Here is a 57671-nt window from a genome sequence, read left to right as displayed (position 1 = left end):
CCAATCCAAATTTCGGCACAGGCCAAAGGTGGGCTAGAGTGCGTACCTCACCTCTGCAGACTACTCTGCCCCGTCCGAACCAGTTGAAACGGGCATTGGATCCCCGATCCAGTCGGGGATGACTGCGATGGCGCGCGCAGGACGGTCGTCTTTGAGGTCTGGAACGCAGGAATACTTTAAAAACCTAACGGTTCATCATCGCCGACACGTGTGTCCTTTTCTTCATCAACGACCTCTTTCACTTTTTCCGCTCGCTTGCCCAACGGCGCAAAGCTGGCAATCAAAGCACCAATTCCGATAACAGGCCCGGCGATACTGGCAACGAGAGCAGCCACACCAACTTTAACGGAGCCAGAAACAGCTCCCTCCACGCCTTTACCGATTCCTTTCGGAATGGCAGCCTTGACCTCTTTCCAGCTATCTTCCGCAACAGGCCCCAATTCCTCGCCACATTTTTTCACCGCAGATGAAACAAAATTACGAACATCAAGCGCCTGCAAACCGGCGATCATGGCCCGCTTTTCGATGGCCTCTGCACGTGCCACCTCGTTACCGGACGCCTCTATGATTACCGTTAGGGAATCCTGTTCTGCCGCACCTTCCTGAAGTGCCTCAATTGCAGACGTCCCCACAACAGGCGAGGCAGAGGCAATTTCGGTCAGTTTTCCGACAGCCTCACGGAAAGCACCATGCGTGCTCTCATCAGTCTTGAACCGCATTGCCTGCCGGTTCGCCTCCATGATGCGCAATCCCGGATAAAGGCTAATCAGATCCTCAGCACTGACCACGAAGTCAGAAACAGTTGAACGAATGCTTTGTTCTCGTTCAGAACCCGGGTCTGCAAAAGCAGCGGCATCTGCCTCCAGAGCACGAAACCGCATTAGCAATCGACCTTCTCGGATCTGAGAGGCCTCGTTTTGGATACATTCAAGAAAGGCAGAGACCGAAGCAACAGTCCTTGGGTCTGCATGGTTCCCGGCCAGTCCCGCGAGCGTAGCGGCAGCCTTTTTCCGGAGTTCATCGAGAATATCTTCCGCGATGGTCAGATCCAACGGCGCTTCGCGCATCGGCTCAGCTTCGATACGGTGGTTTTTCCAACTGAAACCGTAGGGAGCGGGACGCTGGTCTAGATCAATCGCCTCCGCTGGCGGCGCATATTCCGCAATCAGCTCCCGTATCCGCGCATTGACCACCTCTGGCCCCTGCTGCCAAAGGTCTTCCGGCAGGGTCACCCTTGCCACTTCCAGATCCGGGTTGGCCGGACGGCCCTGAAGCCGGTCATCGTACCAGTCGGTCCAGACATCCCAGTCCTGATCCAGCGCCTCAAGGCTCTGCCGCATATCACGCCACATGTTCGCGATCTTTTCAGGGGGCCCCGCATCATGCCAAAGAGGCAGCTTGGCGAGACTGAAGACATTTCCCCCACCCTCAATATGGCTCCGGTCAGAGGCAATTGCGGCGGCGGTTCTGGTGGCGGCGGCGGCGGTTCTAGTGGCGGCGTCGGCGGCGAAGGCGGTGGCGGCGGCGGTTCTGGTGGCGGCGGCGGCGGCGAAGGCGGCGGTGGCGGCGGTGGCGGTGGCGGCGGCGTCGACGGCGAAGACGGCGAAGGTAGTTCTGGTGGCGGCGGCGGTTCTGGTGGCGGCGGCGGCGTCGGTGGCGGCGGTGGCGGCGGACTTCAGCAGCACTCTGCCTTGGACCGGTCCATTGCTAGCTGCCCAAGGCAGAGCCATAGCGCGGAAAACCGGTAAGACTATGGCCGAAGGCGCGCTTTTAACCTCAACCAGAACACCAGACAGCAACGGCAACACACGCAGAGCCGCCCGTGCAGCAATCGCCACAGATACCTCACGCGGCTGTTTTTTCAGCCACGCTTCCAGGTCCTCCCGGTCAAATTCTTCGTTCGCCATTGTCACCTCTTGCCTATCCGCAGAGTGGCCGGAGGCGGGCTCAATTGCAACGGCAAGTGGTGATGAACATCGTGGAAAATCAATCTTCCCGTCCATGCCGGATCAAGTCCGGCAATGACGGTCGAGGGGAAGCGACCTTCCAGCAGCATCACGGATCATTCGGTGCTGGCGGTGAAGGCTGCTGGCGTATCTCGCAAACATCAGCCAACACCAAAAACTTTCAGCGCACTCAGCCGTCATCCCGCACTTGATGCGGGATCCAATCCAAATTTCGGCACAGGACAAAGGTGGGCCAGGGTGCGTGCCTCACCTTTGCGGCCTGCTCGCCACTTCCAAACCGATTGGAACGGGCATTGGATCCCCGATCAAGTCGGGGATGACCGCTGAGAGGAAGCGAACTTGCAGCCTTATCAAGGGTCACATAGTGCAAGTTGAAACGGCCTCGGCGTATCTCGCAAACATCAACCAACACCATAAAAATTTCAGCCCACTCAACGGTCATCCCGCACTTGATGCGGGATCCAATCCAAATTTCGGCACAGGACAAAGGTGGGCTAGAGTGCCTGCCTCACCTCTACAGACTGCTCGCCCCGTCCGAACCAATTGAAACGGGCATTGGATCCCCGATCAAGTCGGGGAGGACCTCTGAGAGGAAGCGAACTTCCAGCAGCATCAAGGGTCACATAGTGCAAGTTGAAACCGCCTAGGCGCGTCTCGCAAACATCAGCCAACACCAAAAACTTTCAGCGCAATCAGCGGTCATCCCGCACTTGATGCGGGATCCAATCCAATTTTCGGCACAGGACAAAGGTGGGCTAGAGTGCGTGCCTCACCTCTACAGACTGCTCGCCACGTCCGAACCAATTGAAACGGGCATTGGATCCCCGATCAAGTCGGGGATGACCGCTGAGTATTTAGTTAGTCGAGCGGAAAGATCGAATTCTGTCATTCCAGACAAGTGAGGGAGAAAGGTGGGATTCGCCCCCCTAAAGCTGCTTGTAGAACACCGTGGTTGCATCAAGACTGCCGTGAGCCGAGGTGGCATAAGCGGGAATTACACCGACCCGGATGTAGCCGCACTGGGGATAGAGACCTTCGGCAGTATCGCCGGTGACTGTGTCCAGCACCAAAAGTGTCCGGCTCAGCGACAGAGCAAGCCCATCGAGCGCGCCCAGCAGCTTGCGCGCCAGTCCTTTGCGCCGGGCGGTCGGGTGCATCAACAATTTGGCAACTTCCGCCCGGTGGCGACCATTGTCCTGTTGCGCAAGTTCAAGCATCACCGTGCCAACAATGCGCCCCTCCATCCGCACCACCAGAAGATGCCGCTCGCCGCGTTCAATCCCATCCAGCCTGGACGCCCAGAACGCCTCTGCCGCGGCTTGCGTAAACGGCAGAACAAAACCGACACCCGCCCCATCTTCAACGCAAGCCCGTAGCACCTCGCCAAGCTCGCTCACACCCGCCCGCGCCTCAGACACAGTCAGAAGTTCAACCGGTAATTCCGGTGTGAAAGTAGAATTTATCATGGTGTCACCACTGTCAGGATGTAATGCGCCGTGTCAGGACCTGGCGCGTGATAGCTGTTTGGGCCATTGAGCTTGAAGCGCAGGCTATCGCCTGCTGACAGCCGGTGCGTCACATCGCCTGTCGCGCTGCCCCCCAGCGTGACCTCCAGTTCCCCCGATTGCAGCCAGAGATGATGCTCCAGATCCGGAATGGGTGTATCCGCATAGGAGACCCTCGCACCGGCAGGAAGCTCTCCAGAGATCATGGACCCTCTGTATCCGGGCCGCGCTGGCGACAAGCTGCGGCGGCGAAACCCCGATTGGGGATCGGTCCACGTCGCCTGCTCGTCATAGACAATATGATCAGCACCCCGGTCTTCGGCCTGCGCAAACAGCACCGCCATCGGAAGCTGGAACGCCTTGCACAGACGACCCAAAACCACAGCCGTCGGACTGGTCTCGCCCCGCTCTATCCGAGACAGGCTTGCCCGGCTGACGTCAGACTTTTCCGCCATTTCCTCAAGCGACCACCCGCGGGCCTGTCGAAGTCCCGTCAGTCTTGCCGCAAGCTGCGTCTCCAGCGATGACATGTCGCCACTCCCCTCAACAATTTCCCATAATTGAGAATATTTCCCAGTAACGGGAAAAACAAGTGCTTTTAACGGCCTTGCTCTTGGGCTCAGCTCTTGCGGTAAATTATATCGCCCCACAACGAATGCTTTGGTAACGGTTCGAATGCCATATACACTGGGAAACAACATTCATTTTACCGAGGCTAAAAATGTCAGATGCACAACAAACTGCCCAATCCGTACTCGAAAAAATCGAAGACAATTGGGCTTGGTTCCTGATCCTGGGGATCGCATTGCTGCTCGGCGGGCTGGTCCTGATCGCAGCTCCCTATGCAACGTCGGTCGCTGTCACCCTGTTGATCGCAGCCGTGCTTGTCGTTGGAGGTGCCATCCAGATCTATCAAGCCTTCAAGGGCAAGAATGGCAGCAGCTTCTTCTGGAGCCTGATCACCGGCATTATTGCCCTGATCGGCGGCATTGTGATTTACACCAATCCACTTGCAGGCACATTCGCTCTCACGCTCGTTATTGCGGCTGTCTTTATTGCACAGGGTATCAGTCAGCTGTTGCTCGCCTTCAAGATGAAGCCTCACACAGGCTGGACCTGGATCGCACTGGCTGGTGCTATATCCCTTGTCGCCGGTGTGATGATCTGGCTTGAGCTGCCATCTTCTGCCGCATGGGCCCTCGGCCTGATCGCTGGCATCTCGGTCATGTTCAACGGCTGGAGCTACATCGCAATTGCGCTGGCCGCCCGTGCCATGAAGAAGGCCTGATCAGTTTTAAAAAATTCAGTCCGCAGAAGATCCTGTCTGCGGACTGAAACTCGTGTATGATGGACAATCAGGCGAACACGCTGTTTTGGCAACACGCCGGTCTTTTTGAAAGAGAACCCTCCATCATGACCGCCGTCGTTGGCCGAAATCACGGTCTGCCCCACGCCAAGGCCCACTGGTGGTGGCCGCCTCCCCGTTTTGTATGACGCACTGGCCGTTTGAACCGGCATCAGCTCCACATACAATCGGGATTTTCTCATGATCACTGCACATCTGCACGGCGATGCCCGTGCGATTGACGTCGCGTGGCCAGATGGCCGCTCGGCAACATTCCCTGCTATTTTCCTGCGCGACAATTGCCCAAGCGGTTTTCACCCGCAAACACTTGAACGCGAGTTTGACCTGACCAGCGTCGACGTCGACATTGAGATCGGTGACGTCAGCCTCGACAACGGCGACCTGACGGTCACCTGGAAGGCTGGAGATCACACCAGCCGCTTTTCCGCCGATTGGCTTTCGGCTCACACACCCGGCACCGCCTTTGATGATCCGGCAGACGTGATGCCTGAGATCTGGCGCGGCACGACGTCCAAGACTGACCTGCCGAGCGCCACCGCTGCAGACCTCTTGTCAAATGACAGCCGCCTGCTTGCGTTCCTAAGAGAGACCAAGCGCACCGGACTGTCGATTGTGACCGATATGGCAAACGATGCAGAAGCCGGCATGACCGTTGCGCGCCGCATAGGCTTCCTGCGAGAGACCAACTTCGGCCAAACATTTGAAGTCATGTCCAAACCAGACCCAACCAATCTGGCCTACACATCCCACGCCCTACCCCTGCACACCGATCTGCCAAATCAGGAGCTCGCCCCTGGCTTTCAGTTCCTGCACTGCCTCGCAAATGAGGCAGACGGCGGCGGATCAACCTTCTGCGACGGGTTTGCAATTGCACAGGACCTGAAGGCACAGGACCCGGATGCCTTCAACTTGCTGGCGACGGTGCCGATCCCGTTTCGCTTTCAAGACAATGGCTATGACATCCGCAACCACCACACAGTGATCCAGCTGGATCATTCAGGCGCTGTTACGGAACTAAGGATCAACGCCCATATTGCCTCTGTTTTCGACATGCCAGCGGATCAGATGCAGACCTATTACAGAGCCTATCAGACCATACTCGGCATGACCCGCGCCCCGGCCTACGTGATGACGACACGGCTGGAGGGCGGCGAAATGGTGATTTTTGACAATCGCCGGGCGCTGCATGGCCGCGCGGCCTTCGATCCCTCCACCGGATTTCGCCACTTACGGGGCTGCTACGTTGATCGCGGTGAATTCGAAAGCCGGATCCGGGTCTTGTCGCGAGTCAATGCAAGCTAGACGACAAAGCAACATATGCACGGGCGGTTCTCATAGCCGCCTGTGCCAAAAGCTCAATCCACTGCAATATCACACTTCCCTTCTCACCTTTCTCGCAAGTTCTGTCAGTTGGCCTTTCCCGGCAGCTTTGATAGGGTCCGCCCGAACTGTGTTGAAGATCAATTTCCCGTCTCGTTTTAAGGGGCTGGAAATTCATTGCGTACAACCGTATACACGTCCGCAATATCCGATACCGGAGACTTGTGATGCCTGATCCGCGCGAAACCATCGTGTTTCAAACCGCCGCGTTTCAAGTTTCAGTTTCCGCTCATTGATCAAGCCTTAGGGAACTTAAAAGTATGGCCGACATCATTTACACCAAGGTTGACGAAGCGCCTGAACTGGCAAGCGCGTCTTTCCTGCCGATCATCCGTGCCTTTACCAAGGAAGCCGGAATTTCAATCGGCACCAAGGACATTTCCCTGGCTGGCCGTATCCTGTCGAACCTGCCACAGTATCTGACCGATGCACAGAAGCAGTCGGACGATCTGGCCGAGCTTGGCGCTCTGGTGAAACAGCCGGATGCCAACGTCATCAAGCTGCCAAACATTTCCGCATCCCAGCCACAGCTGAACGCCGCGATCAAGGAACTTCAGGAGCAGGGCTACAAGATCCCGTCCTATCCGGACAGCCCGGCTACAGATGAAGACAAGGCCGTCAAAGCCATCTACGACGGCATCAAGGGTTCAGCCGTAAACCCGGTGCTGCGCGAAGGCAATTCGGATCGCCGCGCACCAAAGGCTGTCAAGGAATATGCCAAGAAGAACCCGCATTCGATGGGTGCCTGGCTGACGACTTCCAAGACCCATGTTTCAACCATGGGCCAGAACGACTTTGCTGCCAACGAAATCTCGACCACGATTGCAGCGGCTTCTGCTGGCACAGCCAAAATCGAATTCATCGGCAAGGATGGCACGGCCACAGTCCTGAAAAACAACCTGTCCCTGACCCAAGGCGACGTTCTTGACGCCACCTATATGAGCGTCAAGGCTCTGCGCACATTCCTGGCTGCAGAAATCGCAGACGCCAAAGCAAAAGGCGTCTTGTTCTCCGTCCACCTCAAAGCCACCATGATGAAGGTCTCCGACCCGATCATCTTCGGACATGTTGTTTCCGTATTCCTGAAGGACGTCTTCGACAAACACGGCGAGGCTCTTGCGGAAGCTGGCGTTAATCCGGATCTCGGCATTGCCGATCTGGAAACCAAAGTCGCAGCGCTTCCAGCTGAAAAGGCTGCTGAAATTCAGGCAGACATCAAGGCAGCTCTCGACACTGGCCCGGCCATGTACATGGTCAACTCGGACAAGGGCATCACAAACCTGCATGTCTCTTCCGATGTCATCATAGATGCCTCCATGCCAGCGCTTATTCGTGCAGGCGGCAAAGGCTGGGGCCCGGACGGCAAGGAAGGCGACACCAAGTGCGTCATTCCGGACAGCTCCTATGCTGGCATCTATGATGCGGTTATCGAATTCTGCAAGGCAAATGGCGCTCTCGACCCGTCCAAGATGGGCACGGTGCCAAACGTCGGCCTGATGGCTCAAAAGGCTGAGGAATACGGCTCCCACCCGCAGACGTTCAAGGCCCCGGCAGACGGCACGATCCGTATCGTCGATGCAGCTGGCAAAACGCTCCTGGAACACACCGTTGAAGGTGGCGACATCTGGCGCGCGTGCATGACCAAGGACGCTCCGATCCGCGATTGGGTCAAGCTTGGCGTCAGCCGCGCCCGCCTGTCCGGCATGCCGGGCATCTTCTGGCTCGACAAGAACCGCGCCCATGATGCTGAACTGATCAAGAAGATCGATGCCTATCTGCCGGATCACGATACATCTGGCCTTGATCTGAAAGTCATGACCCCGACAGAAGCGGCCCGCTACACAACAGAACGGATCGCCAAGGGCGAAGACACGATTTCAATCACCGGCAACGTGCTGCGCGATTACCTGACTGATCTGTACCCGATCCTGGAAGTTGGCACTTCGGCCAAGATGCTGTCCATCGTTCCGTTGATGAACGGCGGCGGCCTGTTTGAGACCGGCGCTGGCGGCTCGGCTCCAAAGCACGTGCAACAGCTGATGGAACAGAACTACCTGCGTTGGGATTCACTCGGTGAATTCTGCGCTCTGGGCGCATCTCTGGAACATCTCAGCCAGGTGAAAGACAATGCCAAGGCTGCCATTCTGGCCGAAACGCTGGATATGGCGACTGAAAAGCTTCTCGATGAGGGCAAGTCCCCAAGCCGCCGCGTTGGCGGGCTGGACAACCGTGGCAGCCATTTCTACATCGCGCTTTACTGGGCGCAGGGCTTGGCTGCACAGGACAAGGACGCTGACCTGAAGGCGCATTTCACGCCTGTGGCAGCGGCTCTGACAGCCAATGAAGACAAGATCGTCGGCGAATTGAATGGCGTTCAGGGCAGCCCGGTCGACACCGGCGGTTACTACCATGCTCCTGCAGATAAGGTCACCACCGCGATGCGCCCAAGCGCCACGCTGAACAGCATCATCGGCTAACGGCGATTTGATTGATTGAATGCAAGAGGGCGGCTCATTGAGCTGCCCTTTTTCTTTGGATCGCCATATCTTTGGCTTTAAGATCAGACGTGTTTTGCCAAGCTGAATAGCTCAACCGTTGCAGAGCGGTATTGATCAAGGACATGACCTCATGCCCCTCGCCGTCATTCGCCGATTATTGCCCGACTTCGGCACCACTTATGGCCCGCCAAGTGATGGCCCGTTTCCAGCAGTTCTGATCCTGCATGGCTCCGAGGGCGCTTTTTCCGGCTGGTCTCATCGAACCGCAGCCATTCTCGTCGCCTCAGGCTATCTGGCCTATCCACATGGCTATTCCAAAGGCGGCAATGCGTGGAATGCCGGATCGATTGAAGATGTCGAACTCACGAGAACTGTCGATGCACTGGCCTCCTTGCGCGATTTTTCCGCATGCGACGGACGTATTGCCATTTATGGTGTTTCCCGCGGCGCCGAACATGCGCTCCTGGTAGCCTCCATGATGGCCCGACATGGTTTGGCACCTCTACCCGATGCTGTTGCGTGCCTTGCGGCTCCAGATGCCGTCTGCGGCGCGTTCGATGCACGCAGCTATCGCGACCCGGGAGACCCGGGTTGGCAGGCATGGGATGCCGCACGGCGGGCATGGCTGTGGAACGGAACCAGCAACGGACTTCTGCCGACATCCCCCATCCCAGTGGAGGCCTATCCCGGACCATTGTTCCTGGCCGCTGGTCTGGATGACCGCACCTGGTCACCCGAAATGACCCGCCGCCTGGAAACCCGGCGCAAGGATGCCAGCCTTCCAGTTGAGGCCCATTACTATCAAGGCGAAGGCCATCTGCCCGGCAGCGACGGTGAAAACAACCATCATAGCCTGCTGCTTAACTTCCTGGACCACAGTCTGGCATCACAACCACAACCACAACCGTGATGACGACTGGGTGTTTATCAAGTCAGCGTCCGCCCGTAACGCCTTTCTACTGCGCCAATACCGGCACCACAGTCGTCGCGATGCGCGGTTCACCGACACCGTTGTCGATGGTCACAGTCACGGCAACCTCGCCCGCCTGCTGTCCGGTGGCAAAACTGGCAGAGAACGATTGCTCAAACGGATTGGAGGGATCGGAGGCTTGCGGGTCAGACACAAGTGTCACAGGTTTCGGACCTTCACCGGGCAGCGCAACAGTCATTTGAAGCACATTCCGATCTGCAGGCACCTGATTAGCCAGTCGCAGATGGACGATCGCAGTTGCAGTCCGGCCAGTCTGATAGACCGGCTGGTCGATGACAACAGCAACGCCGACAAGTTCAACCATGTCACCGATGGAGGTCAAAATCGAGGTCCGCTGACGCACTGGTACCGTTTCAATCGCCGATTTCGCGCCATTGGCCAATGCCGCAATCAGGAAGTCCTGAACCGAAGTATCGCTCAGAATTTCGTCATGGGTTGAAAAGCTCGTCGGGTAGGTCACACGTTTTTCGAGCACTGCGCTGTCCCGCAGCACGGTTCCATCGCCCTGCCAACTTGTCTGGATGTCGAAATGTCCACGACCGTCAATGAACTCCAGTAAAAATTGCTGCGGCGTGCGTTGATCCAGACCGATGACGAGGACACTCTGGATATCGGCAGGCAAAGGCTCGTCTACGATACGCCGCAGTTCTTTCTGGCGATCGCTCACATCAGCCAAATCAGGCAAGGTCTCCGCATTCACACCTTCCCAATTGAGTGCAATCCATGCCTCCGCCCGATTGGCGAGAAGTCTGCTCACCAACGACGGTGTCTCGCCGCAACAGCCTTCATAATCGGGCATCAGCTCAAACATCGAGGGAAAGGTGAGGATCGTGCGGCGAAAGCCCTCCAGCCCTCCCATGAACAGATTGGCCGTGCCCCAACCATGTTCGGCCAAATCAAGCGCCTTCACAGAACCGCGCCATGGCGTTCCGGCGCTGATCAGCTGCTTGATGTTCTTTGCATTCGCATCATTATGGGCATAAGTCCGTGAGATTAAGCCACCCAGACTATGCGCGATAATATCAAATTCACCATCACCGACACCCGAAGCTTCAACAAAGTCACCGAGGCGTTTTGCATTCTCAAAAACGCTCAGCCGCCAGTCATAATCGAAGATGAAGAGTGTTTCGCCTTCCCGGTATCCCGCCTGTTCGAGGCGTTCGATGAACGGACCATAGACATCCTGTGTGTAAAGACCAAGGAAACTGACCTCCCGGATCAGCCCGCAAGGCTCAACGTCGTCCGCTCCTTCAGTCAAGGCCAGCGATGGAAACACCCCAATCGCACCGACAGTGCCCCAGACCACCGTTTTCTCGCCATCCGGCCCAGTGCGGCAAAGTTGGGAGCCCAACAAGCCTGGCACAAACACCAGAGGACGCTGTGGACCAGCGGGTCCCGTATCGGCAGTTTGCTGCGCATGAGCAACAATGCTGCTCAGCAGGGCCAGCAAGGCAACGAACGGAAAGACGACAGTACGCATCATTTTACCTGAAAAACTCATCGGATTGGTCATGAGCGCGATATCGCAACCCTATGACTGTAATACAAGTGTTCTGCATCACAATAGAACGTTTCAATTGACGGTCGCGACAGAAACACCGATCCCGTCCCTGCAACATAGGCTAGTTAGCCGAATCAGCACAGTTTGATCAATGGCTGCACGGACCCAGCAAAGCGACATGTCATGACCAACACCACTTCCATCAAAGCTATCCTGTTCGACAAGGACGGAACCCTGCTTGATTTCGACGCCAGCTGGGCCGGGATCAACGAAGCTTTAGCCCAGATGGCAAGCGACGGGAATCCGCAGTTTACCGATAAACTGTTGCGGATAGCCGGGATGGATCCGCTCAGCAAGTCGACCTCTGCAGGCTCTCTTTTCGCTGCAGGAAATTCGCAAGAAATTGCTGAGGCCTGGATATCTGCAGGGGCAAAATTTGATCAAGCCCAGCTGGCGTCTGAAATCGATAAGTTATGCATCGAGGGCATGCGCAGTGCTGTGCCCCTGCCTGGCATCCCTGGGGCCCTGCACGCCTTGTCAAAAGCAGGCTTCAAGCTTGGCGTTGCCAGCAGTGACAGTGAAGCGAGCATTCATGCTTTCTTGCAGGCAACAGGCCTGTCTGGCCATTTTGAATTCATTGTCGGATATGACAGCGGTCATGGCCCCAAGCCGGAACCTGGCATGATGACAGGCTTTGCGGCAGCTATAGATCTGCCCGTCTCCGCAATCGCCATGATCGGCGACAACACACATGACCTGATCATGGCACAAGCTGCCAGTGCTGGCCTCAAGATTGGCGTCCTCTCCGGCACCGGCACAGAGGGTGATCTTTCCCCGCTCGCTGACATCATCCTCGAAAGCGTTGCAGGTCTGCCCGACTTTTTAGACAACGTTTAAGACATTGCTTTGGCAGGTATATCGGCTCTGGCAGATAATTGCCGCCAGTCTCATGGCATCTCCGACATCTCGTCCAATGCCTTTGCCCAATCCTTTGACCAAAGCCCGAGCGGCACCAGCTGGTCATAAAGCTCACGGCCCAGCGCGGTCGTGATGTACCCACCCTCGCCGCGCGTGACGAATTGCGCGGCCCGCAGTTCCCCAAGCCGCTTGTTCAACACGGCAGGCGAAATCGTCTCACATCTCTCCTGCAGTTGCCGAAAGGTCGATGGCTCATTTTCCCGCAAGGTCCAAAGTACGCCCATGGCCCAGCGCCTCCCCAGAAGGTCAAACAACGCCATGATCGGTGCACCACTGCGCGACCCGCGAACAGGCGTGCCTGGATGGGGAAAGTCAGCGGATTTGACGTATGCTATTTTTTTCATAGCAACCCTCTTTATAAAATGCTATGAATTGAATAGCATGTAAACCCATTTGGAGGAAGCGGATGTCCATCGAGCTTTGGCTTACATTTATTGCCGCAAGCGCCGCGCTGCTTGCTCTTCCCGGTCCGACGATCACCGTGGTGATCGGTCATGCGATCTCCGCCGGAAGGCAAAGCGTCTGGGCGACGGTTCCGGGCGTGGTCCTTGGAGATTGCGTTGCCATGACCGCCTCGCTTCTGGGGGCCGGTGCCATATTGGCCGCCTCGGCAACCCTCTTCACAGCCCTCAAACTGGCAGGCGCTGCCTATCTCATCTGGCTGGGCATTGGCCTCTGGCGCAAAACCCCAAATCTTGAAGCCCTTGACACCAAGAGCGCTGCGCAATCCAATCGCAGCATTTTTTGGAACTGCTTTGTCGTCACCGCCTTCAACCCCAAGGACATCGTCTTCTTCGTCGCCTTCGTGCCGCAGTTCATCAGCTCATCGCACGCTTTCCTGCCCCAGATTGCCATCCTGGAACTCACGTTTTTGGCCATGGTGGGCGTCAATGTGGCACTTTGGTCCCTCGCCGCCAGCCAACTCAGAACACGGCTTGCCCGCCCCGGCAGGGTCCGCCAGATGAACCGCATAAGCGGCAGCGTTCTGATCGGTGCAGGCCTTCTGACAGCCCGAGCCTGACGGGCGCGAAAATCGGAGCAATGCCGCACCTCTCGTCGTGGCAACCGAGTGCTCGGGCTGACATACGGATCAAGAGGCACCTTCATGCCCTCAGGCGTCATCCCCGACTGGATCGGGGCCCCATTGGCTTCCGAAGCCTTGAAGTAAAAGCATCGAGGATGCGACAAGGTAAAGCGCATTCCCAGCGCCCTATAATGCGGCGGCGCGGATTGGATCCCCGATCAAGTCGGGGATGACCGTTGAAGGTGGTGCGTCACTCTCGCCACACACTCAGCGTCATGCCATGACCATGCCAGGCATCTATGCCGTTTCAGCTTCTTAAAGACAGCCTCTGCGACTTGAAAGGGTCGCGGCGTGGATCACCGGATCATGTCCGGTGATGACGGAGCAAGGGGCAACGCACTGCCACAAACACGAGGCTCACGCCGAACAATCTATCTCGTATTTACATTCAACCCTATCCCCATCCCACACCCTTTCTGCTAACCTGCCTCATCCCCATTGCACCGCACACAGTAATCGTATACATCGGCACACAATACTCCCAAGACCCAGATGAAGGCCCGCTCCCATGGCGAAGATCAAGGTAGATAACCCGGTCGTTGAACTCGACGGCGACGAGATGACCCGGATCATCTGGCAGTTCATCAAGGACAAGCTGATCCATCCGTATCTGGATATCGACCTGGACTATTATGACCTGTCAATCCAGAAGCGCGACGAGACGGATGATCAGATCACCGTGGATGCTGCCGAGGCAATCAAGAAACACGGTGTTGGTGTCAAATGTGCGACGATCACCCCCGATGAGGCCCGTGTCGAGGAATTCGGTCTCAAGCGCATGTACCGCTCGCCCAATGGAACGATCCGCAACATCCTGGGCGGTGTGATCTTCCGCGAGCCGATCATAATGGACAATGTGCCGCGTCTCGTGCCCGGCTGGACCCAGCCCATCATCGTTGGCCGCCATGCTTACGGCGATCAATATCGCGCCACCGATTTCCGTTTTCCGGGCAAGGGCAAGCTGACAATCAAGTTCGTCGGCGAGGACGGCGAGACCATTGAGCGGGATGTGTTCGACGCCCCCAGCGCCGGTGTCGCCATGGCCATGTACAATCTGGATGACAGCATCCGCGACTTTGCCAGAGCCTCCCTGAACTACGCCCTGCAGCGCGGCGTGCCATGTTACCTGTCGACCAAGAACACCATCCTGAAAGCCTATGACGGCCGCTTCAAGGATCTGTTCGAGGAAATCTTCGAAGCCGAGTTCAAGGACGCCTACGCCGAGAAGAAGATCTGGTACGAGCACCGCCTGATCGACGACATGGTCGCCAGTGCCCTCAAGTGGTCCGGCGGCTACGTCTGGGCCTGCAAGAACTACGACGGCGACGTTCAGTCCGACATCGTGGCACAGGGTTTTGGCTCCCTCGGCCTTATGACATCGGTCCTGATGAGCCCGGACGGCAAGACTGTGGAAGCGGAAGCGGCCCATGGCACGGTGACCCGGCATTTCCGTCAGCACGAGAAGGGCGAAAGCACGTCGACCAACTCCATCGCGTCAATCTTTGCCTGGACACGGGGCCTTGCTCACCGGGCCAAATTGGACGGCAACACCGCGTTGAAGGATTTTGCCGAGACCCTTGAGAAAGTCTGCATCGACACGGTGCAAAGCGGCTTCATGACCAAGGATCTGGCGCTGCTAGTCGGCCCCGAACAAGGCTGGCTCACCACCACTCAGTTCCTCGACAAGATCGACGAGAACCTGTCCAAAGCCATGGCAGGTTGATCAGCTATAGCTGCCTGAACACAGCATTCTAAGCTCAGAGAAAGGCGTCCATCGTGACGCCTTTTTAATGTCCAAATCGGGAGGGCATCGGACATCCACATACAACCGTGACGTCAATATGCCGCGCCGGTTTCAATTGCAGGCCGACACAAGTTGCCTATGCTGCATTTCAGGGAAGATGACTGTTTGGCGCTGCCTTGCACCTCTTTATGATTTCAGATCAGGATGAGCTAAAATGGACACTGAGCGCAACTCGGGCCGCAACTGGAAAGCAATCCCGCCGTTTGAAACAGGCATAAAGGGTCGTTGCCCGCGCTGCGGCGAAGGTCATCTGTTTAACGGGTTCCTGACCCTCAAACCTAAGTGCGAGTGCTGCGGTCTGGACTACAGCTTTGCAGATCCCGCTGACGGCCCGGCCTTCTTCGTCATCTGCTTTGGCTGCATACCGGCTGTCGCCTTTGCCATGTGGCTCGAAATCGCTCACACCGCGCCCTATTGGATTCATTTGGTTACGACACTGCCAATTATTCTGCTGACATGCATACCGCCCTTGCGTCCCCTGAAAGGGTGGTTGGTTGCCAGTCAGTATTTCTACAAGGCTCAGGAGGGGCAGCTGGATACACCAAGCTAGCAGCCCCACCAAGCTCCACCCGCCGCGCCGCCTGGATCATCAGAGCACGCGCACGATCCCAGTCTCCAGCAGCCTGACAGGCTTCAATTTCCGCAAAGTCGAACGACCAGAGCAGAAGTTGCGCCGAATGCAGGCCACCCAGCTTTTCACGCGCCATGCGATTGAGCATTTGATAATAGGTCTGGGTACTTTCCCAGCTCATTCCACCAAGCATACCAATGGTTTTCATGATGCCCGCACCCCGTCATAAGCGCGGTTAACTGGAAGGTTTTTCATCATCACTCACATCCTCTGGCCGCGCTTTATCATCTGAGAACATTTCAGACTGATCGGTATCTTCCTCACCGCGAACCACATCAGCTTGTGCCAGCTCTTCGCTGGCCAGATCACCAGCCGCATTCAGAGCCTCGTCATGTCGGCGCTCAGCTTCCTTCAGGATCTTCGTTGCCAACCCGGGTGCTTTTTCCATCATCAACTGCAAGGCATGGGCCTCAAGAACCAGAAGATCACAATCATGAAACGCCTTGATTGTCGACTTTCTGGGTCGCTGATGAATCAGCGCCAACTCGCCGAAAAAATCGCCATTCGATAGATAGACTGTTCCACTGTTCAGTTCGATTTCAGCGGTGCCTTCGGATATGAAAAACATCCGATCAGCAACATCTCCCTTCTCGGCAATGATTTTACCAGCCTTCACCTTCTGCGCCTGAAGCAAACGGGCAACATCAGCAATTTCCGTCGCTTTAAGGTCTTCAAAGAGCGGCACGCGTGCAACCATCGACCAGGTGACCACGAAATCACGACTGTGAATCTCACGAGCAAAAGCCGATGCGATGATACCGACCGGCAGCGCAATCAAGCCATAGCCAAGCAGCATGAAGAAGCCACCAACGGTTTTACCCAATCCCGTGACCGGAACAACATCGCCGTAACCGACCGTTGTCACCGTTGCAATTGCCCACCAGATCGCATGGGGAATACTATTAAACTTGTCTGGCTGGGCATCATTCTCGATCAGGTACATCACGGTAGCTGCCAACAGGATCACCCCGGACACAATCATGGTCGCGCCCATCAAGGCCCAACGTTCACTCGCAATCGCCTGTAAAAGCGAGCGAATCGCTGGGGAGTAACGCGCAAGCTTTAAAAACCGCAGCAATCTGAGAACAACAACCACCGTAAATGAATTATCCGGTAGAAAAATAACCAAGAGAAACGGCAGGGCCGCAATCAGATCGACGACCGCATCCAGATGAAGCGCATAACGCAGACGTGCGCCTAATGGCCCGTAGCGACGCAACGGCGGATGCAAGTCTGAAACGTAGAGGCGCAATCCATACTCAATAACGAAGATCAAACCCGATAGCAGCTGAACATAGATCAGTATGCCGTCGTAGGAGGCACGGACCTCTGGCAATGTTTCAAGCACCGCTAGCGCTACATTGAGGACAATCAACACCACGATCCCCTGCCGGATCGCGCGGGCAGCGACACGATGATCGCCAGTGTCCTCCAGCAGGCCGAAGAGAAATCGTTTAAAAGTCTTTTGCTTAGTCACTCAGATACTCTTGTGCGTTTCGAGAAAGCCACAATTAGGATCAGAGGCATTAGTTGCAAAAGCGACAAGCCCCGTAAACCACTCATGCCTATACGGAAAAACGCAGAAACACAAAGTCATAGATTTCAAATGTAATTTTGCTCTCAAGAGCGGCAATTCATTGATTTGCGCACGCCATCCTCACCCGCTTATCACGCAGACAGCTGGACAATCTCATCCATAACAGGCTCCATGTCAGGATCCTGAAGATCCCTGTCGAACCGACAGCAAGTGTTACGGCCAAGTCGTTTTGCGCGATAGAGCGCCAAATCAGCATCTTCATAGAGACGTTCAAACCGAAACTCGGTGGTCTTTGTATCCGCTAAGCCAATACTGATAGTGAAACGAATAATCTGGCCTGCATACCTAACATCCAGAAGTGCTGTTGCCTTGCAGATATTCTCAGCGAGAAGATCAAGGGACGGGCCCAGCAGGCCAGGCAAATATATTCCAAACTCTTCGCCGCCAATACGGCCGCAGATTGTCCGATTGTTCGAGATCGACTTCAAGAAATGACCGAAGCGTTGCAGCACAATGTCACCAACCTGATGGCCATAGGTGTCATTGACCTGCTTGAAGTGATCAATGTCAATGATGAGAAATGTTCCACCACCGCACTGCTCCTCAGACAGCATTCCCTGCACCCCCTCCAAAAAGGCGCGCCGATTGTTCAGGCCAGTCAGTTCGTCAGTATAGGCAAGCCGCTTAATCTTAAGCTCGGCCCTATCCTTCGCCAGGACCACGCCCAGAAATGCAACAGCTACGGTATGCAACATGGACAAGACGGTAAAAACAAAGAGCCAGTTGGAAACAGGGATAAAACCATTGAACTCAATAGGCCATTCGATCGCAAACCAAATGGCAACGACGTGGATCAGGCCAAAGCTGACGTAAGCCGAGAACGCATAGCGAGCCGATGGAAGAACCTCGCCCATTTTTCCCTTGCGAACTTCATAAGCGGCCAGAAAAAAGAACATGGCTGCAAAAAAGAAAATGTAAATCTCGCGCCAAAGTGCAAACGTATCTACTGACCTGTCCGCCCAAATGGCCGGCGGTATAAAACCAAGGGCAACAAATGCAGGTATACGCACATCAATCATTCGCCCCTGGAACGATCGCATCCCCATCCAAACACAACCAAGTCCCATCAGAAACAACATGCAACCAATGTAATCGCTGACCCAAAGTGGAACGAAAGACCGGCAAGCTATCAGCAAGCCGCCAATGGCAGGTGCCCAAAAGGTGAATGCCCAACAACGCAAGTGCATGGCCGATGGCGACCTGACAAGCGCAACCGAAACAAGGACGAGGAAAAACAGATAAATAGACGAAAGACATACCAGAACGGATGGAACGGAGAGAATAAGCTCCAAAACACACCTCCGTAAGATTGCCATGGTTATTACACTCAATCGCATAAGGCCGGAGATGTTATTCGAGTGCAACAAAAACAAAATGCATCTGAGAGTTATATGCAGAAATCATTTATCAGTTGCACAGTTGAATATCTTTGACGTCTCCCAAATTAAGAGATCTACTCATTAAGTATCCTTAGCCGTTAAAACATATGCATTTTATGCATACACTAATCCATAAATTAGATTTGAAATACAAATGGCAGTAGGACACTGTGTCGCCCCATTACTTTGTAAAAAGTGAAATCAAAATTCATTCCTCTTGTAATTCTCGACTAATTTATGTCCCGGATAAGATTTCCCCATGCGCAATACGCTCTTTGCTTTCATCGCCATTGCCCTTGGTCTCCACTTTGTAAATGCTTCCCGCTTTGCACCTGCCCCTGATGCCAACATCCACCTCATCGCCCACAGGGGTATTCATCAAACTTATTCTTCCAAAGACTTGAAGCGGGACGATTGCACTGCAACTCGCATCAATTCCCCCACGCATGAGTATCTGGAAAACACGATACCTTCGATGGAGGCGGCTTTTGCCGCTGGCGCAGATGTGATCGAACTGGATGTCGCTCCGACAACAGACGGTCAATTCGCCGTATTCCATGACTGGACCCTGGACTGCCGGACAGAAGGAAGCGGCCCCGTACGCGCCCAATCCATGGATGCACTCCGCAAGCTTGACATCGGATATGGCTATACCGCTGACGGCGGAAAAACATTCCCTTTTCGTGGCAAGGGCATCGGCCTCATGCCCAGCTTGACCGAGGTCTTGAACCGATTTCCCGAAGGCCAGTTTCTCGTCAACTTCAAAAGCAAGGACAGCACAGAAGCTGATGCCCTTGCCAAATTGTTGGCAGAAAACCCTCGGTGGCGCGACAGTATCTGGTCTGTCTATGGCGGCGAAATTCCAACGAACCGGGCCCATGAGCTCATGCCTGACATCATGGGCTTCACCAAAGACGGGATCAAATCCTGCCTGAAAGAATATATTGCTCTTGGCTGGTCAGGCCATGTTCCGGACGCATGTAAAAACACACGCCTGATGATCCCGTCTGATTACACCTGGCTAATATGGGGGTGGCCAAACCGTTTCCAGCAACGCATGCAGAACAATGGCACAACAGTCATTTTGACAGGCCCGCTTAAAGGCTATGGTGGCATAGAAGCGCTACAACATCCTGCAGAGGTGATCCCAGATCATTTCATTGGTTACGTCTGGACCAACAAGATCGAAGAGATCGGCCCGATTCTGGCATCAAGTCCGCGGCCAGACTCAACGGTAACGTTCAATCCTGACCTGGGGCTTCCCAATCAGGAGCCCCAGCCAGAATTTCAGGCACCCCCGCGCGTTTACTGCTGCGCACCGCCGCCAATCCAGGTGCCGATATCGACAAGACCCGACATCAAAGCGCTGTCAGATAAGCCTCAATAGCCTCGATAGCAGCGCCTGCCTTGGATCCGTCGGGACCACCGGCCTGAGCCATATCTGGCCGACCGCCGCCACCACGGCCGCCAAGGGCTTCCGATCCGATGCGGACGAGATCAACGGCCGTGACCTTATCGGTCATGTCCTTGGTGACCGCAGTCACGATGGCCGCTTTGCCATCGTCTGCAACATTGATCAGCACCACAACGCCGGACCCGAGCTGGGTCTTGGCCTGGTCCGCCAGACCCTTCAGGTCTTTCGGGCTGATGCCATCGACCGTGCGCGCGATCAACTGGAACGCACCAACTGTTTTGACAGCTGCTTCGCCAGTCTCTGAATTACCGACCATGGCAAGTTTCTTCTTGGCTTCGCCAAGCTCTTTTTCAAGCCGCTTGCGCTCATCCACCAGCTGGGCAACACGGGCAGTCACATCGCCTGCGCCAACCTTCAGAAGGTTTGCAAGATTGCGAACCCGCTTGTCCTGTTCGTCCAGGTAAGCCCGCGCAGCCTGCCCCGTCAAAGCCTCAATGCGCCGCACACCGGCAGCAACTGCGCTTTCATTGACCAGTGTGACAAGCCCGATATCACCTGTCCGGTTTACATGTGTGCCACCGCAAAGTTCAACAGAATAGGCTTTGCCAGCCTTGTCGCCATGAAGGGCCGTCCCCATGGTCACAACGCGCACTTCATCGCCATATTTCTCGCCAAAAAGCGCCATCGCGCCGCTTTCAATCGCATCATCAACGGCCATTAATCGGGTTTCCACCGAGGCGTTCTGCAGGACGATTTCGTTGGCAAAGCCCTCGGCGGTGGCCAACTCCTCGTCACTCATCGGCTTGGGATGAGAGAAGTCAAACCGCAGTCGATCTGGAGACACCATCGAACCCTTCTGGGCAACGTGAGTTCCAAGCACTTCGCGAAGCGCTTCATGCACAAGGTGAGTTGCCGAATGATTCGAACGGATCGCGCCACGGCGCGCCGGATTGACGTGCAGCTCAAGGGCAGCACCCACAGTCAGTGTGCCTTCTTCGACCGTGATCGAATGAACAAACAGACCATCAGCCTTCTTGTGAACATCGGTAACCTGGACCTTGAGACCCGGTGCACTGAGTACGCCTTTATCGCCAACCTGGCCGCCGGATTCGCCATAAAACGGCGTCTGGTTCAAAATCACAAAGCCGGACTGGCCAGCTATCAGCTGTGGAACCTCGTCGCTCTCCAGTACAAGTGCGAGCGCAACGCCTTCGGCTTTTTCGGTTTCATAGCCAAGGAACTCTGTCGCGCCAAATTTCTCTTTGAGGCCGAACCAGATTGTGTCTGTTGCCGAGCTGCCGGAGCCGGACCAATTCGCCCGAGCCTCGGCCTTTTGCCGCTCCATCGCCGCAGCGAACCCATCTGTATCAACGTCAATGCCGCGAGGCCTCAATGCGTCTTGGGTCAGATCCAGCGGGAAACCGAATGTATCATAGAGTTTGAAAGCTGTTTCGCCATCAAGCTGCCCACCCTCAGCCAGCTCAGCCGTAGCACCTTCCAAAAGCCCCATGCCGCGATCAAGCGTCTTGCCGAACCGCTTTTCCTCAAGGGTCAGCGTTTCTGTGATCAAGGCCTCAGCGCGCACAAGCTCAGGATAAGCCTGCCCCATCTCCCGTATAAGCGTGGAGACCAGTTTGAACAGAACTGGATCCTTGGAGCCCAGAAGATGCGCATGGCGCATACCGCGCCGCATGATCCGGCGCAGGACATAACCGCGGCCTTCATTTGACGGCAGAACCCCATCAGCGATCAGGAATGCAGTAGAACGCAGGTGATCGGCAATGACCCGGTGGCTGGCAAGAGCAGCACCATCGGCCTCAACACCGGTTGCATTGGCAGATGCCCCAATGAGCGCGGTGAACAAGTCAATATCATAGTTGTTGTGAACGCCCTGAAGGATTGCAGCCAGACGCTCAAGGCCCATTCCAGTATCGATAGACGGGCGTGGCAGATCAAGTCTTGCGTCCGGTGTCTGCTCATATTGCATGAACACCAGATTCCAGATCTCGATGAAACGATCACCGTCCTCATCCGGGCTTCCAGGAGGGCCGCCTGCAACATGCTCTCCGTGATCATAGAAGATTTCAGAACACGGCCCACATGGCCCTGTGTTGCCCATGGTCCAGAAGTTGTCTGATGTTGGGATGCGGATGATCCGCTCGTCAGTCAAACCTGCGATCTTCTTCCACAGAACAGCAGCCTCTTCATCCTCGGAATAGACTGTCACGACAAGTTTTTCGGCAGGAAGACCATACTCGCGGGTGATCAGATTCCACGCCAGCTCGATCGCCCGGTCCTTGAAATAGTCACCGAAGGAGAAATTGCCGAGCATTTCGAAAAATGTGTGATGGCGCGCCGTATAGCCAACATTGTCCAGATCATTGTGTTTACCGCCGGCACGGACAACTTTCTGCGCAGTCACAGCGCGCGAATAGTCCCGAGTCTCAAGACCGGTAAAGACATTCTTGAATTGGTTCATTCCCGCATTTGCGAACATGAGGGTGGGATCGTTTCGCGGAACCAGCGGGCCGGACTCGACCACATGGTGGTCGTTGTTTTTAAAATAATCCAGAAATGTGGATCGGATTTCATTCACGCCGGTCATACGGTGTCTCACCTAGGTCCTGCCTGCCGGTTCCAGCAGGGCAATCTATCTTGGGCCGGGCCGCCTATCGTGTCTTCACCCGGTTGAACTTGCCTTTTATCTTTCCGGCGGGGGGCTGTCCAGAACGGCATGTGTCCTAAATACCTGCCTGTCAGCGCCAAAAGAAAATTCCCACTGTGTGAGAACAAGCTTCAAAAACGAAAACCCTCCGCACCTGCAGGCACGAAGGGTTATTATTATTGGCTTATAAAACCAGACCTGCCCGTTCCAGGGATCAGCGATTAGGCCTGCAGATCAATCCTCGACGTCTTCGTCAGCGCCTTTTGGATCAATGATCGCTTCAGCAATCAAACCGGCATTTTGACGAACGGCCAATTCAATCTCATCGGCCACTGCAGGATTATCACGCAAGAACTGCTTGGAGTTCTCACGGCCCTGACCAAGCCTCTGGCTGTTGTAAGAGAACCAGGCACCTGATTTTTCGACAATATTGCCTTTAACACCGAGATCGATGAGTTCGCCAACCTTGGAAATGCCTTCGCCATAAATAATGTCGAATTCCACCTGGCGGAATGGAGCCGCCAGTTTGTTCTTCACCACTTTGACGCGGGTCTGGTTTCCGGTCACTTCGTCCTTGTCCTTAATCGCACCGATACGCCGGATATCAAGTCGAACAGACGCGTAGAACTTCAAGGCGTTGCCACCGGTCGTGGTCTCCGGTGAGCCGAACATCACACCAATCTTCATACGGATCTGGTTGATGAAGATGACCATGCATTTCGACTTAGAAATCGATGCGGTCAATTTGCGCAGCGCCTGGCTCATCAAACGAGCTTGCAAACCGGGCAGACTATCGCCCATCTCGCCTTCAAGCTCGGCCTTGGGTGTCAGGGCAGCAACGGAATCAATTACCAGAACATCAATCGCCCCGGAGCGGACCAGCGTATCGGCGATTTCCAGCGCCTGTTCACCGGCATCAGGCTGTGAAATCAGCAGGTCATCAATGTTGACGCCAAGTTTACGGGCATAGATCGGGTCCAAGGCGTGCTCCGCATCAACGAATGCGCAGATCCCTCCTGCCTTTTGGGCCTCGGCAATTGTATGCAGCGTCAAGGTTGTTTTGCCGGAAGATTCCGGACCATAAACCTCAACGACACGCCCACGCGGCAATCCGCCGATACCAAGGGCAATGTCCAGACCAAGAGATCCGGTCGACACAGACTGGATCTCGACAACCTGACCGGCTCCCATCTTCATGATGGAGCCTTTGCCGAAAGCACGTTCAATTTGCGATAGCGCTGCATCCAACGCTTTTGTCTTATCCATCTGGCTGCTCTCTACGAGACGTAATGTACTCTGTGACATGGCTCATGTTCCTTATTCCACGATGGACCCGTCGTTTCAAACTGTCCTTTTGTACCTTTTTTGTTCTCATTTTACAAGGTGCCATGAGTCATTGTTTTTTAACGTTAAATATCAAAGTGTTCTAGTAATGTTCCAATCACTTTAATTAAATATTACGCAACGTAAATTCTGCACTCGAAAAAGTTATACCCAGAATCAGATGCGATCACCGACCTGATTCTCTGTCTCTTGCCCCTTGTCATCCCGCCTGATAACCAAACGACCAACTCAACTCACGGAGTATCGCATGCTTCCAGTGAGTTTTACCGCACCGCGAACGACCCATTGCAAAGGCCAGACATGCACGGCTCCCCATCACACCCTGCTTCTATCTGTCCAGTAGCCTGCTTTGGCGCGATCCATTGGGATATCATCGCCCATGCGGACAGGGCTATTTTGCGGGACACATCGACCCCGGCAAGGCTTGATCCAAAACCCGGTGGGGTGGCAACAAACGTTGCGCGAACACTCTCCAAACTCGACATCGACACACATCTGATTGGCGTTACTGGTGCAGATCCTGCGGCTTTAGCCATTCAGGCACAGCTCCAGCGCGATGGCATCACGTCACATATTCAGGAACGGCAAGGATTCGACACAGGACAATATCTTGCCTTGCATGATCCAGATGGCAGCCTCACTGCGGCTTGCATTGATGACCAGGTCTTGAGCACTGCCTCCATGGAGCATTTTCAAGCTTCGGCGAACGGCCTGCCCAAAGATGCGCTCTGGCTGTTGGATGCCAATCTACCTGCCGATATTCTGGAAGGTCTTGCAGGGCTTGCGCCAACAGCGCGCCTTGTTGCCGACGCCGTATCAATTGCCAAGGCCCCTCGCCTGAAGAGCGTCCTGCCCAAACTCTCATTGCTCATTTTAAACACAAGCGAAGCTGCCGCGCTGACAGACTTGCCAGACGATACTCAGGCAGAAAAATTATCGGCCATCTTGCTGGATCAGGGATGCTCCGCAGTTGTCATCACAGCTGGCGCAGCGCCGCTTCATTACAGAACAGGCACCACAACTGGAGAGCTTCACTCACCAAGCGCTGAGATCGTCGACGTGACGGGCGCAGGCGATGCTTTGATTGCCGGAACGCTGGCGGGTTTGGCAAGAGGTGCTGACCTGCACGAAGCCCTGACATACGGCCAGAAGGCTGCACTGATTACTTTGCAAGCTTCCGGTGCCGCACCCGACATTCTCACCTGGGCTGCGATGAGCAAAAGCTGAACATCCTGCGCTCCAGAGGCCACAACTCTGTCAAATGAGAGAAAACTGGCCAAGTTCGAAGAACGCAACTCGACGGAGACCCATCGACTTTCTATATAAGCCAAAAGCGGATGCAGTTTCCGCACCTCCCTGATGTGAAAGAGATCAACCGTGACCCCTGCCGACTTGATTGCCCCGACCGCGGAAATTCGGACAGCCCTGAGCGAAGGCAAACCCGTCGTGGCTCTGGAATCCACCATTATCACCCATGGCATGCCCTTTCCCAGCAATGTGGAAACAGCCCGCCTTGTGGAAGCTGACATCCGGGCAGAAGGTGCGATCCCCGCGACCATCGCTGTTCTGGACAGCCGCATTCGCATTGGCCTGGATGATGATGATCTGGACCGGCTGGCCAAAGCCGAAAACGTCATGAAGTGCTCCCGCGCAGATCTGGCCTTTGCAGTTGCAAGCGGGCGTCCGGGATCGACAACAGTTGCGGCGACCATGATGGCCGCCTATGCAGCCGGTATTTCTGTTTTTGCCACGGGTGGCATTGGCGGCGTTCACAAGGGTGCAGAAGAGACATTTGATATCTCAGCAGATCTTGATGAACTCAGCCAAACGCCCGTGCTTGTGGTCTCGGCCGGTGCAAAGGCCCTGCTTGACATCCCCAAGACAATGGAAGTTCTGGAGACCAGAGGCGTTCCGGTCATCGCTTTTGGAACAGATGAATTGCCAGCCTTCTGGTCGTGCAACAGCGGACTGGCCGCCCCTTACCGTTTGGACACGCCAGAGGAAATCGCCCGACTTCTAACAACGCGCGAAATTTTCGGCAGCCACGGCGGTGTTTTGATCGCAAATCCGGTCCCGCAAGAAAGCCAAATCCCACAGAACGAAATGGCTGGTTACATAGACGCGGCAATCGCCCAGGCAAACCAGAACGGCATCACCGGCAAGGAAGTCACTCCTTTTGTCCTCGGGACGATTTTGAAATTGACAGATGGTCGCTCTCTCGACACGAATATCGCACTGGTGCGCAACAACGCTCGCCTGGCTGCACGTATTGCCGTGGCTCGGGCGAGCAAATAAACGCCGAAGTCGCCGATAGGGTGATTGCAGCAGGCTAAAACTGCCACTGTGATTGGATTATGACCTGGCAACCTGTCGTAGTCAGGTCACAGATAGGCCCTATTCGCGAGCAAGGTTGCAACGGAACCGTTTAAGCCGTTGACACCATGGCGTCACCTTGACCAAGTTAATCTGCTAAGGGACGACAGACAATATATGCCGCTTGGGCACAGCTCACGGCCTTGAAGATTGGGAGTATATTGCAATGGTTGAAGTGACAGGACATGGCGCAACAGAGGGTGCTCAGGTGGCTCCCTCCACCAGTGTCACGCCCTTGCAGTATCTTGACCGCGCGTTGGGAAAACTGCGCGATCTCGGCATCACACCCGAAACCGAGACTGATGCTCCGATCAACGCCCTTTTGGAGCAGATCTCCGATCTGTCCCCTGACAAGGTTCTGATCATCACCCGGACGCTTGGACAAACCTCTCACTTCAACGAAGTCGTTCGCAATCAGGTTCGCCAGATGGACATCGGTGAGCGCTATGAAGAAATCACCGGCGCTTTCAGTTCGATTCGTGACGATGCAAAAGCGCTGGTTGACCAATTGGCTGATGGCAAGATTTCCTTCATGGAGTCCATGTCGAACAAGTGGCGCGACATGCGCCGTGGCACAATCTCCGACCGCTTTGACGACATTCGCGACACCTACAAGGAAGTCGCCCGTGCCACGAAAGATCAGATTGAGCGCGAACAGACAATTCTGGATTCCTACCGCGATTTTCGTGGTGCCCTGAAACAGGCTGAAGTTCAGGCTCTTGAAATCCTGAACATCGCCACCTCAAAAATGGACTCGGCAAAAACCGAACTGGAAGCCTCCTCGGCTGAAGTGGCCGCCTATTCAGGCGAAGATCCAGCGAACAAGGCCCGTCTGGAACTCGCCCGCGATGAAAAACTGCGCGCGATGCAGGATGAAGAAAAGCGCTATCAGATCGCCAAGGATCTGTCGGACAATCTGACCATTGGATACAACACATCTGAAGTCATCATGGCGCGCCTGATGCAGACCACCAATGCCAAGGAACGGGTTTATGCCCAGTCTGTCAGCTTCTTCTCGACCAATGAATCTGTTTTGACGGCCTTGAATGCGTCTTTCACCGGCCTTCAGGGATTGCACGAATCCACTGAGACGCTGAATGCCATGAAGGAAGGCATTAACAAGAGCCTGGAAACTCTGGCTGACATCGGCGATGCCGTTCAAACGGAAGCTTTGAAGGCTGGATACGGGCCGACAGTCGCTGCTGCTTCAGTGAAAAAGCTGGTGGATTCAGTGGTCAATTTCCAGGTTCAGTCACGCGAAATCATCAATGAAATGCGTGACATGTCCACCAAGAACTCCGAGGAAATCAGAACGGCTGTGGAAGATGGCAAACGCCGTCTTGCCAAACTTGCTGCTGAGGGCAATGCCCTGACCAGCTGAATGTCCGGCTGACATGCACTTGGTGACCAGCATTTGGCAACAGGTTCTGATAGGCTCTTGCAGTGACATTCGAAGCGGAAACAAAGTCACCGGGATGATCCAGCATCTAGCTTGATCCATCCCGGTGTTCATCTAGCGGAGACGACGCTTTATGGCGGAAAAGGCAGAGGCCCCGCTCGACGATCTGATGATGGCAATGGATGTGGTGGACACGCTCCGCCACGATGAATCTGTTGTGATGAAGGAGCTGGGCGCGCAAGATCGCGATGCTGGCATGATCGACCGTTTGCGGGAAATATACGCATCCCAAGGCATCGAAGTCCCTGATCATATTCTGCAATCAGGTGTCGAAGGGCTCAAGGAAGACCGCTTCGTCTACGCCCCGCCCGCATCCGGGTTTCAGCGTATGCTGGCCCTTGTCTATGTCAGTCGATTGCGCTGGTCAAAGTGGGCTGCCGGTGTGCTGCTTGTTGTGGTCATCGCCGTGGCAGCCTGGCAATTTTTGATCATTGCCCCCCGTGAGCGAGCAGCGGCAGCCTTGAAGATAGAACTTGCCGAGCAATTGCCCGCACGCCTCGCAACCCTTGGCGAACGTATTGCCGCACTGGCCCAGGACCCTGACGTCAAGTCCGATGCAGCCCGTATTCAGGCCGACGGACTGATTGCCGCCAAGGATGGCGATGCCGATGCTGCCAGAAAGTCGGTCACAGATCTCACCCAGCTTGCAAGCGACCTGTCTGCAGTCTTCACCGTACGCATTGTTTCCCGGCCTGGCACTCCAACCGGCGTGACACGGATCCCGGATGTGAACCGCAAGGTGAACAATTATTATCTTGTGGTCGAAGCTCTGGATCCGGACGGCAAAGCAATCAGCCGAAAAGTCCTGTCAGAAGAAGACAGCAAATCCAAAGACGTGACCATCTGGGCACAACGTGTCAGCAAAGGCCTGTTCGATCAGGTCCGCAACGACAAAAAAGATGACGGCATCGTCCAAAAAGCACTGATCGGCACCAAAGAACGAGGCCAGCGCGACGTTGATTGGACCACAGGCGTTCAGGACGGAGCGATCACAAAATGGTAAACTACGATGGCATATCGCCTGAGGAGGTCGCACGATCATGCTGACCGGACGCCAGACGCTCTCCAGCATCGAACAGGCGCAGACAGACCTGCGCCGTGAAGAAACAGACCTGTCCAGCCGCATTGAGCGGGTGACCCGATCTGTAACAGACATTCAGTCCCAGCAAAGCGATGCCTATAAGGAACTGGCTCGTTTCAGGCTCGACAATCATGCGGCTGAAACCCTTGATGAACGGCTGGATACGGCCGCACGCGATGCCCGCCAATTGATGGAAAAGCGTTCTCAAGACTACAATGTCCTCACCGACCAGCTACGCCAGAAAGAGACTGCCCACAAAGAGCTGCAAAAACAACGCGAAGCAAAGGCATTTGAAGCAGAAGCCGCATCGGGCAAAATGGATGGCCTGATGGAGGAAGTTGACGGGCTTTTGGAGCAGGACGCAGCGTTTGTAGCCCAACGCGCGCGCGCCGAAGACGCCGCCAAGACAGCCAATGCCGCAGCTGAAAAAGCCAGGACCTCTCTCCAGGACCGCAAGGAAAAGGGCAAGGCCTATGAAAACGATCCTTTGTTCCTCTATCTCTGGCAAAGAGGGTTTGGCACACCCGAATACAAACGACGTGGCATAATTCGCTCGCTCGACGGTTGGGTCGCCCGGCTGATCCGGTTTCATGATGCCCGTGCAAATTATGCCATGCTGACCAGCATTCCAGAGCGGATTGCCCGTCACGCGGAGCGTTGTGAAAAGCAGGTCGTTCATGAAGATGCACTTCTGGCTGAGATGAGCCGGGCGGCCCTGACCCACACTGCAGGTGAAGACCTTGCCGCCCGCATTGACACCCTCGGTCAGGAAATCTCTTCAATGGACAGCGAGCTCGATGCCCTGGAGCGCTCAATCGACACGTTGAGCGATGCCTTGCAGGATTTCTCCCGAGGAGAAGATGACGGTTTTCTCAAGGCTGAAGAAAAACTTTCTCTCTCACTCAAGGCTGATGACTTGCGTGATCTATGGCGAGAGGCGCTCAGTACCCCTTCCCCCGAGGATGAGCGGATCATTCGACGTATCGAGGACCAACTCGACAGAATAGACCGGTTTCAACGTGAAATGCGTCAGGACCGCGAACTTCTGCGTGATATCACGCGCCGTCGCTCCGAATTGTCACAAGTGACCCAGAAGTTCCGCCGCAGCGGCTATGACACTTGGGACTCGACCTTTTCCGACAACAACCTGACCACAGTGTTGCTCGGTGAGCTTGTCAAAGGCGCAATCACAGGCGCTGACTACTGGACGCGCGCCCAAAAGAGCCACAAGCGCCGGAAACCACGCGGTGGCCGCGTCGGTTTTCCGAGAGGCTCAGGCTTGCCGCGTTCCATGGGTGGCGGTTTCAGTGGCGGAGGTCTTGGAGGCGGTGGCAACGGCGGTTCATCATCCGGCGGAGGCTTCAGTTCTGGAGGTAACTTTGGAGGCGGAGGCTTCTCTACTGGGGATACCTTCTAGTCGATAGAAGGCCACCCTCCAAACTTCCTTTACGGTAGTATTTATTCAGCTTAAGACACATTGTGTCATTATTTTTTACCATCACGGTGGTTGCATGGGCCCTGCCCACTTGGAAACATCTCGTGACGCCGACTGCAGACCGCAAGGAAAGCTTATGCAAAAGCTGCTCGCCATCTCTCTTCTTGTCACTTTGGCCGCTTGCCAAAGCTCACCGCGGCCACCTTCTTTGCCAGAACAGCCACAATTGAGTGTTCCAACAGGTGCTCAGAGCGTTACGATTGCAGCAGCCCCTCCAGCTGTTCGTGCAGCCTTGGTGTCCAGCGCCCATGAAAAAGGCACCGCAGTTATACAGGATGGCGCCAACATGGTGATTATGGAACGAACCATGACTGGTGAAAACCCGGCGCTCGACGCTGAGTTTGGCCCGTCCGACAACGGCATAAGGGTCGTTCGGATTCGCGTGCGTTTCACCGGGAGCCAATGCAAGACGCTCGCCGTTCAAGATGTTGCCGTCATCAACAATGCGCGGACAGCCCTGGAGCAAAGCTTTGTCCTCCCAGGCAATCCAAACACGATGGAAAGCCTGCGTGGCCTGAAGTCCCGCGCTGAAAACGGCAGCGTCTGCCCGCCGGTTTGATGGATAGCTGTTTAAAAACGTAAAGCGCAGCGCCAACATGCGCCGCGCTAAAAGTCCTTTTTGACGGCGAATGTCAGCTAATTTTTCAAATATTATTCAGACCGGATCAGCTGCGAGAACGCCACTCCCGGAACGTTTTGACGTGCTCGGTCAGATATGTGCGCCGAAGCGCGACGCGCGTCCAGAGACCCCTCTCCGCCAAGAACACCCAGATTAAATAGATACTCCGGCAGGTGCCCCGACAGAACCAAACGCCAATCCATCGGTAAGTTCGGTTGAAGGGTTTTGGCGAGTTGGTAGACCACCGTCGTACAGTTGGCTTTCACCGTATTATAAAAAGCAGATTTGGATTCAAGCTTCTGAGCCAAGTCGACAAAAGACAGGAACATAGTTCGACGCTGCGCAGGTGTCAGTTCCACAGGGAAAACGCTGACGTTTTCTCCGCGATAATTTGTCCGTAATTTGACGATGTCACGCTCCGTCGCCCCGATCAGCACCAGTTCAAACTGACGGAAGAACCCTCCAATCTCATTGAAAGTTTCATGGACTTCACGGCGAATCTCGGCTGAAAACACCACGTGCTCTCCATCAGAAAAGCCGAAACTGACCAGCAGATGTGCTATGTCCGAGCTGCTCCAGACAGAGGTGATCATGTCTACGGTTTCCAGCTTTGAAAGATCGTAGTTGCGGGTCACCCAATTCTGCTTTGCCTCAGTTGGAGACGTCCATTCAAAATCACGGATATCACCCAATGTAACCTGATCGCCTTCGATCCGTGCCGTGACACCGCGTGAAACGTCAGCCGCCCAATCCCTGTCCTGTTGCGGCGTTATCGTCTGGTACCAGCCACCAACCAGAAGACCTGCGACAATCAAAGCGCCCCATGACAAGACCTTGGATCGCCAATACAGAGCAGGAACAATGAGAACACCTGCTCCAAGGCCAACATAAGCAGAAAGCTGAACGCCGCCAGACAAATGAAACCACACGGCGGTAGCAGTCCATGCCACACCGGCGATTAGAATTAGGCTAAAAACAACATGCGACAGGACTCTTAAAACGCGGCTCATAATGTTCCCCAGACCGGGCGCAGTTCCCCTGGAACCACCCCGACCTTACTATTTTCTTCAAATCATTATCGTGCTGCCGGATGGACGCACTCCACCCGGCACTTCGGTATCAGACAACTTCATGTGTTGAGGCTTCAGACAAAAGGCGCTCGGTACGGGCATCATCGAGCTTGTTATAAATACGATCAGATTCGTCCTTGTCACGTATCGCTTTGGTGATCGCAGCCGTCGAATAGACCAACATCAAAGCCGCCATTGCGTAATATCCCTTGGCAGAGAAACTAGCCTCCAGAGACCAAATGCCAACCCCCATCATAAAGGCGGCAACAGCGAAGTTGAAATAAGTAAAGAGGTTCCAGGCATTTGTTCCCTTAGGCTGGTAATGAGACATGATGTTTCTCCTTTTTTGCCGCCGTACGGCTGATTTAATCGCAGTTTGATTAGGACGCCTGAGGAAGGTATCGCCCTGTTCAGATCGGACAGTTCAATAAATGGCCGTTGGCCAATCCGCGTTGGTGTCAACTATTCAGCTCTGGCCCGCAAACGGTCCAGAATTCTTGCTGCATCAGCCTTAAGCGGGGCCCCGCAACCAGCAGCAGCAAGCCGCGCGACAGTTGAGCTGGTACTAGACGTGCTGTTCAGCTCAACCAGCGCAACCTCAACCTCCTCTGCGTGGTCCTGGCGGCTCTGCAGCCGTTCCAGAGTGGTTTCTGCCTCGCGCAGGCTGGCATGAACTCCGCTTGGCATGGTGCCACGAAGTTTTTGAGTTCTCTGGGCTGCATCGGCGATCTGTTTCCCCCGCTGCAGACTGCGCAACCGCTGCTCCGAGAGACTGACCTGTTCGCGTAATTTAATGATTTCGTTGCGGTAATGAGAAAGCGCTTTTTCGGTGGAAGCCAATTCTGCTTCAGCATCCGCGATTGCAGAAGCGGCCTCGCTCGCCAAATCGTCCCGGCCCTGCCGGATGGCATCAAGCGCCCTCTCCTCAAGGTCTGACAACTGACCTGAAAGCCGCTCGGCTGTTTTCTTCTCACGGGCCTGATAGGCAATGACCACAGCAACAGCCCGTTTGGTTTGCATCAAGCCTTCGCCTGCGTCTCTCAACTGTTGTCGCAGAATGGAAAGAGCATTTTCATCTGTGAATGCCTCAGCAGCATCGTAACTGCGGCTTCGAATAAGAGTGCTAATCATCTTGAACATCTTTGCCTCCATTGTTATGAACATCGTTCATGAATTAGCCCTAGCAAAACCGTGAACGATGTTCAAGTTATTTTTGAACATCGTTCAAAAAAGTAGAATATCGATGACAACCAACCGAGAAGCCAAACGTGCCCAACTAAGGCAACGCTTGATCGAAGCTGCAGAAATCGAGCTGCGGGAAAAGGGATTGAAGGGCCTTAAAGCCCGCGATGTGACGGCACGCGCCGGCTGCGCACTCGGCGCGCTCTATAATGTTGTCGATGACCTCGACATGCTGATCTTGGAGGTCAACCTTCGCACGCTCATTCAAATGGGAGAGGCTTTGAATGCCGCCGTGTCCCCTAAAGGCTCCAGGCCAAGCTCCGGTCAAGACGCTTCCCCGGATGCCGTGATGCAAGCCTTGGCAGCCACATATACTGACTTCGCGATTGAGAACCATAACAAGTGGCTGGCGCTGTTTGAGCACCGATTGCCAAAAGGCCACGAAGTGCCCGACAGCTACAAACAAGCCCATTCGGCTCTCATCGAGGTAATCGTTCCGCCCCTTGCCAGATTACGACCTGACCTTTCAACTGATGAACTCATGCTGCGGGCCCGCACCACCTTCGCCGCTGTCCACGGCGTGGTTCATCTCTCGCTTCAAGCTCAATTTGTCGGTGTGCCAATTGCGAATTTGAAAGCAGAGGTCAAGGCACTGGTTGAAGCCATGACACGCGGTGCGGCCTTGGCCACACCTTAAATCAAGGGCCATGCACCTGCTACTGACACAAAAAAGCTGATGCGCGATTGCCCGCGCATCAGCTTTTTGATGGCTGCTTGCCCGCAAAGCCTAACTGTTGAGAACGTCCTTCACGGTCGTTGCCAACTGCTTCAGCGTGAATGGCTTGGGCAGGAAGAAGAACTTCTCGTTGGCCGGCAGGTTTTCCTCAAACGCATCCTCTGCATAGCCTGAGACGAAAATGATCTTCAGGTCTGGCTGCGTCTTGCGCAGCTCGACAAGAAGCGTCGGTCCGTCCATCTCCGGCATCACCACATCGGACACCACAAGATCGATCTTGCCGCCCGTTTCTTCCATCACTTCCAGAGCTTCCGTGCCGGACCCCGCCTCAAACACTGTATAGCCGCGTGAGGCGAGCGCTCTGGCACCGAAGGCCCGCACAGCTTCTTCGTCCTCAACCAACAGAATCGAGGCAGATCCTGTCAGATCGGCAACTTTCTCTTCTTCCAGCTTGGCTTCGATCACCGGTTTTTCAACAAAGGCCGGAATATGCCGCGGCAAGAACAAGCGGAATGTGGTGCCAGCATCAATTTCACTGGCGCAGAAAATGAAGCCGCCGCTTTGCTTGACGATGCCATAGACCGTCGACAGCCCAAGCCCAGTACCCTTGCCCACTTCCTTGGTCGAGAAGAACGGGTCAAAGATCTTCGCCATGATGTCGGCAGGCATGCCATGACCAGTATCTGTCACCTGCACCAAAGTGTATTCGCCAGGTGGCATGCCCCGGGTGTTTTCAAACTCGGTCGATTCAGCCTCAGACACATTCGACGTGCGTATGGTCAGCTTGCCGCCGTCGGCCATCGCATCCCCGGCGTTGACCGCAAGATTGACAATCACCTGCTCAAGCTGGTTGAGATCGGCCATCACCGGCCAGAGGTCCCGGCCGTGCACCACCTTCAACTCAACCTTTTCACCCAGCAGGCGATCCAGCAGGATCGACAGATCCGCCAGAACGTCATTCAGCTCAAGTTGTTGAGGCCGCAAGGTCTGGCGACGCGAGAACGCCAGCAACTGACGGACAAGTCCAGCTGCCCGGTTGGCGTTTTGCTTGATGTTCATGATATCCTGGAAGGACGGATCGGTCGGGCGATGGCTCGACAGCAGCAAATCCGAAAAGCCGATGATCGCAGTCAGAACATTGTTAAAGTCGTGCGCAACGCCGCCTGCCAACTGGCCGATGGCCTGCATCTTCTGGCTCTGGGCAAACTGAGCTTCCAGGGTGCGTTGCTGAGTGGTCTCCAGCGCATAGACGATGGCAGCCTCGCCGTCGCCCTCGCCTTCCTGCACCGCAGAGACATAAAAGGTTGCTGAGCGAGGATCGGTACCGCTGCTGAGCGGAATATCAATAGGCGCGATTTCGCTGATGCCGTTGGCCGCAGCCTCCAGAGCCGTTGCAAGGTTCTCGCGGCCACTCTCAGCCACATAATTATCAAGCTTTGGTGGATCACCGCTGAGATCAACTGCGCCAAACAACCTCAAGAAAGGCGCATTGGTGCGCAGAACGCGACCCTCGATGTCCAGTGATGCAATCGCAATTGGTGTATTGTTGAAGAACCGCGCAAAGCGAACTTCGGCAGCGCGCAGAGCTTCAGACGCCTCCTCCCCGCGTGAACGATTGAGCACAAGCGTCCGGCTGTCACCAGCCTGTCCGTTTTCACCAAAAGGAACTCTATGCAGCAAACGAACCGGAAACCCGCGGCCATTGCGGGCAACAAAATCAAGATCGAAAGTTTCGCTTTTAACCTCACCTGCAAGGCCTTTGACCGAACGGATCAGCTCCGTGCCATCTCCGCGCACGATTTCGCCAAGGCCCAGCTCTCCGGCTTCAAATTGCGCCAGGTCATAGCCAAGCCAATCAGCCAGCGTTGCATTGAGATAGACAATCCGGCCTTCACTGTCGCAGGAGAAAAAGCCCGCTGGTGCATGGTCGAGAAAATTGATAACCCTTTGCAGTTCCTGGAATGAGTTTTCCTGATCAGCCCGGTCTCTCGTGATATCGGCAAGCTGCCACACAGCCAGACGACGTCCAGTACCGCCCTCCTTGCGTGTCAACATCAATGGACGGACAGAAACCCGATACCAACGCGGCGTGCCCTCGTTGCGCCCCAGAGGCAGCGGCATGCGGATTTCTTCCTGCGCCCTGCGTCCATCTCGCATGGCCTGCGCCAGACGGAAAATAGCATCGGCGGCATCCGGATCGCTTGAGAAGACACGTTCCAGAACCCGGATGTCGGCAGCGGTCTCCGCGCCGGTCAGGTCTCCATAGGACTGGTTAGCATAGATCAGACGACCTTCGACATCCGTGATCAAGGCCCCGTCATCAAGCGAATGCAGAAATGCAGAAGCAATCGGATTACCCCCACGTCCTGTGCCGAAGCGCAAGAAACCGATAGCCCCTGCAAACAGGCAAAACACGCCTACAACGCCCAACACCCCGAGCAGTGCAAGAACGAACGGTTGCGACTGTTCTTTACCGACCACGGCGAATGCCGCAGCAGCGCTCACCAGCGCCAAAGCCAGTGCAATCAGCAGCCAAATATTTCCGGTCCGTTCCGGCCGGTCGATCATCGGCTCGCTCGGCGCGCCGTCCAGATCACTCATTCCAATAACTCCCCGGCTCGAATCGGTTAACCGAGCCTCCCCAAGCATTCTTTGCAATGCATGGAATTTCAACCAATGGACGCCTAATTTGAGCGCCATCCCGCGCGTTTCCGCATTTTAAAGACAAAGCCGATCACTTCTGCGACCGCCTTGTAGTGTTCTTCGGGAACTTCCCCGTCAATTTCCACAGTGGCATAGAGAGCCCGGGCCAATGGCGGGTTCTCGATCACCGGAATATCCAGCCCCTTGGCCATCTCCCGGATCCGCAAAGCAATCGTATCTGTTCCCTTTGCCACACATAATGGAGCGCCCATGCCCTCCTCATATTTCAAGGCAACCGCATAGTGCGTCGGGTTGGTGACCACCACAGTCGCCTGAGGCACTGCTGCCATCATACGCTTGCGGCCACGCTCCATCCGCAACTGCCGGATTTTACCCTTGATATGCGGATCGCCTTCCGTCTGCTTGTATTCTTCTTTCACTTCCTGAAGCGACATTTTCTGCTTCTCGAACCACTTGTGCTTCTGGTAAGCGAAATCCGCCCCGGCCACCACAGTCATGACGGCCAGAATAGCAATCAGGACCTCCAGAACCAGAACCTTGGTTTCTTCCAGAATAAGAACCACATCGGCGAAAATGATCGTTTCAGCCTCATCAGCGTGAGGCAACAAGACGGCGACCATGATGGAGCCGACAATGCCCATCTTGATCAGCCCCTTTGCGAAGTTCACCAGACTTTCGCCCGAAAACATGCGTTTAAAACCAGAGGCAGGCGAGACCTTGGAGAGCTTCGGCTTGATGGTCTCCGTTGTAAATAGCAGCTGATGCTGCACCATATTTCCCGCGACAGCCATAACGACCAGCACCAGAAGTGGCAGTCCGACGATAACGGCCAGGGACTCACCAGTGTCGCGCCACAAGGCACGAAGGGCATAACCATCAACCGGCATCTGATAGGAATGCTGAATGTAACCCTTCATCAAAGTCGTAAGCGAACTCGCAACAGTCGGCGCGAAAACAGCAATCATAAGGGTCGCACCGGCCAAAGTGAACCACGTGCTGACCTCCTGAGATTTGGGAACGTCCCCCTTGTCATGCGCTTCTTTCAAGCGCTTTTGGGTGGGGTCCTCGGTTTTCTCCGAATCGTCGGAACCTTCTGCCATATCGGCCCCTTATCCTGCTACGAACTGGCCGAGGGCGTCTTGAAGATGTCCCATATAGAAGGTCATCATCGTCGACATCAGCACCATCAGGAGCCCCAGCCCAATCGCAATACTTGCGGGCATGGCAATAAAGAAGATCTGCATTTGAGGCATGAGCTTGTTCAACAAGCCAAGGCCAAAGTTAAAAACGATGCCGACCACAAGGAACGGCGCGCTCATTCGCACCGCGATGGAAAATACATTGGCGACAGATTCGGTCGCCATCTTGGCAAAATCCCCCATGGGCAGCCAGCCACCAGGAGGAAAAAGCGTAAAGCTGTCATGCATTGCTGCGATAATCAGATAATGCGTGTCTGTCACAAAGATCAGAGTGACTCCCATAATCGACAGATAGTTGGACACCAACGTGCCCTGCTGTCCGGCATTGGTCACATCCGTACCGAGCGCCATTGCCAAACTTGACTGACTGGCAATGATGACACCTGCGGTCTGAAGCACGAAGGTGATCATTTTGGCACTTAAGCCAATCACTAGGCCAAATGCCATTTCACCGAACATAAGCAATAGCAATCGCGGCAGGTTCTCGGTCACATTCTGCGGATAGGTCAACGAACCGACCGGATAAAGCACCAATGTCAACATGAGCGCCATCACCAGACGAACGCGCATGGGAATGGAAGTCTCTCCCAGTGCTGGCATCAACATCAACATTGAGCCCAAACGGGCAAACATGAGCATGAAGAGGGTTGCCATCACCGGCAGGAAAGAAAGCTGCAGTGTCATGCCGCCCCTTTCCAGTTCACGTTGGCTGAACCAGAATCAGCTCACCAATCCGAGCCGTGAATGTGGCCAACAGCTGCCCCATGAAAGGCATTGTCAGCATCAGGGTAAAAAAGATTGCTAGGATTTTCGGAACAAAAACGAGTGTCATTTCCTGAATCTGTGTCAATGCCTGAAACAAGGCAATCACAACACCAACGACAAGCCCTACGATCATAACCGGCCCCGCGACCAGGATCATGGTCCAGACCCCTTCACGGCCAATATCCAGAACTTCACCACCGGTCATAAGCAGTCTTTCAACACACGAGATAAAAGATCCGGCGAATATCCGGAAGCGGTATAGGGGGGCAGAACGCTAGATCGGCATCCGCATGATTTCTTCATAGGCGGATATCACCCTGTCTCTCACGGAGACCATCGTTTCAAGAGCAACCTCGGTTTCCGCAACCGCAGTCACAACATCCACAACATCCGTACGCCCCTCGACAAGTCCGATGGATTTATCATCCATCCCACGGCCCTTGTCGACAACGCTCTCGACCGCCTGCTGAACCATCTGCCCGAAATCAACACCAGTGGTACTTGGCATTGTATCCTCTGGAGAGGCTGTCTTGCGGGCAAGGTTTGCAGCCATTTGGTAGGCGTTGTTTGCAACTGATGGGGTGGACATGGCTTGGTGGCCTCTGTGTTGTTATGTCAAACACAAGCGCAAATCACGCCAGTGCTGATCGGACCCTCAGGCCCTCAGGATATCGATTGTCTTTTGAACCATGCGCCGGGTTGCCTCGATCACATTCAGGTTCGCTTCATAAGAGCGTTGCGCCTCACGCATATCCACCGTCTCAATGAGCGTGTTGACATTCGGCGTCTGGACGTAGCCTTCCTCATCGGCCGCAGGATGTCCGGGCTCGTAAATGGTATTAAAAGGGCTCGTGTCTTCTGAAACACGGCCTAGCTCAACGACTTCGGCACCAACGGCCTTGTCGAAATGGCTCGTGAATGACGGCACTTTTCGGCGGTAAGGATCATCTTGAGGCGTCCGCCCCGTTGAATCCGCATTGGCGACATTCTCGGCGATAATCCTCATACGCCCATTTTGGGCTTTAAGGCCTGATGCCGATACAAACAGCGATTTGATCAAGTCCATCTCAGGTCTCCTGTCAGCTCAAGCGAACATTCGCGAGCTACGGCTTTAGGTCTTAGAAAGAGCAGTACGGATCAAACCGAGGCTCTTTGTGTAGAGAGATGTTGCAGCCTGAAAATCCATCTGATTCTCAGTGACCTTCATCATCTGCTCTTCAAGGACGACGTTGTTGCCATTCGGCGTAACCTCAAACATGTCCTTCTTCTGCTCCACGCCATTTCCGTCTGCAGAAAGTGTGCCGGTTATGTGTCCAGACGCTGTTGTCTTGGTCGATATTCCGAACTCCTGACGGCCAATGTGGTCAGAAAAGCTATAGTCTTTCAGCTCTTTAGCCTCATAATGCGGCGTATCAGCATTGGCGATATTTTCGGCCAGAACCACCTGGCGCGTCTGATGCCATTGCATTTTTGACTTCAAAGCCTGAAACACAGGTAGGTCAGTCAGAGCCATGTGATTCACCATTTGTTAACGATCTAGGCAAACATTGCCGACCTAAAGGTTAACGAATAGTTAACAGGCTTAACGGCGAGCTGGAAAACCCTGAGAGAAATCAGTGGACGAGCCTCTTGCATTTTGCAATTTGCACATTTTTGAACAGCTTCTGCAGGCAGAAATTTCCCACTTCTGTTAACTTTGCCAAAGCTTGGAGATTCGCTCTCAACTCATTCACTGAGTCGAAACTGGCGTTGCTTGAGCCATAGGATCGATCGTTCGGAACTGACTGCACACTGCCAGCACCGAACGGAGCGCGGAAAAGAAGGCGATATCCTGTCGACCGACAGGCAAGCCCGGCCGCAAACATTTGTGCAGGCACTCAAAGAGGTAGGTATGTACACTTGGATTGCAGAGACGTTCGGCCTTGCAGACGGATTGGCCAGAGGCATTGCCTTCGCCCTTGCTCTGGGCATCGTTCTCGTCCTTATAGCGCTTTTTATCTTTATTCTTAAGCGCCTTACAGAAACCAGACTTTCAACAGGCCGAGGCAGGCAACCTCGTATTGCCGTCATGGACGCAACGAACATCGACACACGTCGTCGCCTCTTGCTGATCCGCCGCGACAATGTCGAGCATCTCATTCTGGTTGGGGGCCCAAGTGATATTGTCGTAGAACAGGGTATCATCAAGAATGCCCCGCTGACTGCCGGGAGTCCAAAACACCACACAGCCCCAGCGAGCCTGATGTCTAGCGCACCCGGCTATGAAGTCGCCGGCGTAGCTGCAGAGCCCATTTTGTCAGAATTGGAACAAATTGCCGAGCAGACAGCACAGCGGAAGACACCGCCAGTCTCACCAACTCCGCAACAAGCTCCCGCGCGCGCCCAACAGCAGCCTCAGGGGGAGGCTCCAACTCAAAGACGTTCCGCTCCAGAGATCCCGGAACCCCGGGTGAGATCTGCGTCTCTCCACCGCCCCCCGGCTGAACACACCCGCACAGCAAATGCCACCAATGCGGAACGCAAAAAAGGCGGCTCAAAGTTAAACCCTGCCAAATCAATCTTGGAAGCCGCTGCGGCCCGGCGTATTTCATCGGCATTCACCACACGCAAGGCCGACACGGAGGCACCAGCGGTCAAGGGCCCTCCTGCACACACCTCCCAGCCAGCGCCTTTGGTTGAACCGCAACATAGTCGCCAGGAAACTCCGGTTCCAGCACAGCGCCCAATACAAACAGCTCAAGTCAGCAACGGTGCCTTCACCGATTCTCGACAAGAAAACGCTCAGGTCGCAAACTATGCACGAGACCTTGCAAGTGCGACTGACCTAAATGCTGCCCACTCAGATGCCACCGCGCCCACCACCGAGAATGCCTCAAGCGTCCAACCGCCAAAACCAAGGCATGAAGTCCGCGCAGAACTCAGGTCAGAACTTCGACAAGTTACGCACCCCTCTGCAGGGCCTGCGGCGACAGCAAGAACAGCCTTTATGAAGCAACCGGCCAAACAAGACGCTGCAGCAGAAACGGGGCCCCGCCCCGCGAACGTCAGTGTTCAGGAACCGGCGCCCACCAACGTAGAAGTGCTCAATCCAAATCCTGTACAGCCTGATAGGCCCGGCAAGAGCCTTACAGAGCAGGTTGGTGACATCGCGAGTAGACCATCAGATAACGGTTCAAAGGATAAGACTTCAAGCGAGCCTATTTCTCTGGCATCTGTCATGACAGAACCTCCAAGTGAAGTGGATATCTTCGATGACACCCCTTCGACGGCACCAGAAGTAACGATCCAAAGCAGCCCTTCAGAAAGCCCTGCAGTTGAGGCAATCAAACCACCGCCTTCAGCAGAGGAAATGCCCAACCCAATTGAAGACGAGATGACCAAATTACTCGGCGAAATCAACGGACCAGCAAAACAATGACCCTGATCCAAGGGTGTCCGAAATGGCGGCCAAGCATGTGCTTCAAGACTGTTCTCGGCCTAGGGCTTATTCTAATAGCCGAGCCAGCACTGGCGCAGGAGATCACGGTCGGGTTTGGCGAAGACAGCACACTGACCGAACGGGCTGTGCAGCTCGTCGCCTTGATGACGGTCCTCAGCCTCGCGCCATCGATCCTCGTGATGGTGACCAGTTTCACGCGAATTGTGGTGGTCTTGTCACTTTTACGCTCGGCAATCGGCCTGCAAACAGCACCGCCCAACACCGTGATGGTCGCTCTCGCCCTATTCCTCAGTGCATTCATAATGGCCCCGACCATACAGACGGCATATGAGGAAGGCGTAGAGCCATTGGTCGAGGGAACGATTGAGTTCGATCAGGCTTTTGAAAGAGCCTCTGCTCCGTTTCGTACATTCATGTTGTCCCAGGTCCGGGAGAAGGATCTGGGCCTGTTTCAGGAACTCTCGGGAAAAGAAGCCCCGGAAACCCCCGATGACTTGTCCATGTCGACTTTGGTTCCCGCCTTCATGATCAGCGAATTACGACGTGCCTTCGAGATAGGCTTTCTACTTTATCTGCCGTTCCTGATCATCGATTTGGTGATCGCATCCGTGCTGATGTCAATGGGTATGATGATGCTTCCGCCGGTCGTAATTTCACTGCCGTTCAAACTGATCTTTTTCGTGCTGGTGGATGGATGGAATATGGTTGCAGGCAGCCTGGTCAAGAGCTTCGGCGTGGTTTGAGCACCCCGATCTTTTTTACACCAATCCACCCATGAATCAGAGCTTGCAAGTCTGCCAGCTGAGATCGGCAGACTGACTTAATCGCAAACGGCACTAAAGCGGACTTCAGACACTAAATCGAGCAATTACACCGGCCATTTTTTAAGCCGTATGAGCCAAGGTGTCTAACCGTTGTTGACCGCTTTGTCGGCGTCGGTTGCTGCTTGGTCGGGAGAATTACGCGGGGTCATATACTGACGGCGATATTCTTCCATAAAGGTATCCAGCTCATCGGTACTTGCAAGGCGATTGGCAACCTCAAGGAATTCCACGCCCTGAGATTCGATCGGCCTGGTAACCACCTCGAAGGCCAGAGACTCCGGACTATCCGCCATCTTGGGAAGATATTTGGTCTGTAGACGATTGAGGCTTAGTTGATCGCCTGCCAGGGAATAGGCGATCCCCGCGCGCAAGATATCCCGGCGCTCAAGATCATCCAGCGGAATATTGTCAGACCAGCGCGAGCCATGCATTGCCTCAAGTTCCTCGCCCGCCTCACGCCAGCTCTGGGCTGCCCAGAATGTATCAGCACGCAAACGGTCCACATCAGAACCGCGCATGTTCCGAACCAGCTCCAAAGCAAGGTCCGGACGCCCACTTGCAGTCAGTGCACGTGCTTCAACAATGTTTCGCTGCCGCTCCAAGGTAGAAGGAAGACTAGCCTGCCGCGTCTGATTGAGCACCCGCAGGGCCTGCTCCGGCTTTCGGTCGATAAGATAGATCGCTCCAAGGTCAGCCGCAATCTGTGCACGCGCAGACCCCTTGAGTCGATTATCCACTTGATGCCGTAGCAGCTCTGCAGCCTGATCAAGAAGGTCTACTTCCACCAGACGCTTGGCAAGGCCGCGAACCATTTCATCGCCCCGGCGTCCGATTGGAGTCATTTCACGGAAATCATAATATAGTGCCAGCGCCTTGATTGGCCTCATCTCATCAGCCTTTCCGTCCAGAAAAAGTGTCGCGAAAAGGGCGTTCATTTCTTCTTGCAAAAGCCGGGTCGTATCCGCTTGCGGATCGGCCTGAACCGCAGACTTCATGGCCTCAAACGCTTCCCTGTATTGACCGGTTTCAGCATGAAGCTGTGCAAGAAAGCGCAGAGTTTTTAATTCGATTTCATCACCCCGCCAATAGGTCGACAGGGCGGACAACTGATCAATTGCCTCGCTTATATCGATTTCACCATCACGATATCGAATACGCAGCGCACGATAATCAGCTTCAGCCGCACGTGGCCTGTCTCCCGATTTCGAAACAAGATCATAAGCCCTCAAAGCTTCCTGTGACCGACCGGAAGCATCAGCAACCCGGCCTCGCAAAATATCATAGCGCGCGGCCTGAGACGAAGAAACCTCACTTGGCTCCACTTCGGCCAGAATGCTATTGGCAACGCCAAAGTCATTCACTTCGACCATGGCCTGGGCTGCAGCAAGATTGAATTCAGCCTGGATGGACTTGGGGTAGTTGCCAACAACGGCACGGCCCCTAGGTATGGCAATGCGAGCGGCAGTCCAGTTGGCCAAGGCGACATCAACAATCGTCTGCCATACGGCAGCATCCGGATTACTCTTCAACTCCCGGCGGTTCAAATGATCGTAAGCTTCATCAGGACGGTTCGATAACGTTTTGGCCGCCCCCATCATCAAGTTGAATGCACTATCTTCAATAATGGCTGGGTCTTCTTCCGCCGCTAGGGACAAAAGCCCCATAGCTTCTTGGGCAAATTGGTGAGCAAGGTAGAAACGAGCGAGCGCCATCAAAGGCTTACGACGCTCACCAATCGCTGCTTTGCTAAGATTTAACTGCAATTTCTGCAGCTCTTCACGAAAGCTCTTGGGGCCTGACGTCGCAAGGGACACAAACTCAACATTCCCCTGTTCGTCAGGGTCCGTGTTCGATTTGAATGCTCCAGAACTGCCTTTTTGATGTTTGCTGGACAGCGATAGTCCACCAATTTTCTCAATGATAATATCATCGCCCAGAATCTTCACGGTGACGCCATCAGACTTCAAGGCAAAAGCGACACCTTGAGCAGAACTCAGCGCTTCCAGATCAACAAATCTCTGACGCTTCAGCAAACCCCGCGGTGGTCCAAAACCTGTAACTAGAGAAATTTTGTCGCCCACGAACGGATCTGTTATTTCTCGAATATTCTGCGGATCCTTATAGAGAACCCTCAAAACAGACCCGCCATCTCCGCGAACATTACGCTCGAGCCTCAATGGAATAGAGGGCTCGAGAATCATTTCCCCGATCACGAGGCTCCAGGAGTTGCCATCGAGTCCCACAGTCGCAAGCACAGGGTCATTCAAATCGAGCCGCAGAACCTGGTAGTCACCGTGCTCTTCAGCCACGATGTTCTTGGCGGTTTCAGACAACGCAGATGCCATGCCTCGTGTATCGATCGTCGCGTCCGTATCAAACACCATCCAGATGTTATCATTGCGCCGGAAGATCGCGCTAGATACAGGTTCCAGGAATGGAAAAACAATCCGCACAGAGTTGCCAATACGCCTTGCCTCAGCCGACACAAAATTACGGGCCTCATCGGCAAAATCAGCAGGTGGTTGCTCAGGCGAATTCTCAATGACAACCGGAGCCCCTCCTTTCGCACGCCAAGCTGACGCTCCGTCTGTATTTTCTTCAAGAACGACCGCAGGCGGGGTAACTTGCAGACTCCCGGGCGTGAAACTCTGCTCCTCCACCTGCTCCAACGCGGCAGGCACAGCAGCTGGTGCCGCAGGTTGCGGCGGAAGAACTTGAGCAACAGGTGGCTGCCCGCCGGAAACATCACCGCCTAGGCTCATCGGCGGCGGAATATTCTGTCCTGGATCAGGCGGCGGAATGGTGGAAGTCAGATCATTCCCACTGGCGTTGACAGCCGGAACAGGCATAGGCTCAGCTTCTGGAGGAGAGGCAGCTGTAACGTCAGTCTGCGGAGAAGTCGCAGCGGCAGCTACATTCTCGCCAACCGCAGCTGGCCCCTCCCCATTAACGGGCTTGGGTCGTGGCATATCTCCGCCGGCATCCGCAACAGCAACATTTTGCTGCTCCGAGGGCAATGCTTCGACTGGCTCTGTCGAAGGCGAGCCATTTGCCTCCTGAGCTGGCGAGGCCGTCGGTTCAGACGGTCCCGGACTGTCAGGTTCAGCGACAGCAGCAGGCGCGCTTCCATCGAACGGCACCATACCGAAGGCTGCGGCTTCCGCCGACATTTGTGGAGCCTCATTCACTGCAGAGGCTGCAGGGGCTGCAGATCCAGCCGTTGCCTGAGGCTGTGGCTGTGGTTCTATTTCAGCCTGCGGCGGACCTGCTTCTTCATCAGTATTACGGACGCCTGGAGCCACAATCAGGTTTTGGCGAGACCCGTCCTGGCCTGTGCTGAACTCTTCGTTGATATGCGCATTTGCAGAATCTAAAGCCGTCTTGTTCTCGGGTGTAATATCAATGACATAGGTCTGATTCTCGCGAAACGCGCGGATATCGACGGACGGGTCGATGCGCATCAGAAATTTCAACTTCCCCTTGTCGAGGAAAGACGTTGCATCGACCACCCCCTGGGGCAGATGCGCCCGCAGATCTGAAATATCCAGTTGAGCCGGGTGGTTGAATGTCAGCTTGATAATGTCATCTTCACGAACGAATGCCGTATCAAAACGGATCGACCAATCAAACACAAGTCGCGTAAATGTTGGCTGCTCTCCAATCCGAAGTATGACAGAGGGCCCTTCCTTGGCTTTTAGCCGGGCCTGTTCGAGGGCACGAACTTTACGCAGTGCCGTTTCGGCGCGCTTTGCCAGTTCCCGGACCACATCGTCAGGCAATCCCGGGGGAAGACCTTGCCAATTGCTTGGCAAAATGTCGATGAAAAGCTTCTCCCCAGCCTCAAGCGTGTTGATCTTGAACTGACTTTTCAGGGCAAACCGGATCGCGCTGCCATCAGGGTCTCGCCGGGCAATGGCAATATAATCACCAAGTTCCAGAGGCACATCATCAACTGCAACGTCGATAGGCTCCTCGAACGAAATTCGCAAAACGCCGCCCGTAACAACAGCATCATAATTCGGCAGAAGGGTTCTGTCTGAAAAAGTGAGTACCATCCGCCCGTACCCCTGGGAGGGGACCACTTTCAGTTGAACCGGATCCAAAGCCTGAGCCAAGGCTTGAGGCATCGTTGGCAGAACGGCGACGATGCACAGCAGCAAGGCTGCTCTGTAGAGCATCCTATGCATGGCGGAAACGCAATCGACCTTGCCTTTCCTGTCATCTCGCCTGAAGTGCTGAAGCACAATCATAGTCCTTTGGATGCCGGTAAACATATTACTTTTAGGTAAGCTGTCTTAACGTCGCCTTACGCCACCTGCCCAAATGTCATTGTATCCGTCAATTTGACTTGATTTTTGGAAGCTCATTAGAGCCCTGCAGCTGTTGAGGCTCCTCCCCCGCAGCACTGTTCGCGATTGCGACAGTCAATTTCTCAGCCGATTCCGAGGACATGCGGCCCAGTACATCAGCCATTTTGCGAGGATTCATGCGCCGAACCACCTTCAAAAGAACAGGCATTTGAAGCCGGTCAAAAATACGTGCAGCGTCCTTCGGCTTCATGCTTTCATACATGGTCACAAGGGCAGCAAGCTCACCGTCCTCCTGCTGACGCTTTTCATCGACAACGTCCTCGATGCGTTTTTCAAGCATTTTCAGCTCATCGACACGCTTTTGAATGCGCTCCTCGGTCGCTTGCAACAGCTTCTCCCGAAGGTCCAGCTGCCCCTCTTCACTTTCAAGGGTCTGGCGGCGTTTCCCCAGACTCTCCAGTACAGCACGTTCTGCAGCTGACCCACCAATTTCAAGAGACTCAGGCAAAGGCGGTGGACGATCAGAGGCATCGGTCGCTTCAAGAGCTCCTTCACTCTCTTCATCGCCCTCAGACTCCGGCACATCTGTTGTTGCAGCGTCCGCATCAGCTTCCTGCGCCACGGCAGACTTGATCGGAGCAACGGTCGGCCCCGCACCCATGACGAGTCCAAGCAGCTTCAGCGCCAAAAGGGCGCTGGCTGATATGGCAAGCAATGGGAGCAGGCGAACGTTCATGCAGCAGCGCCTCCCGAGCGCTTACGGAACTGTTCGAGGCGCGCTGTCGCTTCGGCGGCTGCACTGCGAATATCATCTGTCCGGCCCCGACGACGTTGCGCAACAGGAGCAGCAGCTGATGGTTGCGGAGCATTTTGCATGTGAGCTGGTTGTGCCGGGTATGGCTGGCCATGATAGGGAGCAACTGGCTGAGCATAGTCGCCGCGATCGTATTGACCATGACCACTCCCCGGATGGGCCTCCTGGCCAGACCCATGACCGACATCCCGAGAAGACTTGGCGGCCCGAGCTGCTTCTGCAATCTGACCAATCCGGTTGAAGACCTTCTCTCCTTCGCCAACTTGATCAGCAAGAGCGTTTGACATCTGTTCTGCCGCTTCAAGGCGCAAGCCCAATGTCTGATCAACATCAACAGCCGTTGCCTTAAGCCCAAGGATGGCACGCTCAGCAATTTCCGTAGCCGTCATCAGCTCAGAGATCGTCGCGCGAAGTGTCTCCTCGTCAGCTCTCAGCCGTTGCAATCGCCGGTTCAGGGTAAAGCAAAAACCGATGGTTACCAGCAGAAGCACGGCAACCAGGCCTTCGATAATCATTCCGATTGGCAGAGGGCTCATTGTGGTTCCACTTCATTTTGCATGGCTCGCTCGAATGCTGCCAGAGTCATTTTAGGATTGCGCAAGTTTTTCGCCACTCGGATGGCAATTGATTCATCAACTTTTCCAAGTGTTCCCTCTGTCAAAGGAACGTTTCCGCATTTTATCAAGACGGGCTCGGATGGGTCGACGTCAAAAACCAATGTTTGCCCAACATCCAAGCTTAAAACGCGCCCAAGGGGCAAATGTGTCTCATAAAGAACTGCATCGACCTGGATTTCCGAAGCGTTAACTTCCGATGCGAGGTGACCTTCCCAGATTGTGTCACGACCGAACTTCTCCCCCATGAACATTTGGAGCAGCAAATCGCGAATCGGCTCCAGTGTCGCATAAGGCATCATGATCTCGACGGTACCGCCGCGATCTTCCATATCGATACGTAACTCAACCAGAATGGCAGCATTCGCGGGACGCGAAATAGCTGCAAAACGCGGGTTTGTTTCAAGCCGCTCCAGATTGAAGTGAACCGGAGACAAAGGACTGAACGCCTGCTCCGCATCCTGCAAAATCAAAGACACCATCTGTTCGACCAGATTGGTTTCGATCGTCGTATAGGGCCGCCCTTCGACACGCACCGCGGTGCCGCCACGGCCACCGCCGAGCAACACATCGATAATCGAGTAAATCAGGCTAGATTCAACCGTGATCAGGCCAAAACCGTCCCATTCCTCAGCTTTAAACACTCCCAGGATCGCAGGCAGCGGAATGGAATTGAGATAGTCACCAAACCGAACGGAACTGATGGAATCCAGGGAGACTTCGACGTTGTCAGACGTAAAGTTGCGCAAGGACGTCGTCGTCAGGCGAACGAGCCTGTCGAAAACAATTTCAAGCATCGGCAGGCGTTCATAAGACACCATGGCCGAGTTGATCAGCGCCCGGATACCGCTTTGATCGCCAGCAATTGTATCTTCGATGTTGAAACCAAGGAGGTTATCGATCTCCTCCTGGTTCAGAACACGATCGGCACCTCGGGTGGCGTTCTCAAGCTCAGGCTCGCTGTCGTCGATCATGGCGGCCCACTGGGCAGCCATATCATCGGAACTGCCAGCACCCTGCTCTTCGAGCGCGGCTCCCCAAGCAGAAGCTAGGTCATCGCCATCGTCATCGCCACTCCCCTGTTCAGCAAGAGCGGCGCCCCAGGCGTCGGCCATATCTTCATCAGACAGATCATCGTCATCATCAGCCATATCGCACCATCAGGTACAGGCACTACTGAACGAGAATTTCCTTGAACAGGACACCCTCGACACGCGCCGGATAAACAGAAAGGTTGATGCGCCTGAGCAATTCTTCCTTCAGACGAAACAAACCAGCAGACCCTTCTAGATCCGCAGGGCGAAGCTCTCTCAGATAAATCTGGAAAGCATCGAGAATGCGCGGCAGGTAGGGCGAGATCTGGTCAACCATCCCACGATCCTGAAGTTCAAGCGCAATACGCACCTTAAGGTACGTGGAACGCCCATCGGTCGCCAAATTAACCGTCATTTCCGGCAAGTCGTAAAACACCACCGGCTTCTGCTCTTCCTGAACAGGCTGCTCACCGTCAACCATCGGAGGCGGCGAGCTATTGCCCATGAGAAAGAAATAGGCACCGCCGCCGATTGCCAGAAGGCCCACAATCCCAATCCCGCCAAACAGGATCAGTTTTTTCTTCCTGCCACTACCTCCGTCGCCTTCACCTTCGTCATCATCGGCTACGTCTTCATCAGCCATAGGCCACTCCGATCCCCGCAGCGCTACACGCGCGCATATAGTTTCTAGAGTCCTAAATGGTTAACGAATGGTTACTAAATCGTTAACAGCAGCGACTCGGCAATTATTACCAACCAGTTAACTTTTGCCGGAAACTCTTGCCGAACGCACTCGGCATTTTTCTCTTTTACCCATGTTTTTCAATGATTTATTTTCTGGCACGGCATGTGCATTGAAGGTCACGAGCCGACGGTCTGGGGAGATCTGAAGCTCACCGGGGAGCAAAGGGAATTGTTAATATGGAGAATGCACAGCTCATAACCTTGTCGCGTCAGATGTCCCTGAGGAATCAGATGGACATGGTTGCCAACAACATGGCCAACCTCAACACGACCGGGTACAAGACCCAACGCATGGTCTTTGAAGAAGTTTTGATGCCTTTGGCCAAAGCTTCCGAATTCATGCAGGGCGACCAGAAACTGTCTTATGTGCAGGATTATGGTGCAGGGCTTAATTTACTTCCGGGGAGCATCAAGCTCACCGGAAACGACTTTGATGTCGCCATCGATGGAGAAGGCTGGTTCGCCGTTCAGCTCGAGGAAGGCGAGGCCTTTACGCGCAGTGGCGCTTTTCATCTGGACAATACAGGCACTCTCGTGACCGCAGAAGGACAGCCAGTCCTGACCGATGGTGGGCCGATCAGCTTTACAACAGAAGACGGAAAAATCGATATAGCCGACGACGGGACAATCGTATCCGAGTTGGGCATTCGCGGCAAATTGAGAGTTGTCGAATTTGAGACCCCCGAGGATATCAAAGCTCTCGGAGGAAATCTTTACAGCCATGAAGAGCCGATCATAGCAGCATCTCCGAGTGTGGTCCAAGGCGGCCTGGAACAATCGAATGTAAGAGGCGTCGTTGAGATTGCACACATGGTGCGCGTCACCCGCGCCTATGAATCTGTTAGCAAATTGATGGCCGACACAGATGAGCTCCGCAAACAGGCAATTCAAACACTCGGCCGGCTTCAAGCCTGATCGCACCGAAGGAAAAATTAGATGAAAGCACTTCACATCGCTGCGACCGGCATGAAAGCTCAAGAGCTCAACGTCGAAGTCATCTCCAACAACGTCGCCAACATGCGAACCACTGGCTACAAACGCCAACGCGCTGATTTTCAAGATCTGCTTTATCAAAACCTTCGACGTATGGGCGCGGAGACATCCACAACCGGAACAATCGTCCCCACCGGGGTCCAGATCGGATCTGGTGTCAAGACAGCAGCGACGGCGCGCATCATGTCACAGGGCACCCTTGAGCAAACCGACAAGGAATTGGACATTGCAATCAGGAAGGAGGGCTTCTTCCAAATCCAGCTTCCTGATGGGACGACTGCATACACACGCGACGGTTCCTTCGAACGTGACGCGAATGGCACAATGGTAACAGTTGACGGCTACGCGATGGATCCGGGCATCACCATTCCGGATGACGCTCGCGACATTACAATTTCAGCAGATGGCAGCGTTCAGGTTATCGACAACAATGGAAACCAGGTAAACCTCGGTCAAATCCAGCTCGCCCGTTTCGTGAATAAATCGGGCCTCGAATCTATCGGGAACAACCTCTATCTGGAAACCGAAGCAAGTGGCGCAGCTCAAATCAACAATCCGGGCACTGCTGGGTTTGGCGATCTACAGCAGGGCTATCTCGAAATGGCAAATGTGGATGCAGTCACGGAAATTGCCGATCTGATCGCCGCTCAGCGTGCCTACGAAATGAACTCCAGGATCATCCAGGCAGCTGATGAAATGTACTCCACCACCACCAACATCCGGTAAGGGAAAAGCGTCATGACACGTCTCCTCGCACTTACCGGCCTCGCATGGGTCATTTTGACAGGAAGCGCTTTAGCGCAGGGCGACACACGTCCCGTGCTTCGGTCGAACATAACAACACTTTCGGACATCGTAACAATTGGAGACTTCTACTCCTCTGCAGGTGATTTTGCCGATGTGCCCCTTTTCCGGTCTCCGGATCTGGGAACCACAGGCAACGTCCCGGCGGAAATCGTATCCCGGCGGGCAAAAGCCGCAGGACTGGAAATGGCTGGTACGGATGGCCTGAGAACCGTCGCGGTGCATCGCCGCGCTGAAGTCTATGATGCAGAGCGCCTGGAAGATCTTGCCAAAAGATCACTGGCCGAACGCAATGCAAGCCTGTCAGCAGAAGATCTGGAGATTACATTTTACCGTTCTCCGGAAACAATTCAGGCCGACCCAACCTCTGACACCCCCATAGTCGTAGAACGCGTTCTATGGTCTCAAAATGACGGACGCTTCACCTTGTATCTCAACGTAGCAGGCGCCCGTGGAGCGAAGACCATAAGCCTTACCGGACACGCCCGGGAGATGATCAATGTTATCTCCCTATCTCAACCGGTACGCCGGGGTACGATTTTAAAGGCTGAGGACCTAACCACGGTCCGCATTCCTCGCATTCAGGTGCCAGCAAATGCAGTGATGGACGTTAAGGACATTGCAGGCCTTGCCGCACGCAACAACCTTCGCGCTCAAACCCCCCTGGCCCGAAACGATTTCGAACGCCCGGTTCTGATAGCGCGGAATGACAAGGTCACAATTACCTTTGAGTTACCAGGCATGAGACTGACAACACGCGGCCAGGCAATTGTTGACGGCGCAAAGGGGGATGTGATTGACATCATGAACCTAGAGTCCCGTCGGATCATCCCAGCAACTGTAACATCTCGCGGACAGGTACGCGTCGCCTCGTCCAACTCAATCATCGCCAGCCTCAATGGGGGCACGCAATGAATATTATGAAAACTGGCAAATCCATCCTGCTAAGCGCAACCTTGGCCAGTCTGGCTGCAGGCTGTGGAACAGCGGACCGTCTTTCCAAAGTTGGCCAGCAACCAGCACTGAATGCCATCCAGGATCCGACCACGACAGCCGGCTATCGGCCAGTTCAAATGCCAATGCCGGAACCCCAGAAAGCGCATTACAGCCCGAATTCTCTTTGGCGCTCAGGTAACCGTGCCTTCTTCGAGGACCAGCGCGCCAAGCAGATCGGCGATATCCTCACGGTTGTTGTGACCATTTCCGATAAGGCTGAGTTCGACAACACAACAGAACGCTCCAGATCCGATAGCAGCGGTGCAGGCACCGGCGGCGCCCTCGGAACTGCAATTGACACCCTCTTCCTGCCTGCAGGCGTGGCTGCTAGCGATTTGGCATCAGTCAACAGCAACTCAAATTTCACGGGCGCCGGAAGCGTCGACAGGGAAGAAACCTTGGAAACAAGTGTGGCAGCTGTGGTGCTGCAGGTTCTTCCCAACGGCAATATGGTCATTGAGGGTCGGCAAGAAGTGCGCGTAAACTTTGAGGTTCGTGAACTTGTTGTTGGCGGGATTGTAAGACCCGAGGACATCAGCTCGGACAACACGATCGCCAGTGAAAAAATTGCTGAAGCCCGGATCGGATATGGCGGACGTGGCCAGATCACCGACGTCCAGCAACCGCGCTATGGCAGTCAGGTCCTCGACATCATGCTCCCCTTCTGATGCAGGCCTGACTTCTGGCCCAGACGGCCAGCCCCAACACAACAGTCCCCCGGCGGTTATGAGAAGGCGTTCTAGAAACCTTTGATAAACCGCTGACAACGGGCACGGTACCTCGCTCCCCGAGTGCCGTGCCCGTTTTCTTATTTTCCCGCAAAAATTACATGCGACCCGCAGGCAAGCCATAAAAAAACCCTCCCGACATGACCGGGAGGGTGAAATTCTCATATTTTCGATGAAGCCGATTAGACCTCAATCGTCGCGATAGACCTTTTCGCGACGCTCATGCGCTTCTTGTGCTTCAATCGAAAAGGTCGCGATAGGACGCGCTTCCAATCGGCCCAATGAAATGGGCTCACCCGTCTCTTCGCAGTAACCATAGCTGCCATCAGAGATGCGCTCCAGCGCATCATCAATCTTCGAAATCAACTTACGCTGCCGATCCCGAGCGCGAAGCTCAATAGAACGATCCGTTTCAGAAGATGCCCGATCTGCGAAATCAGGATGATTCTGGCTTTCCAGCTGGAGATTTGTAAGCGTCTCCTTACTCTCGCGCAGAATATCTTCTTTCCATGCAAGCAGCTTGTTTTTGAAGTACTCACGCTGCCTGTCGTTCATGAACGGCTCGTTTTGCGTTGGTCGATATTCAGACTCAAGTTCAACCGTCATTTATAGCTCCGGATTACCGTTAGGCCGCGGGCAATATATCTCCGTCGCAATCAACCGACAACGGTCGTTTTAGTAAAAAAACGATGAAAAAAAATATAGTTAATTCAGATAGATAGAATTAACTGCTTCCGCGAAGCCGGTTTTCGCCAATTCCCACCCCGGCCTAATCGATGAATCGACCGACCTTTGCAAGCTCGACTTTGACCCTGAGTTCGACCTCACGCAAAATGGAATCAACCTCAGGATCTCCACTCTCAACCTGCGTGGAAACCTGATGTGCCAGAGCTTCAAGGCGATCAGCAGACACAGCCCCGCCCAAAAGATCCGCTTGAATGGCCTCCAGGCCATCCAGGAGTGTGTGGCCATGGCGGGTTGCCTTGCGGCGACGCTCGGGCTCTTCATCAACCTCCTGTAAAGACAGCAAAGCATCCATACTCTGGATGCCACCAGAATTGGTCGTGGCGGCCATCGGTGCGCTTTCCTCTCCCATATCAGGAGCAAAGGCATCTCCAGCAGAGCCAGACCGTTTTTTAGAGCCGCGTCCCTGAACTCCGGAGACCGGCTTTTGTCCGGTAATACGCATGGTATGTCCATTCGGTTCGCGCCCGGCCCGCGGCTGAGCGTCAGAATCTGCCCACAAGGGTAGTTGAATCCGGGTACGCTCGGCAATATTTGCCTGACAACTTCACACCGGTCTTTTAGTCAGTCCATAGAAAATTTAAAATACAACATTTAAATCAATAGCTTAAGATAAAAATCAAGTTTGAGGAAAACTGGCACAGCACTCGCATAATGAATGTCAGCGTTATCCGGCATGTGTTTGCCGACTTGGATATCGCGTTGAACACAGGCGAGGCGCATGACCAACGGCATCTTTATCAGGTTTTTCACAGTGATGATCTGCATCACGATCCTGACGTCCGCTGCACTGTCTGCGTCCCGCATCAAGGACATCTCTGATTTCGAGGGTATTCGCGAAAACCAGTTGATCGGCTACGGCCTGGTCGTTGGCCTGAACGGCACAGGCGACAGCCTGCGTAACGCACCTTTTACCCGCCAAAGCCTGCAAGCCATGCTGGAACGTCTTGGCGTCAACACACGCGGTGTTGACCTGAACACCAATACAGTTGCTGCTGTGATGGTCACGGCAAACCTGCCAGCCTTCTCCACGCAAGGCACGCGGATCGACGTATCAGTCAGTGCACTCGGCAATTCAGGATCACTGCAGGGCGGAACCCTTCTTGTGACACCGCTGGTTGGCGCGGACGGCGAAGTCTACGCAATCGCCCAGGGATCTGTAGCAATAGGCGGCTTTGCGGCTCAGGCTGATGCTGCCTCCGTTGTTCGGGGCGTTCCGACAGCCGGGCGAATATCAAATGGCGCCTTGGTTGAACGCGAAGTTGAATTCGAGCTTGCCTCATTGACGACCCTAAGACTCGCCCTGCGCAATCCGGATTTGACCACGGCTCGCCGTATAGCCTTGTCGATCAACGAATTGATCGGCATGCCGACAGCAGAACCGCTTGACCCTGGAACAGTCCGCATTGACCTGCCCCAGAGATATGACGGCAATATTGTTGATCTGCTGACTGACATCGAACAATTGATCATTGAGCCAGATTTGGCAGCCAGAGTCGTGATTGATGAAAACTCCGGCATCATCGTCATGGGACAAGATGTGAAGGTCTCAATGGTTGCAGTCGCACAAGGCAACCTCACCGTGACCATCGCGGAAACCCCTCAGGTCTCTCAACCACTCCCCTTCGCCAATGGCCAGACAGAAATTGTTCCGCGCTCCGATATCTTTGTAAACGACGACCCGGACGCCAAACTGGCGATTGTTCCCGATACAGTAACCTTGAAGCAGTTGGTCGACGGTTTGAACGCCTTGGGCATCGGCCCGCGTGACATGATTTCCATTCTTCAGGCCATCAAGGCTTCTGGTGCCCTTCAAGCTGACATTGAGGTGCTGTGATGATGTTCAACCCTGATCAGTCCGTCTCCACCCAGGCAAGCCCCCATGAGGCACTGGCAAACGTCAATCGCAAGGACAAGACAGCAGTCCGCGAGGCTGCCGAAAAATTCGAATCCGTTTTCCTGAAGAACATGCTCGAAGTCATGTTTACCGGCCTTGAAGACGGCGGCACTTGGGGCAGCGGCAATGGTGCAGAGGCCTGGCAGGGCATGATGCTCGATGAATATGCGAAGGCCGTAACGGATTCAGGCGGGATAGGCATCTCAGCCACAGTTGAACGGCAACTTTTGGAACTTCAGGAGACTTCACAATGAACGCCCCGATCAATACGAAAGACATGCCCTTTTCACTGGAGCGTCCAAACAGCCCGTCTGAAGCCTCCCTGTTTTGTGTTGCTCTGGGAAACTCCATGGAAACGCTTCTCACTCTTATTGAGCAAGAGACTGATCTTGTGAGAGGCGGCAAGCTCAAGGAAGCAGGAACACTGCAGCCTGAAAAGGCGCGCCTCATTCATGAATATACTCGGGGCATGATGTGCGCAAAGGAGCATGCCATTGCTCTGGGCAACCTCGCACCTTCTGCAGCTCAAAACCTGAAACGCCAGCATGCAGAATTTCAGCCGGTGCTGCGTATCAACCTTGCAGTTCTGTCAACGGCCAGGGATGTTGCTAATAACATCGTCTCCAGTGTTGCCAAAGCCGTCGGCGCCCAACAACGCAGCAGCACCTATGGCCGGGGCGGGACCAGCCCCATGGGACCACAGGCCGCCAACGGCATTGCGATCAACCGATCACTCTAGGCAACGGCCGCATGAATGAGATCAAGTCTCTTGGATTGGGCTCAGCGCACTGCTGAGCTATAGATTTGATGCTGGTTTATCTGGGCAATGCAAGCTGAAACGGTAATCTCCCCATTTTTAGTGGGGCTCAGTGGTAGAATTCACGCGGCCATTTTGAGTTTCATGGCGGGGGTGATGCCGCCAATGCCCATGTTGGGTCGCTCGTTGTTGTAAGTCCAGAGCCATTCAGTTGCTTGTTCCTGCG

The 57671-nt window shown here is 54.6% G+C and carries 54 protein-coding genes; 27 read left to right on the top strand and 27 right to left on the bottom strand.

The annotated features are described in order from the left end of the window. Positions 1-176 precede the first annotated feature (176 nt). Positions 177-1352 (bottom strand): hypothetical protein, encoded by a 1176-nt coding sequence (locus V6575_RS15300; RefSeq protein WP_340275556.1) that lies wholly within the window; start codon positions 1350-1352, stop codon positions 177-179. 30 nt (positions 1353-1382) lie between these two features. Here V6575_RS15300 and V6575_RS15295 point away from each other — a divergent pair, with 30 nt between their 5' ends. After that, positions 1383-1748, top strand: a complete 366-nt coding sequence (locus tag V6575_RS15295; RefSeq protein WP_340275555.1) for a hypothetical protein — start codon at positions 1383-1385, stop codon at positions 1746-1748. Between the two features lie 221 nt (positions 1749-1969). Then, positions 1970-2158: a hypothetical protein gene (locus V6575_RS15290; RefSeq protein WP_340275554.1), complete on the top strand. Its 189-nt coding sequence runs from the start codon at positions 1970-1972 to the stop codon at positions 2156-2158. A 735-nt stretch (positions 2159-2893) separates the two neighbouring features. Here V6575_RS15290 and V6575_RS15285 read toward each other — a convergent pair. Further along, a complete protein-coding gene (locus tag V6575_RS15285) occupies positions 2894-3433 on the bottom strand; it encodes a GNAT family N-acetyltransferase (RefSeq protein ID WP_340275553.1) in 540 nt (179 codons plus the stop codon). After that, the gene (locus V6575_RS15280) at positions 3430-4002 is read right to left on the bottom strand and encodes a helix-turn-helix domain-containing protein (RefSeq protein WP_340275551.1); all 573 of its coding nucleotides are present in this window, start codon (positions 4000-4002) and stop codon (positions 3430-3432) included. The genes V6575_RS15285 and V6575_RS15280 overlap by 4 nt, the downstream gene beginning before the upstream one ends. A gap of 191 nt (positions 4003-4193) precedes the next feature. Here V6575_RS15280 and V6575_RS15275 point away from each other — a divergent pair, with 191 nt between their 5' ends. The 4 genes from V6575_RS15275 to V6575_RS15260 all read left to right on the top strand — a co-directional run bounded on the left by V6575_RS15275 (position 4194) and on the right by V6575_RS15260 (position 9626). Then, the gene (locus V6575_RS15275; RefSeq protein ID WP_340275550.1) at positions 4194-4760 is read left to right on the top strand and encodes an HdeD family acid-resistance protein; all 567 of its coding nucleotides are present in this window, start codon (positions 4194-4196) and stop codon (positions 4758-4760) included. A 258-nt stretch (positions 4761-5018) separates the two neighbouring features. Beyond that, positions 5019-6140, top strand: a complete 1122-nt coding sequence (locus tag V6575_RS15270; RefSeq protein WP_340275548.1) for a TauD/TfdA family dioxygenase — start codon at positions 5019-5021, stop codon at positions 6138-6140. Positions 6141-6478: 338 nt separating this feature from the next. After that, a complete protein-coding gene (locus V6575_RS15265) occupies positions 6479-8695 on the top strand; it encodes an NADP-dependent isocitrate dehydrogenase (protein ID WP_340275546.1) in 2217 nt (738 codons plus the stop codon). A gap of 151 nt (positions 8696-8846) precedes the next feature. Then, positions 8847-9626 carry an alpha/beta hydrolase family protein gene (locus V6575_RS15260; RefSeq protein WP_340275545.1) on the top strand — a complete coding sequence of 260 codons (780 nt, stop codon included), beginning with the start codon at positions 8847-8849 and terminating at the stop codon, positions 9624-9626. 46 nt (positions 9627-9672) lie between these two features. Here the strand turns inward: V6575_RS15260 and V6575_RS15255 are convergent, their stop codons facing one another. After that, on the bottom strand, positions 9673-11220 hold the full coding sequence (locus tag V6575_RS15255; RefSeq protein ID WP_340275544.1) for an esterase/lipase family protein: 1548 nt from the start codon (positions 11218-11220) through the stop codon (positions 9673-9675). 171 nt (positions 11221-11391) lie between these two features. On the opposite strand from V6575_RS15255, the gene V6575_RS15250 reads away from it, so the two are divergent. Further along, a complete protein-coding gene (locus tag V6575_RS15250) occupies positions 11392-12105 on the top strand; it encodes an HAD family hydrolase (protein WP_340275542.1) in 714 nt (237 codons plus the stop codon). A gap of 50 nt (positions 12106-12155) precedes the next feature. Here V6575_RS15250 and V6575_RS15245 read toward each other — a convergent pair whose 3' ends face one another. Then, positions 12156-12530, bottom strand: a complete 375-nt coding sequence (locus tag V6575_RS15245) for a winged helix-turn-helix transcriptional regulator (protein ID WP_340275541.1) — start codon at positions 12528-12530, stop codon at positions 12156-12158. A gap of 62 nt (positions 12531-12592) precedes the next feature. Between V6575_RS15245 and V6575_RS15240 the strand changes: the two genes are divergently transcribed. From V6575_RS15240 to V6575_RS15230, 3 genes are all read left to right on the top strand, one after another. After that, positions 12593-13207, top strand: coding sequence for a LysE family translocator (locus tag V6575_RS15240; RefSeq protein ID WP_340275540.1), 615 nt, complete (start codon positions 12593-12595; stop codon positions 13205-13207). Between the two features lie 571 nt (positions 13208-13778). Beyond that, a complete protein-coding gene (locus V6575_RS15235) occupies positions 13779-14993 on the top strand; it encodes an NADP-dependent isocitrate dehydrogenase (protein ID WP_340275539.1) in 1215 nt (404 codons plus the stop codon). A gap of 235 nt (positions 14994-15228) precedes the next feature. Further along, the gene (locus tag V6575_RS15230) at positions 15229-15624 is read left to right on the top strand and encodes a DUF983 domain-containing protein (RefSeq protein WP_340275537.1); all 396 of its coding nucleotides are present in this window, start codon (positions 15229-15231) and stop codon (positions 15622-15624) included. On the opposite strand, the gene V6575_RS15225 is transcribed toward V6575_RS15230, so the two are convergent. From V6575_RS15225 to V6575_RS15215, 3 genes are all read right to left on the bottom strand, one after another. Continuing rightward, the gene (locus tag V6575_RS15225) at positions 15518-15853 is read right to left on the bottom strand and encodes an aspartate/glutamate racemase family protein (RefSeq protein ID WP_340275707.1); all 336 of its coding nucleotides are present in this window, start codon (positions 15851-15853) and stop codon (positions 15518-15520) included. The two genes, V6575_RS15230 and V6575_RS15225, sit on opposite strands and share 107 nt — an antisense overlap. A gap of 27 nt (positions 15854-15880) precedes the next feature. Then, entirely contained in the window at positions 15881-17182 is a 1302-nt protein-coding gene (locus V6575_RS15220; RefSeq protein ID WP_340275535.1) for a cyclic nucleotide-gated ion channel, read from the bottom strand. A gap of 191 nt (positions 17183-17373) precedes the next feature. Then, positions 17374-18594: a GGDEF domain-containing protein gene (locus V6575_RS15215; RefSeq protein ID WP_340275534.1), complete on the bottom strand. Its 1221-nt coding sequence runs from the start codon at positions 18592-18594 to the stop codon at positions 17374-17376. 346 nt (positions 18595-18940) lie between these two features. Between V6575_RS15215 and V6575_RS15210 the strand changes: the two genes are divergently transcribed. Next, entirely contained in the window at positions 18941-20068 is a 1128-nt protein-coding gene (locus tag V6575_RS15210) for a glycerophosphodiester phosphodiesterase family protein (protein WP_340275532.1), read from the top strand. Here V6575_RS15210 and alaS read toward each other — a convergent pair. Beyond that, positions 20040-22700, bottom strand: coding sequence for an alanine--tRNA ligase (gene alaS / locus V6575_RS15205; protein WP_340275530.1), 2661 nt, complete (start codon positions 22698-22700; stop codon positions 20040-20042). The genes V6575_RS15210 and alaS overlap by 29 nt on opposite strands. Before the next feature lie 294 nt (positions 22701-22994). Further along, entirely contained in the window at positions 22995-24065 is a 1071-nt protein-coding gene (gene recA, locus V6575_RS15200) for a recombinase RecA (protein WP_340275529.1), read from the bottom strand. 339 nt (positions 24066-24404) lie between these two features. On the opposite strand from recA, the gene V6575_RS15195 reads away from it, so the two are divergent. The 6 genes from V6575_RS15195 to V6575_RS15170 all read left to right on the top strand — a co-directional run bounded on the left by V6575_RS15195 (position 24405) and on the right by V6575_RS15170 (position 31071). Next, positions 24405-25331, top strand: coding sequence for a carbohydrate kinase family protein (locus V6575_RS15195; RefSeq protein WP_340275528.1), 927 nt, complete (start codon positions 24405-24407; stop codon positions 25329-25331). A gap of 150 nt (positions 25332-25481) precedes the next feature. Beyond that, entirely contained in the window at positions 25482-26399 is a 918-nt protein-coding gene (locus V6575_RS15190) for a pseudouridine-5'-phosphate glycosidase (protein WP_340275526.1), read from the top strand. Positions 26400-26643: 244 nt separating this feature from the next. Then, positions 26644-27858, top strand: a complete 1215-nt coding sequence (locus tag V6575_RS15185; RefSeq protein ID WP_340275525.1) for a cell surface protein — start codon at positions 26644-26646, stop codon at positions 27856-27858. A 151-nt stretch (positions 27859-28009) separates the two neighbouring features. After that, positions 28010-28939 carry a DUF6384 family protein gene (locus tag V6575_RS15180; RefSeq protein ID WP_340275524.1) on the top strand — a complete coding sequence of 310 codons (930 nt, stop codon included), beginning with the start codon at positions 28010-28012 and terminating at the stop codon, positions 28937-28939. 37 nt (positions 28940-28976) lie between these two features. Next, positions 28977-30434 (top strand): hypothetical protein, encoded by a 1458-nt coding sequence (locus V6575_RS15175; protein WP_340275523.1) that lies wholly within the window; start codon positions 28977-28979, stop codon positions 30432-30434. 154 nt (positions 30435-30588) lie between these two features. After that, the gene (locus tag V6575_RS15170) at positions 30589-31071 is read left to right on the top strand and encodes a hypothetical protein (protein ID WP_340275522.1); all 483 of its coding nucleotides are present in this window, start codon (positions 30589-30591) and stop codon (positions 31069-31071) included. Between the two features lie 92 nt (positions 31072-31163). Here the strand turns inward: V6575_RS15170 and V6575_RS15165 are convergent, their stop codons facing one another. The 3 genes from V6575_RS15165 to V6575_RS15155 all read right to left on the bottom strand — a co-directional run bounded on the left by V6575_RS15165 (position 31164) and on the right by V6575_RS15155 (position 33341). Beyond that, complete coding sequence (locus tag V6575_RS15165; protein WP_340275520.1) at positions 31164-32141, bottom strand: Lnb N-terminal periplasmic domain-containing protein; 978 nt, start codon at positions 32139-32141, stop codon at positions 31164-31166. Positions 32142-32250: 109 nt separating this feature from the next. Beyond that, positions 32251-32532: a YiaA/YiaB family inner membrane protein gene (locus V6575_RS15160; protein ID WP_340275519.1), complete on the bottom strand. Its 282-nt coding sequence runs from the start codon at positions 32530-32532 to the stop codon at positions 32251-32253. A 131-nt stretch (positions 32533-32663) separates the two neighbouring features. Beyond that, positions 32664-33341, bottom strand: a complete 678-nt coding sequence (locus V6575_RS15155; RefSeq protein ID WP_340275517.1) for a PspA/IM30 family protein — start codon at positions 33339-33341, stop codon at positions 32664-32666. Between the two features lie 103 nt (positions 33342-33444). On the opposite strand from V6575_RS15155, the gene V6575_RS15150 reads away from it, so the two are divergent. Continuing rightward, entirely contained in the window at positions 33445-34080 is a 636-nt protein-coding gene (locus tag V6575_RS15150) for a TetR/AcrR family transcriptional regulator (RefSeq protein ID WP_340275515.1), read from the top strand. A gap of 90 nt (positions 34081-34170) precedes the next feature. On the opposite strand, the gene cckA is transcribed toward V6575_RS15150, so the two are convergent. The 7 genes from cckA to flgB all read right to left on the bottom strand — a co-directional run bounded on the left by cckA (position 34171) and on the right by flgB (position 40260). Further along, complete coding sequence (cckA, locus tag V6575_RS15145; protein ID WP_340275513.1) at positions 34171-36720, bottom strand: cell cycle histidine kinase CckA; 2550 nt, start codon at positions 36718-36720, stop codon at positions 34171-34173. An 83-nt stretch (positions 36721-36803) separates the two neighbouring features. Beyond that, the gene (gene flhB, locus V6575_RS15140) at positions 36804-37883 is read right to left on the bottom strand and encodes a flagellar biosynthesis protein FlhB (RefSeq protein ID WP_340275511.1); all 1080 of its coding nucleotides are present in this window, start codon (positions 37881-37883) and stop codon (positions 36804-36806) included. 9 nt (positions 37884-37892) lie between these two features. Further along, the gene (gene fliR / locus V6575_RS15135; RefSeq protein WP_340275509.1) at positions 37893-38666 is read right to left on the bottom strand and encodes a flagellar biosynthetic protein FliR; all 774 of its coding nucleotides are present in this window, start codon (positions 38664-38666) and stop codon (positions 37893-37895) included. A gap of 16 nt (positions 38667-38682) precedes the next feature. After that, positions 38683-38952, bottom strand: a complete 270-nt coding sequence (gene fliQ, locus V6575_RS15130) for a flagellar biosynthesis protein FliQ (protein ID WP_340275508.1) — start codon at positions 38950-38952, stop codon at positions 38683-38685. A 69-nt stretch (positions 38953-39021) separates the two neighbouring features. After that, a complete protein-coding gene (gene fliE / locus V6575_RS15125) occupies positions 39022-39336 on the bottom strand; it encodes a flagellar hook-basal body complex protein FliE (protein ID WP_340275506.1) in 315 nt (104 codons plus the stop codon). A gap of 66 nt (positions 39337-39402) precedes the next feature. Further along, complete coding sequence (gene flgC, locus V6575_RS15120; RefSeq protein WP_340275504.1) at positions 39403-39813, bottom strand: flagellar basal body rod protein FlgC; 411 nt, start codon at positions 39811-39813, stop codon at positions 39403-39405. A gap of 45 nt (positions 39814-39858) precedes the next feature. Beyond that, the gene (flgB, locus tag V6575_RS15115) at positions 39859-40260 is read right to left on the bottom strand and encodes a flagellar basal body rod protein FlgB (protein WP_340275503.1); all 402 of its coding nucleotides are present in this window, start codon (positions 40258-40260) and stop codon (positions 39859-39861) included. Between the two features lie 378 nt (positions 40261-40638). On the opposite strand from flgB, the gene V6575_RS15110 reads away from it, so the two are divergent. Beyond that, on the top strand, positions 40639-42165 hold the full coding sequence (locus tag V6575_RS15110; protein ID WP_340275502.1) for a hypothetical protein: 1527 nt from the start codon (positions 40639-40641) through the stop codon (positions 42163-42165). A 35-nt stretch (positions 42166-42200) separates the two neighbouring features. Next, the gene (fliP, locus tag V6575_RS15105; protein ID WP_340275697.1) at positions 42201-42929 is read left to right on the top strand and encodes a flagellar type III secretion system pore protein FliP; all 729 of its coding nucleotides are present in this window, start codon (positions 42201-42203) and stop codon (positions 42927-42929) included. Positions 42930-43093: 164 nt separating this feature from the next. Here the strand turns inward: fliP and V6575_RS15100 are convergent, their stop codons facing one another. The 5 genes from V6575_RS15100 to V6575_RS15080 all read right to left on the bottom strand — a co-directional run bounded on the left by V6575_RS15100 (position 43094) and on the right by V6575_RS15080 (position 50425). Then, the gene (locus V6575_RS15100; RefSeq protein ID WP_340275501.1) at positions 43094-47254 is read right to left on the bottom strand and encodes a tetratricopeptide repeat protein; all 4161 of its coding nucleotides are present in this window, start codon (positions 47252-47254) and stop codon (positions 43094-43096) included. 94 nt (positions 47255-47348) lie between these two features. After that, on the bottom strand, positions 47349-48056 hold the full coding sequence (locus tag V6575_RS15095) for a MotE family protein (RefSeq protein WP_340275500.1): 708 nt from the start codon (positions 48054-48056) through the stop codon (positions 47349-47351). Then, positions 48053-48670, bottom strand: coding sequence for a DUF6468 domain-containing protein (locus V6575_RS15090; RefSeq protein ID WP_340275498.1), 618 nt, complete (start codon positions 48668-48670; stop codon positions 48053-48055). Before V6575_RS15090 ends, V6575_RS15095 begins: the two co-directional genes overlap by 4 nt. Further along, positions 48667-49899, bottom strand: a complete 1233-nt coding sequence (gene fliM / locus V6575_RS15085; RefSeq protein ID WP_340275497.1) for a flagellar motor switch protein FliM — start codon at positions 49897-49899, stop codon at positions 48667-48669. The genes V6575_RS15090 and fliM overlap by 4 nt, the downstream gene beginning before the upstream one ends. Before the next feature lie 22 nt (positions 49900-49921). Then, complete coding sequence (locus tag V6575_RS15080) at positions 49922-50425, bottom strand: flagellar basal body-associated FliL family protein (protein ID WP_340275495.1); 504 nt, start codon at positions 50423-50425, stop codon at positions 49922-49924. A gap of 278 nt (positions 50426-50703) precedes the next feature. On the opposite strand from V6575_RS15080, the gene flgF reads away from it, so the two are divergent. From flgF to flgH, 4 genes are read left to right on the top strand one after another with little or no spacing between them, the layout of a single operon-like run. Beyond that, positions 50704-51441 (top strand): flagellar basal-body rod protein FlgF, encoded by a 738-nt coding sequence (gene flgF, locus V6575_RS15075; protein ID WP_340275493.1) that lies wholly within the window; start codon positions 50704-50706, stop codon positions 51439-51441. Positions 51442-51462: 21 nt separating this feature from the next. Next, entirely contained in the window at positions 51463-52245 is a 783-nt protein-coding gene (gene flgG / locus V6575_RS15070; protein WP_340275491.1) for a flagellar basal-body rod protein FlgG, read from the top strand. 12 nt (positions 52246-52257) lie between these two features. Further along, positions 52258-53238: a flagellar basal body P-ring formation chaperone FlgA gene (gene flgA, locus V6575_RS15065; protein WP_340275489.1), complete on the top strand. Its 981-nt coding sequence runs from the start codon at positions 52258-52260 to the stop codon at positions 53236-53238. A 5-nt stretch (positions 53239-53243) separates the two neighbouring features. Further along, positions 53244-53987: a flagellar basal body L-ring protein FlgH gene (flgH, locus tag V6575_RS15060; RefSeq protein WP_340275696.1), complete on the top strand. Its 744-nt coding sequence runs from the start codon at positions 53244-53246 to the stop codon at positions 53985-53987. A 249-nt stretch (positions 53988-54236) separates the two neighbouring features. Here the strand turns inward: flgH and dksA are convergent, their stop codons facing one another. Beyond that, positions 54237-54653 carry an RNA polymerase-binding protein DksA gene (gene dksA / locus V6575_RS15055; RefSeq protein WP_340275488.1) on the bottom strand — a complete coding sequence of 139 codons (417 nt, stop codon included), beginning with the start codon at positions 54651-54653 and terminating at the stop codon, positions 54237-54239. 163 nt (positions 54654-54816) lie between these two features. After that, on the bottom strand, positions 54817-55236 hold the full coding sequence (locus tag V6575_RS15050; protein WP_340275486.1) for a flagellar assembly protein FliX: 420 nt from the start codon (positions 55234-55236) through the stop codon (positions 54817-54819). Between the two features lie 312 nt (positions 55237-55548). Between V6575_RS15050 and V6575_RS15045 the strand changes: the two genes are divergently transcribed. The 3 genes from V6575_RS15045 to V6575_RS15035 are packed head-to-tail and all read left to right on the top strand — an operon-like array spanning position 55549 to position 57427. Continuing rightward, entirely contained in the window at positions 55549-56628 is a 1080-nt protein-coding gene (locus tag V6575_RS15045; RefSeq protein WP_340275695.1) for a flagellar basal body P-ring protein FlgI, read from the top strand. Beyond that, positions 56628-56942 (top strand): rod-binding protein, encoded by a 315-nt coding sequence (locus tag V6575_RS15040; protein WP_340275484.1) that lies wholly within the window; start codon positions 56628-56630, stop codon positions 56940-56942. The genes V6575_RS15045 and V6575_RS15040 overlap by 1 nt, the downstream gene beginning before the upstream one ends. Continuing rightward, positions 56939-57427 carry a flagellar protein FlgN gene (locus V6575_RS15035; protein ID WP_340275482.1) on the top strand — a complete coding sequence of 163 codons (489 nt, stop codon included), beginning with the start codon at positions 56939-56941 and terminating at the stop codon, positions 57425-57427. The genes V6575_RS15040 and V6575_RS15035 overlap by 4 nt, the downstream gene beginning before the upstream one ends. Positions 57428-57671 lie beyond the last annotated feature (244 nt).

Origin of the sequence: Roseibium algae, assembly GCF_037783265.1 — a bacterium.
GTDB lineage: Bacteria > Pseudomonadota > Alphaproteobacteria > Rhizobiales > Stappiaceae > Roseibium > Roseibium algae.
The sequence above is the reverse complement of the archived record's forward strand: the minus strand, read 5'-3'. Positions and strand labels throughout refer to the sequence as shown.

Bases quoted from the DNA above. Each gene is read 5' to 3' on its own strand.
- V6575_RS15185 (WP_340275525.1), top strand. From the start codon at position 26,644: ATGGTTGAAGTGACAGGACATGGCGCAACAGAGGGTGCTCAGGTGGCT.
- V6575_RS15110 (WP_340275502.1), top strand. From the start codon at position 40,639: ATGTACACTTGGATTGCAGAGACGTTCGGCCTTGCAGACGGATTGGCC.
- V6575_RS15300 (WP_340275556.1), bottom strand. From the start codon at position 1,352: ATGTGGCGTGATATGCGGCAGAGCCTTGAGGCGCTGGATCAGGACTGG.
- fliE (WP_340275506.1), bottom strand. From the start codon at position 39,336: ATGTCCACCCCATCAGTTGCAAACAACGCCTACCAAATGGCTGCAAAC.
- V6575_RS15235 (WP_340275539.1), top strand. From the start codon at position 13,779: ATGGCGAAGATCAAGGTAGATAACCCGGTCGTTGAACTCGACGGCGAC.
- V6575_RS15170 (WP_340275522.1), top strand. From the start codon at position 30,589: ATGCAAAAGCTGCTCGCCATCTCTCTTCTTGTCACTTTGGCCGCTTGC.
- V6575_RS15265 (WP_340275546.1), top strand. From the start codon at position 6,479: ATGGCCGACATCATTTACACCAAGGTTGACGAAGCGCCTGAACTGGCA.
- flgF (WP_340275493.1), top strand. From the start codon at position 50,704: ATGGAGAATGCACAGCTCATAACCTTGTCGCGTCAGATGTCCCTGAGG.
- flgH (WP_340275696.1), top strand. From the start codon at position 53,244: ATGAAAACTGGCAAATCCATCCTGCTAAGCGCAACCTTGGCCAGTCTG.
- V6575_RS15155 (WP_340275517.1), bottom strand. From the start codon at position 33,341: ATGTTCAAGATGATTAGCACTCTTATTCGAAGCCGCAGTTACGATGCT.
- fliP (WP_340275697.1), top strand. From the start codon at position 42,201: ATGTGCTTCAAGACTGTTCTCGGCCTAGGGCTTATTCTAATAGCCGAG.
- V6575_RS15230 (WP_340275537.1), top strand. From the start codon at position 15,229: ATGGACACTGAGCGCAACTCGGGCCGCAACTGGAAAGCAATCCCGCCG.
- V6575_RS15280 (WP_340275551.1), bottom strand. From the start codon at position 4,002: ATGTCATCGCTGGAGACGCAGCTTGCGGCAAGACTGACGGGACTTCGA.
- fliR (WP_340275509.1), bottom strand. From the start codon at position 38,666: ATGACACTGCAGCTTTCTTTCCTGCCGGTGATGGCAACCCTCTTCATG.
- cckA (WP_340275513.1), bottom strand. From the start codon at position 36,720: ATGAGTGATCTGGACGGCGCGCCGAGCGAGCCGATGATCGACCGGCCG.
- fliM (WP_340275497.1), bottom strand. From the start codon at position 49,899: ATGGCTGATGATGACGATGATCTGTCTGATGAAGATATGGCCGACGCC.
- V6575_RS15180 (WP_340275524.1), top strand. From the start codon at position 28,010: ATGGCGGAAAAGGCAGAGGCCCCGCTCGACGATCTGATGATGGCAATG.
- V6575_RS15090 (WP_340275498.1), bottom strand. From the start codon at position 48,670: ATGAGCCCTCTGCCAATCGGAATGATTATCGAAGGCCTGGTTGCCGTG.
- V6575_RS15245 (WP_340275541.1), bottom strand. From the start codon at position 12,530: ATGAAAAAAATAGCATACGTCAAATCCGCTGACTTTCCCCATCCAGGC.
- V6575_RS15095 (WP_340275500.1), bottom strand. From the start codon at position 48,056: ATGAACGTTCGCCTGCTCCCATTGCTTGCCATATCAGCCAGCGCCCTT.
- V6575_RS15295 (WP_340275555.1), top strand. From the start codon at position 1,383: ATGCCAAAGAGGCAGCTTGGCGAGACTGAAGACATTTCCCCCACCCTC.
- V6575_RS15210 (WP_340275532.1), top strand. From the start codon at position 18,941: ATGCGCAATACGCTCTTTGCTTTCATCGCCATTGCCCTTGGTCTCCAC.
- V6575_RS15040 (WP_340275484.1), top strand. From the start codon at position 56,628: ATGATGTTCAACCCTGATCAGTCCGTCTCCACCCAGGCAAGCCCCCAT.
- V6575_RS15290 (WP_340275554.1), top strand. From the start codon at position 1,970: ATGAACATCGTGGAAAATCAATCTTCCCGTCCATGCCGGATCAAGTCC.
- flgG (WP_340275491.1), top strand. From the start codon at position 51,463: ATGAAAGCACTTCACATCGCTGCGACCGGCATGAAAGCTCAAGAGCTC.
- V6575_RS15035 (WP_340275482.1), top strand. From the start codon at position 56,939: ATGAACGCCCCGATCAATACGAAAGACATGCCCTTTTCACTGGAGCGT.
- V6575_RS15260 (WP_340275545.1), top strand. From the start codon at position 8,847: ATGCCCCTCGCCGTCATTCGCCGATTATTGCCCGACTTCGGCACCACT.
- V6575_RS15045 (WP_340275695.1), top strand. From the start codon at position 55,549: ATGATCTGCATCACGATCCTGACGTCCGCTGCACTGTCTGCGTCCCGC.
- V6575_RS15195 (WP_340275528.1), top strand. From the start codon at position 24,405: ATGCACGGCTCCCCATCACACCCTGCTTCTATCTGTCCAGTAGCCTGC.
- V6575_RS15270 (WP_340275548.1), top strand. From the start codon at position 5,019: ATGATCACTGCACATCTGCACGGCGATGCCCGTGCGATTGACGTCGCG.
- V6575_RS15240 (WP_340275540.1), top strand. From the start codon at position 12,593: ATGTCCATCGAGCTTTGGCTTACATTTATTGCCGCAAGCGCCGCGCTG.
- V6575_RS15255 (WP_340275544.1), bottom strand. From the start codon at position 11,220: ATGACCAATCCGATGAGTTTTTCAGGTAAAATGATGCGTACTGTCGTC.
- fliQ (WP_340275508.1), bottom strand. From the start codon at position 38,952: ATGACCGGTGGTGAAGTTCTGGATATTGGCCGTGAAGGGGTCTGGACC.
- flhB (WP_340275511.1), bottom strand. From the start codon at position 37,883: ATGGCAGAAGGTTCCGACGATTCGGAGAAAACCGAGGACCCCACCCAA.
- dksA (WP_340275488.1), bottom strand. From the start codon at position 54,653: ATGACGGTTGAACTTGAGTCTGAATATCGACCAACGCAAAACGAGCCG.
- flgB (WP_340275503.1), bottom strand. From the start codon at position 40,260: ATGGCTCTGACTGACCTACCTGTGTTTCAGGCTTTGAAGTCAAAAATG.
- V6575_RS15275 (WP_340275550.1), top strand. From the start codon at position 4,194: ATGTCAGATGCACAACAAACTGCCCAATCCGTACTCGAAAAAATCGAA.
- V6575_RS15050 (WP_340275486.1), bottom strand. From the start codon at position 55,236: ATGCGTATTACCGGACAAAAGCCGGTCTCCGGAGTTCAGGGACGCGGC.
- V6575_RS15150 (WP_340275515.1), top strand. From the start codon at position 33,445: ATGACAACCAACCGAGAAGCCAAACGTGCCCAACTAAGGCAACGCTTG.
- flgA (WP_340275489.1), top strand. From the start codon at position 52,258: ATGACACGTCTCCTCGCACTTACCGGCCTCGCATGGGTCATTTTGACA.
- flgC (WP_340275504.1), bottom strand. From the start codon at position 39,813: ATGGACTTGATCAAATCGCTGTTTGTATCGGCATCAGGCCTTAAAGCC.
- V6575_RS15285 (WP_340275553.1), bottom strand. From the start codon at position 3,433: ATGATAAATTCTACTTTCACACCGGAATTACCGGTTGAACTTCTGACT.
- V6575_RS15175 (WP_340275523.1), top strand. From the start codon at position 28,977: ATGCTGACCGGACGCCAGACGCTCTCCAGCATCGAACAGGCGCAGACA.
- V6575_RS15225 (WP_340275707.1), bottom strand. From the start codon at position 15,853: ATGAAAACCATTGGTATGCTTGGTGGAATGAGCTGGGAAAGTACCCAG.
- V6575_RS15080 (WP_340275495.1), bottom strand. From the start codon at position 50,425: ATGGCTGATGAAGACGTAGCCGATGATGACGAAGGTGAAGGCGACGGA.
- recA (WP_340275529.1), bottom strand. From the start codon at position 24,065: ATGTCACAGAGTACATTACGTCTCGTAGAGAGCAGCCAGATGGATAAG.
- V6575_RS15160 (WP_340275519.1), bottom strand. From the start codon at position 32,532: ATGTCTCATTACCAGCCTAAGGGAACAAATGCCTGGAACCTCTTTACT.
- V6575_RS15165 (WP_340275520.1), bottom strand. From the start codon at position 32,141: ATGAGCCGCGTTTTAAGAGTCCTGTCGCATGTTGTTTTTAGCCTAATT.
- V6575_RS15250 (WP_340275542.1), top strand. From the start codon at position 11,392: ATGACCAACACCACTTCCATCAAAGCTATCCTGTTCGACAAGGACGGA.
- alaS (WP_340275530.1), bottom strand. From the start codon at position 22,700: ATGACCGGCGTGAATGAAATCCGATCCACATTTCTGGATTATTTTAAA.